The sequence below is a fragment of the Mycobacterium sp. NGS11 genome, from assembly GCF_059813315.1.
In genome coordinates this window covers 1-57,671 of record NZ_JCALEJ010000002.1, presented here as the reverse complement: position 1 = coordinate 57,671, position 57,671 = coordinate 1, and the positions used below count along the sequence as shown (strand labels likewise).

General features: G+C 67.1%; 51 protein-coding genes and 1 pseudogene (1 of these 52 running past the window's edge). 15 read left to right on the top strand and 37 right to left on the bottom strand.

Annotation, left to right across the window (positions count from 1 at the left end; translation table 11 throughout):
• From cysW to AC5Y4T_RS03125, 4 genes are all read right to left on the bottom strand, one after another.
• On the bottom strand, positions 1-619 hold the 5' portion of the coding sequence (cysW, locus tag AC5Y4T_RS03140) for a sulfate ABC transporter permease subunit CysW (RefSeq protein WP_499915456.1). The gene continues 200 nt to the left of window position 1, outside the view; only the first 619 of its 819 coding nucleotides appear in the window; its start codon is at positions 617-619; the stop codon falls past the left edge of the window.
• Positions 616-1,488 (bottom strand): sulfate ABC transporter permease subunit CysT, encoded by an 873-nt coding sequence (gene cysT, locus AC5Y4T_RS03135; protein ID WP_499915454.1) that lies wholly within the window; start codon positions 1,486-1,488, stop codon positions 616-618. The genes cysW and cysT overlap by 4 nt, the downstream gene beginning before the upstream one ends.
• Positions 1,485-2,516 carry a sulfate ABC transporter substrate-binding protein gene (locus tag AC5Y4T_RS03130; protein WP_499915452.1) on the bottom strand — a complete coding sequence of 344 codons (1,032 nt, stop codon included), beginning with the start codon at positions 2,514-2,516 and terminating at the stop codon, positions 1,485-1,487. Before AC5Y4T_RS03130 ends, cysT begins: the two co-directional genes overlap by 4 nt.
• A gap of 331 nt (positions 2,517-2,847) precedes the next feature.
• Positions 2,848-3,051, bottom strand: a complete 204-nt coding sequence (locus AC5Y4T_RS03125) for a hypothetical protein (RefSeq protein ID WP_499915450.1) — start codon at positions 3,049-3,051, stop codon at positions 2,848-2,850.
• A 122-nt stretch (positions 3,052-3,173) separates the two neighbouring features.
• Here AC5Y4T_RS03125 and AC5Y4T_RS03120 point away from each other — a divergent pair, with 122 nt between their 5' ends.
• A complete protein-coding gene (locus AC5Y4T_RS03120; RefSeq protein WP_499915448.1) occupies positions 3,174-5,210 on the top strand; it encodes a glycoside hydrolase family 15 protein in 2,037 nt (678 codons plus the stop codon).
• Between the two features lie 66 nt (positions 5,211-5,276).
• On the opposite strand, the gene AC5Y4T_RS03115 is transcribed toward AC5Y4T_RS03120, so the two are convergent.
• From AC5Y4T_RS03115 to lepA, 3 genes and pseudogenes are all read right to left on the bottom strand, one after another.
• Positions 5,277-6,020 carry a sensor domain-containing protein gene (locus tag AC5Y4T_RS03115; protein ID WP_499915446.1) on the bottom strand — a complete coding sequence of 248 codons (744 nt, stop codon included), beginning with the start codon at positions 6,018-6,020 and terminating at the stop codon, positions 5,277-5,279.
• A 27-nt stretch (positions 6,021-6,047) separates the two neighbouring features.
• Positions 6,048-6,806: a sensor domain-containing protein gene (locus tag AC5Y4T_RS03110; RefSeq protein ID WP_499915444.1), complete on the bottom strand. Its 759-nt coding sequence runs from the start codon at positions 6,804-6,806 to the stop codon at positions 6,048-6,050.
• 2 nt (positions 6,807-6,808) lie between these two features.
• Positions 6,809-8,831 (bottom strand): annotated as a pseudogene (gene lepA / locus AC5Y4T_RS03105) (translation elongation factor 4).
• On the opposite strand from lepA, the gene AC5Y4T_RS03100 reads away from it, so the two are divergent.
• Positions 8,813-9,415, top strand: a complete 603-nt coding sequence (locus AC5Y4T_RS03100; protein WP_499915442.1) for a type II toxin-antitoxin system PemK/MazF family toxin — start codon at positions 8,813-8,815, stop codon at positions 9,413-9,415. The pseudogene lepA and the gene AC5Y4T_RS03100 overlap by 19 nt on opposite strands.
• Before the next feature lie 176 nt (positions 9,416-9,591).
• Here the strand turns inward: AC5Y4T_RS03100 and AC5Y4T_RS03095 are convergent, their stop codons facing one another.
• Entirely contained in the window at positions 9,592-10,020 is a 429-nt protein-coding gene (locus AC5Y4T_RS03095; RefSeq protein ID WP_499915440.1) for a CBS domain-containing protein, read from the bottom strand.
• A gap of 168 nt (positions 10,021-10,188) precedes the next feature.
• On the opposite strand from AC5Y4T_RS03095, the gene AC5Y4T_RS03090 reads away from it, so the two are divergent.
• On the top strand, positions 10,189-11,031 hold the full coding sequence (locus AC5Y4T_RS03090) for a ribonuclease Z (protein WP_499915438.1): 843 nt from the start codon (positions 10,189-10,191) through the stop codon (positions 11,029-11,031).
• A gap of 11 nt (positions 11,032-11,042) precedes the next feature.
• On the opposite strand, the gene AC5Y4T_RS03085 is transcribed toward AC5Y4T_RS03090, so the two are convergent.
• The 4 genes from AC5Y4T_RS03085 to AC5Y4T_RS03070 are packed head-to-tail and all read right to left on the bottom strand — an operon-like array spanning position 11,043 to position 15,271.
• The gene (locus tag AC5Y4T_RS03085; protein ID WP_499915436.1) at positions 11,043-11,744 is read right to left on the bottom strand and encodes a hypothetical protein; all 702 of its coding nucleotides are present in this window, start codon (positions 11,742-11,744) and stop codon (positions 11,043-11,045) included.
• A gap of 38 nt (positions 11,745-11,782) precedes the next feature.
• Complete coding sequence (locus tag AC5Y4T_RS03080) at positions 11,783-12,622, bottom strand: transglutaminase family protein (RefSeq protein ID WP_499915434.1); 840 nt, start codon at positions 12,620-12,622, stop codon at positions 11,783-11,785.
• Positions 12,622-13,599, bottom strand: coding sequence for an alpha-E domain-containing protein (locus AC5Y4T_RS03075; protein ID WP_499915432.1), 978 nt, complete (start codon positions 13,597-13,599; stop codon positions 12,622-12,624). The genes AC5Y4T_RS03080 and AC5Y4T_RS03075 overlap by 1 nt, the downstream gene beginning before the upstream one ends.
• On the bottom strand, positions 13,586-15,271 hold the full coding sequence (locus AC5Y4T_RS03070) for a circularly permuted type 2 ATP-grasp protein (RefSeq protein WP_499915430.1): 1,686 nt from the start codon (positions 15,269-15,271) through the stop codon (positions 13,586-13,588). Before AC5Y4T_RS03070 ends, AC5Y4T_RS03075 begins: the two co-directional genes overlap by 14 nt.
• 144 nt (positions 15,272-15,415) lie before the next feature.
• Here AC5Y4T_RS03070 and rpsT point away from each other — a divergent pair, with 144 nt between their 5' ends.
• On the top strand, positions 15,416-15,676 hold the full coding sequence (gene rpsT / locus AC5Y4T_RS03065; protein WP_007769864.1) for a 30S ribosomal protein S20: 261 nt from the start codon (positions 15,416-15,418) through the stop codon (positions 15,674-15,676).
• 28 nt (positions 15,677-15,704) lie between these two features.
• Here the strand turns inward: rpsT and holA are convergent, their stop codons facing one another.
• From holA to AC5Y4T_RS03050, 3 genes are all read right to left on the bottom strand, one after another.
• On the bottom strand, positions 15,705-16,673 hold the full coding sequence (gene holA / locus AC5Y4T_RS03060; RefSeq protein ID WP_499915427.1) for a DNA polymerase III subunit delta: 969 nt from the start codon (positions 16,671-16,673) through the stop codon (positions 15,705-15,707).
• A 64-nt stretch (positions 16,674-16,737) separates the two neighbouring features.
• Positions 16,738-18,234: a ComEC/Rec2 family competence protein gene (locus AC5Y4T_RS03055; RefSeq protein WP_499915425.1), complete on the bottom strand. Its 1,497-nt coding sequence runs from the start codon at positions 18,232-18,234 to the stop codon at positions 16,738-16,740.
• Positions 18,235-18,284: 50 nt separating this feature from the next.
• Entirely contained in the window at positions 18,285-19,154 is an 870-nt protein-coding gene (locus AC5Y4T_RS03050) for a ComEA family DNA-binding protein (protein ID WP_499915423.1), read from the bottom strand.
• 201 nt (positions 19,155-19,355) lie between these two features.
• On the opposite strand from AC5Y4T_RS03050, the gene AC5Y4T_RS03045 reads away from it, so the two are divergent.
• The 6 genes from AC5Y4T_RS03045 to AC5Y4T_RS03020 all read left to right on the top strand — a co-directional run bounded on the left by AC5Y4T_RS03045 (position 19,356) and on the right by AC5Y4T_RS03020 (position 26,668).
• Complete coding sequence (locus AC5Y4T_RS03045; protein ID WP_499952053.1) at positions 19,356-20,516, top strand: acyl-CoA dehydrogenase family protein; 1,161 nt, start codon at positions 19,356-19,358, stop codon at positions 20,514-20,516.
• A gap of 7 nt (positions 20,517-20,523) precedes the next feature.
• The gene (locus tag AC5Y4T_RS03040; protein WP_499952051.1) at positions 20,524-21,630 is read left to right on the top strand and encodes an acyl-CoA dehydrogenase family protein; all 1,107 of its coding nucleotides are present in this window, start codon (positions 20,524-20,526) and stop codon (positions 21,628-21,630) included.
• Between the two features lie 3 nt (positions 21,631-21,633).
• The gene (locus AC5Y4T_RS03035; RefSeq protein ID WP_499952049.1) at positions 21,634-22,077 is read left to right on the top strand and encodes a PPOX class F420-dependent oxidoreductase; all 444 of its coding nucleotides are present in this window, start codon (positions 21,634-21,636) and stop codon (positions 22,075-22,077) included.
• A gap of 25 nt (positions 22,078-22,102) precedes the next feature.
• A complete protein-coding gene (locus AC5Y4T_RS03030; protein WP_499915416.1) occupies positions 22,103-23,164 on the top strand; it encodes an NAD(P)H-dependent amine dehydrogenase family protein in 1,062 nt (353 codons plus the stop codon).
• Positions 23,165-23,342: 178 nt separating this feature from the next.
• The gene (locus AC5Y4T_RS03025; RefSeq protein ID WP_499950511.1) at positions 23,343-23,771 is read left to right on the top strand and encodes an MmpS family transport accessory protein; all 429 of its coding nucleotides are present in this window, start codon (positions 23,343-23,345) and stop codon (positions 23,769-23,771) included.
• Positions 23,768-26,668 carry an MMPL/RND family transporter gene (locus tag AC5Y4T_RS03020; protein ID WP_499952047.1) on the top strand — a complete coding sequence of 967 codons (2,901 nt, stop codon included), beginning with the start codon at positions 23,768-23,770 and terminating at the stop codon, positions 26,666-26,668. The genes AC5Y4T_RS03025 and AC5Y4T_RS03020 overlap by 4 nt, the downstream gene beginning before the upstream one ends.
• On the opposite strand, the gene AC5Y4T_RS03015 is transcribed toward AC5Y4T_RS03020, so the two are convergent.
• From AC5Y4T_RS03015 to AC5Y4T_RS02970, 10 genes are all read right to left on the bottom strand, one after another.
• The gene (locus tag AC5Y4T_RS03015) at positions 26,665-27,498 is read right to left on the bottom strand and encodes a DegV family protein (RefSeq protein WP_499915413.1); all 834 of its coding nucleotides are present in this window, start codon (positions 27,496-27,498) and stop codon (positions 26,665-26,667) included. The genes AC5Y4T_RS03020 and AC5Y4T_RS03015 overlap by 4 nt on opposite strands.
• Before the next feature lie 5 nt (positions 27,499-27,503).
• The gene (octT, locus tag AC5Y4T_RS03010) at positions 27,504-28,247 is read right to left on the bottom strand and encodes a diglucosylglycerate octanoyltransferase (RefSeq protein ID WP_499915411.1); all 744 of its coding nucleotides are present in this window, start codon (positions 28,245-28,247) and stop codon (positions 27,504-27,506) included.
• Entirely contained in the window at positions 28,237-28,911 is a 675-nt protein-coding gene (gene gpgP / locus AC5Y4T_RS03005) for a glucosyl-3-phosphoglycerate phosphatase (RefSeq protein WP_499915409.1), read from the bottom strand. Before gpgP ends, octT begins: the two co-directional genes overlap by 11 nt.
• Positions 28,908-29,303, bottom strand: coding sequence for a ribosome silencing factor (gene rsfS, locus AC5Y4T_RS03000; RefSeq protein WP_499915407.1), 396 nt, complete (start codon positions 29,301-29,303; stop codon positions 28,908-28,910). The genes gpgP and rsfS overlap by 4 nt, the downstream gene beginning before the upstream one ends.
• Entirely contained in the window at positions 29,300-29,968 is a 669-nt protein-coding gene (nadD, locus tag AC5Y4T_RS02995) for a nicotinate-nucleotide adenylyltransferase (protein WP_499915405.1), read from the bottom strand. The genes rsfS and nadD overlap by 4 nt, the downstream gene beginning before the upstream one ends.
• A 200-nt stretch (positions 29,969-30,168) precedes the next feature.
• The gene (locus AC5Y4T_RS02990; RefSeq protein WP_499950481.1) at positions 30,169-31,617 is read right to left on the bottom strand and encodes a vWA domain-containing protein; all 1,449 of its coding nucleotides are present in this window, start codon (positions 31,615-31,617) and stop codon (positions 30,169-30,171) included.
• Between the two features lie 8 nt (positions 31,618-31,625).
• Positions 31,626-32,501: an AAA family ATPase gene (locus AC5Y4T_RS02985; RefSeq protein WP_499952045.1), complete on the bottom strand. Its 876-nt coding sequence runs from the start codon at positions 32,499-32,501 to the stop codon at positions 31,626-31,628.
• A 36-nt stretch (positions 32,502-32,537) separates the two neighbouring features.
• Entirely contained in the window at positions 32,538-33,797 is a 1,260-nt protein-coding gene (locus AC5Y4T_RS02980) for a glutamate-5-semialdehyde dehydrogenase (RefSeq protein ID WP_499952043.1), read from the bottom strand.
• Between the two features lie 106 nt (positions 33,798-33,903).
• Positions 33,904-35,307: a mechanosensitive ion channel domain-containing protein gene (locus tag AC5Y4T_RS02975; protein ID WP_499952040.1), complete on the bottom strand. Its 1,404-nt coding sequence runs from the start codon at positions 35,305-35,307 to the stop codon at positions 33,904-33,906.
• Entirely contained in the window at positions 35,307-37,499 is a 2,193-nt protein-coding gene (locus tag AC5Y4T_RS02970; protein ID WP_499952038.1) for an adenylate/guanylate cyclase domain-containing protein, read from the bottom strand. Before AC5Y4T_RS02970 ends, AC5Y4T_RS02975 begins: the two co-directional genes overlap by 1 nt.
• 156 nt (positions 37,500-37,655) lie before the next feature.
• Here AC5Y4T_RS02970 and AC5Y4T_RS02965 point away from each other — a divergent pair, with 156 nt between their 5' ends.
• Complete coding sequence (locus tag AC5Y4T_RS02965) at positions 37,656-38,534, top strand: ribokinase (protein ID WP_499915394.1); 879 nt, start codon at positions 37,656-37,658, stop codon at positions 38,532-38,534.
• A 130-nt stretch (positions 38,535-38,664) separates the two neighbouring features.
• Complete coding sequence (locus AC5Y4T_RS02960) at positions 38,665-39,072, top strand: hypothetical protein (RefSeq protein WP_499915392.1); 408 nt, start codon at positions 38,665-38,667, stop codon at positions 39,070-39,072.
• Between the two features lie 56 nt (positions 39,073-39,128).
• Here the strand turns inward: AC5Y4T_RS02960 and AC5Y4T_RS02955 are convergent, their stop codons facing one another.
• Positions 39,129-41,171: an NAD(+) synthase gene (locus AC5Y4T_RS02955; RefSeq protein WP_499952035.1), complete on the bottom strand. Its 2,043-nt coding sequence runs from the start codon at positions 41,169-41,171 to the stop codon at positions 39,129-39,131.
• A 59-nt stretch (positions 41,172-41,230) separates the two neighbouring features.
• Between AC5Y4T_RS02955 and AC5Y4T_RS02950 the strand changes: the two genes are divergently transcribed.
• Positions 41,231-41,770 (top strand): cysteine hydrolase family protein, encoded by a 540-nt coding sequence (locus tag AC5Y4T_RS02950; RefSeq protein WP_499916689.1) that lies wholly within the window; start codon positions 41,231-41,233, stop codon positions 41,768-41,770.
• A 17-nt stretch (positions 41,771-41,787) separates the two neighbouring features.
• Positions 41,788-42,636, top strand: coding sequence for an SIR2 family NAD-dependent protein deacylase (locus AC5Y4T_RS02945; protein ID WP_499952034.1), 849 nt, complete (start codon positions 41,788-41,790; stop codon positions 42,634-42,636).
• Here the strand turns inward: AC5Y4T_RS02945 and AC5Y4T_RS02940 are convergent.
• Complete coding sequence (locus AC5Y4T_RS02940) at positions 42,633-43,910, bottom strand: cytochrome P450 (RefSeq protein ID WP_499952032.1); 1,278 nt, start codon at positions 43,908-43,910, stop codon at positions 42,633-42,635. The genes AC5Y4T_RS02945 and AC5Y4T_RS02940 overlap by 4 nt on opposite strands.
• A 105-nt stretch (positions 43,911-44,015) precedes the next feature.
• Between AC5Y4T_RS02940 and AC5Y4T_RS02935 the strand changes: the two genes are divergently transcribed.
• Positions 44,016-44,663 carry a TetR/AcrR family transcriptional regulator gene (locus AC5Y4T_RS02935; RefSeq protein ID WP_499952031.1) on the top strand — a complete coding sequence of 216 codons (648 nt, stop codon included), beginning with the start codon at positions 44,016-44,018 and terminating at the stop codon, positions 44,661-44,663.
• 36 nt (positions 44,664-44,699) lie between these two features.
• Here AC5Y4T_RS02935 and proB read toward each other — a convergent pair whose 3' ends face one another.
• The 10 genes from proB to AC5Y4T_RS02885 form a co-directional block, all read right to left on the bottom strand.
• Positions 44,700-45,803: a glutamate 5-kinase gene (gene proB, locus AC5Y4T_RS02930; protein ID WP_499952029.1), complete on the bottom strand. Its 1,104-nt coding sequence runs from the start codon at positions 45,801-45,803 to the stop codon at positions 44,700-44,702.
• Positions 45,800-47,299, bottom strand: coding sequence for a GTPase ObgE (obgE, locus tag AC5Y4T_RS02925; protein WP_499952028.1), 1,500 nt, complete (start codon positions 47,297-47,299; stop codon positions 45,800-45,802). Before obgE ends, proB begins: the two co-directional genes overlap by 4 nt.
• Positions 47,300-47,360: 61 nt before the next feature.
• The gene (rpmA, locus tag AC5Y4T_RS02920; protein ID WP_067350730.1) at positions 47,361-47,627 is read right to left on the bottom strand and encodes a 50S ribosomal protein L27; all 267 of its coding nucleotides are present in this window, start codon (positions 47,625-47,627) and stop codon (positions 47,361-47,363) included.
• A gap of 14 nt (positions 47,628-47,641) precedes the next feature.
• Complete coding sequence (rplU, locus tag AC5Y4T_RS02915; protein ID WP_007769829.1) at positions 47,642-47,953, bottom strand: 50S ribosomal protein L21; 312 nt, start codon at positions 47,951-47,953, stop codon at positions 47,642-47,644.
• 223 nt (positions 47,954-48,176) lie between these two features.
• Positions 48,177-50,981 (bottom strand): ribonuclease E, encoded by a 2,805-nt coding sequence (gene rne, locus AC5Y4T_RS02910; RefSeq protein ID WP_499952025.1) that lies wholly within the window; start codon positions 50,979-50,981, stop codon positions 48,177-48,179.
• A 344-nt stretch (positions 50,982-51,325) separates the two neighbouring features.
• A complete protein-coding gene (gene ndk / locus AC5Y4T_RS02905; protein ID WP_499915375.1) occupies positions 51,326-51,736 on the bottom strand; it encodes a nucleoside-diphosphate kinase in 411 nt (136 codons plus the stop codon).
• Between the two features lie 88 nt (positions 51,737-51,824).
• Positions 51,825-52,202, bottom strand: a complete 378-nt coding sequence (locus AC5Y4T_RS02900) for a DUF4233 domain-containing protein (protein WP_499950493.1) — start codon at positions 52,200-52,202, stop codon at positions 51,825-51,827.
• Complete coding sequence (gene folC / locus AC5Y4T_RS02895) at positions 52,199-53,677, bottom strand: bifunctional tetrahydrofolate synthase/dihydrofolate synthase (protein WP_499952022.1); 1,479 nt, start codon at positions 53,675-53,677, stop codon at positions 52,199-52,201. Before folC ends, AC5Y4T_RS02900 begins: the two co-directional genes overlap by 4 nt.
• 7 nt (positions 53,678-53,684) lie before the next feature.
• A complete protein-coding gene (locus AC5Y4T_RS02890) occupies positions 53,685-56,345 on the bottom strand; it encodes a valine--tRNA ligase (protein WP_499952020.1) in 2,661 nt (886 codons plus the stop codon).
• Positions 56,346-56,404: 59 nt separating this feature from the next.
• Complete coding sequence (locus AC5Y4T_RS02885; RefSeq protein ID WP_499952326.1) at positions 56,405-57,664, bottom strand: saccharopine dehydrogenase family protein; 1,260 nt, start codon at positions 57,662-57,664, stop codon at positions 56,405-56,407.
• Positions 57,665-57,671: the final 7 nt, after the last annotated feature.

The following is a 57,671-nucleotide window of genomic DNA, read 5'->3' as shown; positions in this document are numbered from 1 at the left end:
ATTCCCCGAGCGTACGTGCGATAGTCAACACGATGCCGTAGGTCAGGCCCCACCGGATGGACGGCAAGGTGATCCGCCAGAAGGTCTGCCACCACCCCGAACCCAGGGTGGCCGCCGCCTCCTCCTGGTCGGTTCCCAGCTCGTGCAGCACCGGCTCGACTTCGCGAACCACGAAAGGAAGCGTGACGAAGATGCTGGCGAGCACGATTCCGGGCAGGCCGAAGATGATCTTGAACCCGAGGTCTTGCTCCACGAACCCCAGCGCACCGGCCGACCCCCACAACACGATCAACGCGACGCCCACGATGACGGGCGAGACGGCGAACGGCAGGTCGATGACGGCCTGCAGCACGCCCTTACCACGAAACCTGTTGCGCGCGAGCACCAATGCCGTGGGAATGCCGAAGACGACGTTGAGGGGCACCACGATGGCGACCACGAGCAGCGTCAGATTCAGCGCCGATATCGCGGCGGGGGTGCTCACCCAGGCGTAAAACTGGCCGAGCCCGGGCGCAAACGTGCGCCACAGGATCAACGCCACCGGGACGACCAGCAGGACGAAGATGTATCCGAGGGCGATGAACCGCAACCAATAGCGCACTCCCGCAGACGATGTCATGCGGACAGCTCCTCTCGCTTGGCCGCGTGCCCGCCCACGATCCGCAGGATGAGCAGCACGACAAACGAAATGGCCAACAGCACAATCGATATCGCGGCGGCGCCGGTGCGGTCGTCGTTCTCGATCAGGGTGCGTATCCACTGCGACGACACTTCGGTCTTGCCCGGCACCGCACCCCCGATGAGAACCACGGATCCGAATTCGCCGATGGCCCGGGAGAATGCCAGGCCCGCACCGGACAACAACGCGGGCAGCAGCGACGGCAGCACCACGGAGGTGAAGATCTTCGGGCCGCTGGCACCGAGCGACGCCGCGGCCTCCTCGGTTTCGCGATCCAATTCCAAGAGCACCGGCTGGACGGCGCGCACCACGAACGGCAGGGTGACGAAGGCCAGCGCCACCGTCACACCCCATGACGTGTGCTGCAGGTGCAGGCCGACCGGGCTGTTGTTGCCGTACAACGCCAGCATCACCAGGCTGGCGACGATCGTGGGCAGCGCGAACGGCAGATCGATGATCGCGTCGACCAGCCGCTTGCCCGGAAAGTCGTCACGCACCAGCACCCAGGCGATGACCAGGCCGAAGACCAGGTTGAGCACGGTCACCCCGGCCGAGATCGTCAGGGTCACCCGGAACGACTCGACCGCGGCGTTCGAGGAGACCGCGAGCCAGAAGGCGTGCCAGCCGCCACCGGCGGATTGCCAGGCGATGGCCGCCAGCGGCAGCAGCACGATCACCGACAGCCACACCGTGGCCGCTCCGACCCGAAGGGCGGTGGTCCCGCGGCCGCGCCCGGGAAGCGGTCCCGGTGGTGCGTCACCGCTGAGCTCGGGCCGGATCGCCAGCGGGTCCGGCGTGATGGCCGTCATCCGGTCGCCTTCGTGTAGATCTTGGTGATGCTGCCGCTGTTCTTGTCGAACAGCTGCGGATCCGCCGTGGTCCAGCCGCCCAGGTCGGCGATGGTCCACAGTTTCGCCGGTACCGGGTACTGGTTTCGGAAATCGGCGGCGACGGCCGGATCGACCGGACGGAAACCGGCCTGCGCCCAGACCTTTTGGGCCGCGGCGGTGTATTGGAAGTTCTTGAAGGCGACGGCGGCGTCCAGGTGCGGGCTGGTGTTGACCACGGCCACCGGGTTGTCGATCTTGAAGGTCTGCGCCAGATTGATGTGTTCGACCGGCTTTCCCGCCCGCTCCGTGGCGATGGCCTCGTTCTCGTAGCTGATCAATACATCACCGCTGCCCTGGACGAAAACATCGGTGGCTTCGCGCCCAGATCCGGGGCGCAGTTTGACGTGTTCGGTCACCAGCTTCTTGATGAAATCCACGCCGGCATCACTATGGGCGCCCCCTTCGCTCTTGACGGCGTACGGCGCGAGCAGATTCCACTTGGCCGATCCGGAACTCAGTGGGCTCGGGGTGATGACCTCGACGCCCGGCCGCAACAGGTCATCCCAATCCTTGATGTTCTTCGGATTGCCCTTTCGCACCACCAGTGTGACAACCGAGCCGAACGGAATTCCCTTGGTGGCGTCGACATTCCAGTCCTTGGAAACCTTGCCGGCCTTCACAAGACGAGCGATGTCGGGTTCGACGGAGAAGTTCACGACGTCGGCCGGCTTGCCGTCGACGACGCCGCGGGACTGGTCGCCGGATGCCCCATAGGAAGTGACGACTTGCACGCCCTTTCCCTCATCGGAGGCATTGAACGCCGGAATTATCTTGCTCCACCCCGGTTCTGGGACCGAGTAGGCCACCAGGGTGATGCTGGTGCGCGCGTTGGCCAGCCCGCCGCCACCGACGGCATCACTGGCACCGCCGTGGCATCCGGCGATGAGGCCGGCAAGCAGGGCAAGGGCGAGGACGGGCCGCCACTGTGTTGCGGTCCTGATGTCCATTGAGGGCCTTCCGATGCGGAACGTAGGGGATTTCGGTCCCGTTTCTGCGGATAGGCACCTAGAACTTCAGGAGAATTCGATAACTCCAGACCAGACCGCGTACGGGTTTGGGAGTCAGCGACAACAGTGCACGAAGGGATAGCAGCCCGGAATGCCGAATGCCACGCGCATGGCGGGAAGCCTAACAGGAATTGACGTTGCCGCCACCGCGACGGGGGGCGACCGGGCCACGGCCCCTAGTGGTGCACCAGGTGGGTGACCAACCACGTGACGAGCACCAGCGCCACCAGGATGCCAAGGATCAGCGTCACGTGTGATCGAGGCATGCGCGTTACTCGGGCGCCCCGTCGGCGTGGCGGGCGCGGCGCATCAGTTCGATACCCTTGCCGAGTAGGCCATCCAACGCGGCCGCCACCGCGTAGGCCACCACCAGCACGATCGGCATGACCACCATGGCCTGCACTACGAAAGGAAGCCCCGAAAGCCAAAGCTCGTTGCCGTCCCACCAATTGAGGAACGCGTTCACGGGGCCCACCTTATTCGGCCCGGCTGCCGAAGACCAATGCGCGAAAGGTCGGCGCACGACTGCCCCGGCGCGCGCCACGCCACCTCGCCGAAAGGTTGGACGCGCGATCACTGAGCAGCGATGATGTCCAGATGGTTCTGCATGCCCAACCCGAAGACCAGCCGACCGACACCGCGCCCGAGGACGCGTTTCCCGCGGCCGCGTCGGCGGCGTCTTCGTCGATCGACTTGCGCACGGCCGGGCCGCTCGCTCCCAGTGCGGCCCTGCGGAATCCGTTTCCGCCGATCGCCGACTACGCATTCCTGTCGGACTGGGAAACCACCTGCCTGATCTCGCCGGCCGGGTCGGTGGAATGGCTGTGCGTGCCGCGGCCGGACTCCCCCAGCGTGTTCGGCGCGATCTTGGACCGCAGCGCCGGCCACTTCCGGCTGGGGCCGTACGGCGTCTCGGTGCCCTCGGCCCGCCGCTACCTTCCCGGCAGCCTCATCATGGAGACCACCTGGCAGACCCACACCGGGTGGCTGATCGTGCGTGACGCGCTGGTCATGGGGCCCTGGCACGACCTGGAGCGGCGGTCGCGGACCCATCGCCGCACGCCGATGGACTGGGATGCCGAGCACATCCTGCTGCGCACCGTGCGTTGCGTCAGCGGCACCGTCGAATTGATGATGAGCTGCGAGCCGGCGTTCGACTACCACCGCGTCGGCGCCGCCTGGGAGTACTCGGCCAACGCGTATGGCGAGGCCGTCGCGCGCGCCACCAAGGATCCCGACGCCCACCCGACGATGCGGCTCACGAGCAATCTGCGTATTGGGCTCGAAGGCCGGGAGGCCCGCGCGCGCACCCGGATGAAAGAGGGCGACGACGTGTTCGTCGCGCTGAGCTGGACCAAGCACCCGGCGCCGCAGACCTACCAAGAGGCCGCCGAGAAAATGTGGCAGACCACCGAGTGTTGGCGGCAGTGGATCAACATCGGTAACTTCCCCGACCACCCGTGGCGCGCGTACCTGCAGCGCAGCGCGCTGACGCTGAAGGGCCTGACCTATTCGCCCACCGGTGCGCTGCTGGCGGCCAGCACCACGTCGCTGCCGGAAACGCCGCAGGGCGAACGCAATTGGGATTACCGCTACGCGTGGGTGCGCGACTCGACATTCGCGTTGTGGGGTCTGTACACGCTGGGGCTCGACCGCGAGGCCGACGACTTCTTCGCGTTCATCGCCGACGTCTCCGGCGCGAACCACAACGAGCGGCACCCGCTGCAGGTCATGTACGGCGTGGGTGGCGAACGCAGCCTGGTCGAAGAAGAGCTGCATCACCTATCGGGCTACGACCACGCCCGACCGGTGCGAATCGGCAACGGCGCCTACGACCAGATCCAGCACGATATCTGGGGCTCCATCCTGGATTCCTTCTACCTGCACGCCAAGTCGCGCGAGCAGGTCCCGGAGACGTTGTGGCCGGTGCTGAAGAAGCAGGTGGAGGAGGCGATCAAGCACTGGCGCGAGCCGGACCGCGGCATCTGGGAGGTGCGCGGGGAACCGCAGCACTTCACGTCGTCGAAGGTGATGTGCTGGGTGGCGCTCGACCGCGGAGCCAAGCTGGCCGAGCGGCAGGGCGAGAAGAGCTATGCCCAGCAGTGGCGGGCGATCGCCGAGGAGATCAAGAACGACATCCTGCAACACGGCGTGGACTCGCGCGGGGTCTTCACCCAGCGCTACGGCAGTGACGCGCTGGACGCCTCGCTGCTGTTGGTGGTGCTGACGCGGTTCCTGCCACCGGATGACCCGCGGGTGCGCAACACCGTCTTGGCGATCGCCGACGAGCTCACCCAGGAAGGCCTGGTGCTGCGCTACCGGGTCGAGGAGACCGACGATGGGCTGTCCGGCGAAGAGGGCACCTTCACGATCTGCTCGTTCTGGCTGGTGTCGGCGCTGGTCGAGATCGGTGAGGTGCGGCGCGCCAAACGCCTGTGTGAGCGGCTGCTGTCCTACGCCAGCCCGCTGCACCTCTACGCCGAGGAGATCGAGCCGCGCACCGGCCGGCAGCTGGGCAACTTCCCGCAGGCGTTCACCCACCTGGCGCTGATCAACGCAGTGGTGCACGTCATTCGCGCCGAGGAGGAAGCCGACGGCTCCGGGATGTTCCAGCCGGCGAACGCTCCGATGTGACGTGGCGATCGCAAGCGCGGCGTGAGCCGGGCGAAGCGGGTCGCCACCATCAGACCCCGCAGCGCGTCAGCCGCGGCTGCTGAGCTTGTCCATGAGCGCGTGGGTGAGGTCGACGGCCGTCGAGTTGATATCGGCGTTCCCCGCGTCTGCCGGGGTATAGATCGGAATGAAGTCGACGGTGACCTCGACCAGGTAAGGCCCCTTGACGCCGAGGGCCCGCGCGGTGGGGATTGCGTTCAAACCCCCGTGTGGGCCGGACCCCATCGAAACGGTAGCCGCGACAACGGAATCCCGGACGCGTACGTCGGAGATGGCGTCCGAACCCCATATGTCGATGGGCTCGACGGTCAGCGTGGTGCCGTCGCACTTCTGCCACTGCGCGGTGAATTTGGCGAACAACGCGCTGGCGTCCTCGGTCGTGCGCAACGCCACGATGCCTTCCTGGATGCTGTCGACCTTCACGGAATCACCCTTGTGCACCCACATTTCGGCGGCAGTGTCTTGGATCGGCGCTGAACCATAGGTGCCCCGCTGCATCAGGTGAACGACTCCGATGCAGTCGGCGGGCTGGCCGTTGTCCCAGTTGCTTCCCAACTTGTCCGTGCCCCCGAACTCCGAGTAGTGCGGGTAGGGCTGAAACGGCTGACCGAGCAGCCTTGCCAGCGCGGTGCCGTCGAACAAGGCCCGCTTGATGGCCGGCACCCGCCCCGCGTCCGGCGCCAGAGTGGCTGTGCCAGAAGTGGTTTTGGTGCACCCGCTCGCCAGCAGCACCGCAACCAAAGCGGCCAGCGGGCGCCCGCTGCTTGTCACTTCGTTCCTTGCCTCCCCGGCGCGACGTCAGCCCAGCGCGCTGACTTTGTCCATCAGGGCGTGCGCCACGTCGATCGCGCTGGAGTTGATGTCCGCCGATCCCGGGTCAGAGGACCGGCGTCCGCCGAAGAACACCACCTGCACCTCGACGAGGCAGTTCGACCGGATGCCGATGGCGCGTGCCTGCGGGGTCGGTCGCAGGGGCGGCATGTTGGGCAGTATGGATGTCGCGGTTTTGGTTGCCGCGACGGTGGATTCGGTGGCGCGGACATCGCTGATGACGTTCGTGGTGCTGATCGGACCGGACTGTTCCGACGTCGTCATGCCGTTGCACTGCTGCCACTGCCCCGAGAACTGAGCGAACAGCGCCCGGGCCTGCGTGGCCGACGGAAGCGTGACCACGCCCTCCTCGACCACGATCACCTGCGCCGGTTGGCCGTTGTTCCACCACGACTCCGACGCAACATCTTTCACGTCGGCCGACCGGTACACGCCCTGCTGCAACATCGCCGTCACCCCCAGGCAGCCGGCCTGCGTTGTCGATCGCTTGACCTGATAAAGCTTTTCGGGCCCGCCGAATGAGGCCGGATCACGCGCCACGAAGGTCTGATCGAGCATCCGCGACAGCGTCGCGCCGTCGAGGAGCACCTGCTTGACCGTCGCGCCGCTGAGCGGTGCCGGCTTCAGGTTCGCCGCCGGCTTCGCCGTGCCGGCCACGACGTCACCGCAGCCCGTCGCCACTGCGGCGACGGCCATCAGCACCGTCGCCATTCCCCGCATTCGCATGGTTATTTCTTGCCCTTGTCCCCCGCGGCGTCGGCGGAAAGCGCCGCGACGAACGCCTCCTGTGGCACATCGACGCGCCCGATGGTCTTCATCCGCTTCTTGCCTTCCTTCTGCTTTTCCAGAAGCTTGCGTTTACGGGTGATGTCGCCGCCGTAGCACTTGGACAACACGTCCTTGCGGATCGCGCGGATGTTCTCGCGCGCAATGATTTTCGATCCGATGGCGGCCTGGACGGGCACCTCGAACTGCTGGCGCGGGATGAGCTCTTTGAGCTTGGTGGTCATCTTGTTGCCGTAGGCCGATGCCCCGTCCTTATGAACGATCGCGCTGAACGCGTCGACCGCCTCGCCCTGCAACAGGATGTCGACCTTGACCAGTTGAGCCTCTTGCTCGCCGGCCTCCTCGTAGTCGAGGCTGGCGTAGCCCCGGGTGCGCGACTTCAGCGAGTCGAAGAAGTCGAAGATGATCTCGCCCAACGGCATGGTGTAGCGCAACTCGACCCGTTCGGGTGACAGGTAATCCATGCCGCCCAGCTCGCCGCGACGCGACTGGCACAGTTCCATGATGGTGCCGATGAATTCGCTGGGGGCGATGATCGTGGTCTTGACCACCGGCTCGTATACCTCGCGGATCTTGCCCTCCGGCCAGTCCGACGGGTTGGTCACCCAGATCTCGGTGCTGTCCTCCTTGATCACGCGATAGACCACGTTGGGCGACGTCGAGATCAGGTCCAGATTGAACTCGCGCTCCAGGCGCTCACGGGTGATCTCCATGTGCAGCAGACCCAAGAAGCCGCAACGGAATCCAAAGCCCAGCGCCACCGATGTCTCCGGCTCGTAGGTCAGGGCGGCGTCGTTGAGTTGCAGGCGGTCCAGGGCGTCGCGCAGAACCGGGTAGTCCGAACCGTCCACCGGATACAGGCCTGAGTAGACCATCGGCTTGGGTTCGCGGTATCCGGTCAGCGCTTCGGCGGCACCGTGGCGTGCCGTCGTCACGGTGTCACCCACCTTGGATTGGCGGACGTCTTTGACGCCGGTGATGAGGTAACCCACTTCCCCCACGCCCAGGCCGTCGCTGGCCTTCGGCTCCGGCGAGACGATGCCGACCTCGAGCAGTTCGTGGGTGGCGCCGGTGGACATCATCGCGATGCGCTCGCGCGGGGTGATCTTGCCGTCGACCACCCGGACGTAGGTCACCACACCGCGGTAGATGTCGTAGACGGAGTCGAAGATCATGGCGCGCAGCGGCGCGTCGGCCTCACCCTGCGGGGGTGGCACCTCGCGCACCACGTGATCGAGCAGGTCGGCGACGCCGTCTCCGGTCTTGCCGGAGACCCGCAGCACGTCGCCCGGCTCGCAACCGATGATGTGGGCGATCTCGGCGGCGTAGCGATCCGGGTCGGCCGCCGGCAGGTCGATCTTGTTCAGCACCGGAATGATGTGCAGGTCGCGGTCCAGCGCCAAGTAGAGGTTGGCGAGGGTCTGCGCCTCGATGCCCTGTGCGGCGTCGACCAGCAGCACCGCGCCCTCGCATGCCTCCAGCGCGCGCGACACCTCGTAGGTGAAGTCGACGTGGCCGGGGGTGTCGATCAGGTGCAGCACGTAATCTTTTCCGGCGTCGGGGCCGCCGGTGACTTTCCACGGCAGGCGCACGTTCTGGGCCTTGATGGTGATCCCCCGCTCGCGCTCGATGTCCATCCGGTCCAGATACTGGGCGCGCATCGACCGCTCGTCGACGACGCCGGTGAGCTGGAGCATCCGGTCGGCGAGCGTGGACTTGCCGTGGTCGATGTGGGCGATGATGCAGAAGTTCCGAATCTGCGCCGGCGCTGTGAAGGTCTTGTCGGCGAAACTGCTGATGGGAATCTCCTGGTGCGTGCAAGCTTGACGGGGTGCTTTGCCGCCGTTTCTAAGGCGGTTCGCGGGTATGTCCAGCGTATCCAGACCGGGCCGCGCTGACCTACTTGGACACAATCGCACCCCGCCCCTCGCGTCTATGCTGCGAATATGGCGTCCCCCCGGAAATCCCAGTGGAAGACGTTTCAGCGGTTCGCCGAGAATCTGGTGTTCAACAACGCCCCTCGCCTGGCCCGGCAGGTGCAGAATTCCCAAACCGTGCTGCGTGAGCTGCAGCAGGCGGTGCGGATCACCGCGAACGTGATCGCCGCGGTGTCGCCGGCACCCGCCGATACGCCCGTCACCGGCCGGCCGGTGACCAACGCCAGCCTGCCGACCGCGCAGCGGGCCCGCAAGCTGGTGTACGCGCCGAGCCTGGACGGCCGGGCCGATCCGGGCGAGATCGTCTGGACGTGGGTGGTCTACGAGGACGACCCCACCCGGGGCAAGGACCGCCCCGTCCTGGTGGTGGGACGGGACCGCAGCGTCTTGCTGGGGTTGATGGTGTCCAGCCAGGAGCGTCACGCCGCGGATCACGACTGGGTTGGAATCGGTTCTGGCCCTTGGGATTACGAGGGCAGACGAAGTTGGGTCCGGCTGGACCGGGTGCTCGACGTGCCCGAAGAGGGCATTCGGCGTGAAGGAGCCATCCTGGATCGCGAGATCTTCGATGTGGTCGCCGCGCGGCTGCGTGCCGAGTACTCCTGGCGCTAGTGCGCCGCCGAGCGTGCACTCAGGGCGTTAGTGCGCCGCCGAGCGTGCATTCAGGGCGAGAAAACGCCGAGATTTTCGCCGTGAGTGCACGTTCGGCGAGTGACGCCGGCGAGCGGAGCCGCGCGAGTGGGGCCGGCCGAGTGGCGCCGCGCGAGTGGCGCCGGAGAAGCGCTCGTTCAGCCCTGGGTGATGTAGGACTGCAGCTGCCGCTGCTCTGCCTCGAGTTCTTCCAGCCGGGTCTTCACCACGTCACCGATGCTGACGATGCCGATCAGCTTCTTGCCGTCCAGGACCGGCACGTGCCGCACCCGGTTCTTGGTCATCAACACGCTGATGGCGTCGACCTCGTCGGTCTTGCTGCAGGTCGCCAGCATCGAGGTCATGATCTTGGATACCGGGCGAGACAGCACGCTGGCGCCGTGCGTATGCAGCTGGCGCACCACGTCGCGTTCCGACACGATGCCCACCACACCCTCGTCGCCGACCACCACCATGGCGCCGATGTTCTGGTCGCTCAGCCCCGCAAGCAGCTCGCGAACCGTCGCGTCCGGGTTGATGGTCACCACCGCCGCGCCCTTGTTCCGCAAGACGTCCGCTATCCGCATGGGGCCTCCAGCCGGGTTGTGATCCGCTTCACATCAGGCTACGGCTTCCTCGCGCGGCGGGAAAGCCGCCAAGAGAACCTGCAAACAGATCGTGTCCAAATCGGTGAAAGCGCCGCTGATCGGGCGATTGGACCCCTGCGGGCACGCCGGGGCTTGCAAGATAGGGCCATGATCGAGGTCACGCTGCTGGGTACCGGAAGTCCGATCCCCGATCCGAACCGCGCCGGACCCTCAACCCTGGTGCGCGCCGGAGGGCAGGCGTTCCTGGTCGATTGCGGGCGCGGCGTGCTGCAGCGCGCCGCCGCAGTAGGGGTCGGCGCGGCCGGATTGTCGGCGTTGCTACTCACCCACCTGCACAGCGACCACATCGGAGACCTCGGCGACGTGCTCATCACCCGGTGGATCAGCACTTTCACGCCCAATCCCCCGCCGCTGCCCATCATCGGACCCCCCGGCACCGCCGAGGCGGTCGCGGCGACGTTGAACGCGTTCCGCCACGACATCGGCTACCGGATCGCCCACCACCAGGACATCAGCGAGCCGCCGGCGGTGGACGTCCACGAATACACCGAGGGCCCCGTCTGGGATCGCGACGGGGTAACCATTCGCACGGCCCCCACCGACCACCGGCCGGTGTCCCCGACCATCGGCTTTCGGGTCGAATATCAGGGCGCCTCGGTGGTGCTCGCCGGTGACACCGTCCCGTGCGCCGGCCTGGACGAGCTGGCGGCAGGTGCCGACGCGCTGGTGCACACCGTTATCCGCAAGGACATCGTCGCCACCATCCCCCAGCAGCGGCTGCAGGACATCTGTGACTACCACTCGTCGGTGGAGGAAGCGGCGGCGACCGCGGCCCGGGCCGGGGTGGCCACCCTGGTGATGACGCATTACGTCCCCGCACCGGTGCCCGGCCAGGAAGAACAATGGCGTGCGCTGGCGGCCACGAATTTCGGTGGACGCATCGAACTCGGTGACGATTTGCACCGGGTCCAGATCGACGCACACACGTGACGGCCGCCGCTTTATCGGTCTGCCGAACCTCGTTGCGCCGCAGGGGATAACGCAAAGCTTGCCACCATCATCCAGGTCAGCGCCAGCACCCGCGCGACCGGCAAAATGACGCCTAGCGCCGGCCAGATCAGCACCACCGCCGCCGCCTCGGCGAGAACGGCCGTCGCCAAACCGATCCCGGCGAGCGGTTTGGGCAGCACTGCCCTCCCGGAGGCCGCGATCGCGCCGACCAGCAGGCCCAACGCCACGATGTGCGCCGGACCGCCTGTGAGAAACACCAGCAAGTAAAGCGCCCTCACCAATGCCTGGTTCGCCCCCACTTCCGGTATCGACAACGTCCAGCCCAGCAGCCCGGCCAGGCCGAGCGCACCGGCGGCCAGGACGCCACCGGTCAGCGCGACCGACGCGGATCCGGCCCTCGCCCCGAGTTGCCGCAACCGGGCACCGGCGATCGCACCGTAGAGCGCCAGCGGCACCGAGGACACAAACGTCCCGACGGCGATGATCCGTACGGCCGCCGGCTGAGCCCGGACGTAGTTCGTGACGGCGGCCGGCGGGCCGTATGGCAACGGCATGACGCCGCCTACGGCGACCCCGATGGCGATGCCGCCGACGAGCAGCGCGATGCAGCCCAGGGACAGCGGCGCAAGGGGCCACCCGCTACGACTTGGGTTCCCGTCGCGCCGAGCCGCGACCCCGGCCGAATCGTTCATTCCCGCAACGCTATCCCCGTGCCTGAGTATCACCCCGGCTAGGCGAGCCGAGTTACCTCCACGATCACGTCGAGGTCGGTGGCGCCCTCCCCGGAGTAGATGCCCTTCAACGGGGAGACGTCGGCGTAGTCGCGGCCCGCGCCCACGCCCACGTACTGCTCGGTGATCTCGGTGGCGTTGGTGGGGTCATAGCTCCACCACGCGCCCGTCCACGCCTCGATCCAGGCGTGGCTTCGCCCGTCTACGGTGTCCCCGACCACGGCATCGCGTTTGGGATGCAGATAGCCCGATACGTAATGCGCAGGAATTCCCATGCTGCGCAACAACATCAGCGACAGGTGCACGAAGTCCTGGCAGACACCCTTGCCCGCCTTCAGCGCGTCCAGCCCGGACGAGTGCACGCTGGTGGTCCCCGGAAGGTATTCCAATTCGTTGCGTACCCAATCGGCTGCCGCCACAACGGCTTCGGCCGGCTTGTGGGTTTTGCTGATCTTCTTGCCAACCGACGCGACGCGCTTGCTGGCCGGGGCATGCTCGGTGGGGCGAAGCAGGTCGTCGTAGCGATCGATCACCGTCTCCGATTGCAGGTCGCTCCAGTCCACATCCGTCGAGAGTGGCTCGGCCCGCTCGGTTTCGACGACCGAGGACGACATCACCGTGAGATCGGTGTGCGGCGCGTGCAGGTCGAAAGCGGTGACCGCGGTGCCCCAGTAGTCGATGTAGCGGTAGGACCGCGTCGCGGGGATGGTTTCGACGCGGTTGAGGATCACGTTCTGCCGGGTGTTCGACCGCGGGGTCAGGCGAGCCTCGTTGTAAGAGGCGGTCACCGGCGACTGGTAGGCGTATCCGGTGGTGTGCACCACCCGCAGCCGCCACATCAGCCGTCCCCCTTCCTGCTGACCAGCCGGGCGCGCTGCCCCGCATCCGACCACGCCACCCAGGGCGTGACGTGAAAGTACTGCAGCGCCAACGCCTCGCCGACGTCACGGCAGGTCCGCTGCAGCCCGGCCAGCCGGCTTTCCAACGATTCCAGTAGCACGCCGGGCTGGACGAACTCCAACTCGCTGCGGGCCTGGCCGAGCAGCCGCTGCGCCTCGGCGGTGGCCCCGATCCGGCTCTGCCGGTTGTGGACCAGTTCGTCGAGATTGTGTTCGGCGAGCCGCAGCGAGTAGAACACCGAACGCGGAAACAGCCGGTCCAGCAACATGAATTCGACCACCCGGCCCGCGTCCAGCACACCGCGGTAGGTGCGCAGGTAGGTGTCGTGGGCGCCGGCCGAACGCAACAGCGTGACCCACGCCGGGGACGAGGCGCTGTCACCGACACGCGACAGCAGCAGCCGCACCGTCATGTCGACCCGTTCGATCGCCCGGCCCAGCACCATGAACCGGTAGCCGTCGTCGCGGGACAGCGTCGAGTCCGCCAGGCCGGCGAACATCGCAGCACGACGCTCGATGAACGACAAGAAGTCATGCGGCCCAAGGCGTTTGGCGGCCCGTTCCCGCTCTGGCAGGGCGTGATAGGTGGTGTTGAGACACTCCCAGATCTCGCTGGAGGTCACCTCGCGCGCCGATTTCGCGTTTTCTCGTGCCGAGGTGATGGCGTCGACGATCGAGCAGCCACCCTGGGCGTTGGTGCTGTAGGCCACCAGGTCGGTCAAGGACCACACGTCCAGGTGGTGATCCGGTGGGTCGATGCCGAGCACCCGCAGCAGCAGGCGCGATGCCTGGTCCGGGTCGACGCTGGAATCCTCGAGCAACTGGTGCAGCGCCACGTCCAGGATGCGGGCGGTGTCGTCGGCGCGCTCGACGTAACGGCCGATCCAGTACAGCGCCTCGGCGTTACGTGCCAGCATCGTGCACCGCCCTTTGTTGTTGCTGCTGCTCGAGCTGCTCGCGCTGGGGCAGTTCGGTGGGTTGCGCCTGCTGAGATGTCAGCCGTTGCGCTTCTTCCAACGGGTCGGGCATCGAGGCGGGCAGCGAACGCACCACCTCCGCCGCCTCGAGTTCGTGGTCGCCGGCCGCCGCCCGCGACGCCAACACCCACGTGTCCTTGGAGCCTCCGCCCTGGCTGGAGTTGACCACCCGCGACCCCTCGACCAGGGCCACCCTGCTCAGCCCGCCGGGCAGCACCCACACGTCGTTGCCGTCGTTGACCGCGAACGGTCGCAGATCGACGTAGCGGGGGGCCAGGGTGTTGCCGATCTGCGTCGGGACCGTCGACAGCTCCATCATCGGCTGCGCGATCCAGCTCCGGGGATCGTCGCGCACCTTCTTGGCGGCGGCGGCCAGCTCCTTCTCCGAGGCCTCCGGACCGAACACGATGCCATAGCCTCCGGATCCCTCCACCGGCTTGAGAACCAGCTCGTCGATGCGGTCCAGCACCTCTTCACGCTCGTCGTCGAGCCAGCAGCGCAACGTCTCGACGTTGGCCAGCAGGGGTTTTTCGCCCAGGTAGTACTCGATCATCGTGGGGACGTAGGTGTAGACGAGTTTGTCGTCCCCGACGCCGTTGCCGATCGCGCTGGAGATGGAGACGTTGCCGGCGCGGGCCGCGTTGACCAGGCCGGCCACGCCCAGCACCGAGTCGGCGCGGAACTGCAGCGGGTCCAGGAAGGCGTCGTCGATGCGCCGATAGATGACGTCGACCTGACGTTCGCCCTCGGTGGTGCGCATGTACACCTGGTTGTCGCGGCAGAACAGGTCGCGCCCTTCGACCAGCTCGACGCCCATCTGGCGGGCCAGCAGCGAATGCTCGAAATAGGCCGAGTTGTAGACGCCCGGGGTCAGCACCACCACGGTCGGATCCGCCTCGTTGGTGGCCGCGGAGTTGCGCAAAGCGCGCAGCAGGTGCGAGGCGTAGTCGTCGACCGCACGCACCCGGTGGGTGGCGAACAGGTTGGGAAAGACGCGCGCCATGGTGCGCCGGTTCTCCATCACGTAGGACACACCGGACGGCGAGCGCAGGTTGTCCTCGAGAACCCGCCAGACGCCCTTGTCATCGCGGATCAGGTCGATGCCGGCGACGTGGATGCGCACCCCGTTGGGTGGGACGATGCCCATCGCCTGGCGGTGGAAATGTTCACAAGAGGTGATCAGCCGGCGCGGGATGACACTGTCGTTCAGTATTTCCTGGTCGCCGTAGATGTCATCGAGGTACATCTCGAGCGCCTTGACCCGCTGGGTGATGCCGCGTTCCAGGCGCATCCAGTCGGCCGCCGAGATCACCCGCGGCACCAGGTCCAGCGGAAACGGCCGCTCCTGGCCCGATAGCGAGAAGGTGATCCCCTGGTCGAGGAAGGCGCGGGAGAGCGCCTCGGCGCGAGCCCTCAGCTCCGAGGCGTCCGACGGCGCGAGCTCGGCGTAGATACCCCGGTACGGGCCGCGGACGGCGCCCTGAGCATCGAACATCTCGTCGAACGCCATCTCGTAGGCGTCCGAAGACCCGTTGTACCCGCCGAAAATGCGTTCAGAACGGGCAGCGCGAAAACCCCGCTTGGTGTCGTCAAGCTGGTTCGTAAGACTCACTGTTCAGATGCTGCCTCAAGTCGACGTTCTGGCAGCCCACGTGTTCCCGTTTTGGGAGAAAACGTAACTCACTGATAACCTGGGCAATCGCTGTGGTGATATCCGGCGCCCCACAAAACGTCTAATCGAAGAAGGAACTCCAGCGTGGCCAACATCAAGTCGCAGCAGAAGCGCAACAAGACGAACGAGCGCGCTCGCCTGCGCAACAAGTCGGTGAAGTCGTCGCTGCGTACCGCTGTCCGCGCCTTCCGCGAGGCCGCCCACGCCGGCGACAAGGAGAAGGCCGCCGAGTTGCTGGTGTCGACCAACCGCAAGCTGGACAAGGCCGCCAGCAAGGGCGTCATCCACAAGAACCAGGCGGCGAACAAGAAGTCGGCGCTGGCGCAGGCCCTCAACAAAATCTGAGGCCTTACCGGCCAGCGACGCCCACCCTCTAGCGACCGCGCTGGGCGGCCAGCTCGGCAACCTGCCTTACCGCGGATTCCAGGGCGTAGTCGGCGTCCACCACCGCTCCCTTGACGTTCGCGTTGAGCGCCGCCACCACCTTCATCGCCGAGGCCACCGAGTCATTCGACCAACGCCGCGCCTGTTTCTGGGCCTTCTGCACCCGCCAAGGCGGCATCCCGAGCTGTGACGCGAGCCGGTAGGGATCACCTGACAGGGGGCCGACCCGGCCGATCGTGTGGATCGCCTCAGCAAGCGCATCGGCCAGCACCACCAGTGGCTCCCCCCGCATCATCGCCCACCGCAGCGCCTCGGCGGCTCCTTCGATGTCGCCGGTCACCGCCTTGTCCGCGATGTCGAAGCCCTTCACCTCGGCCCTGCCGCTGTGATAGCGGCGCACCGCAGCGGCGTCGACCAGCCCGCCGGTGTCGGCCACCAACTGGGAGCAGGCAGAAGCCAGCTCCCGCAGATCAGAACCGACCGAATCCAGCATCGCGGTCACCGTGTCCTCGTCGGCCTTGACCCGCAAACCGCGAAATTCCTTGCGGACGAAGTCGATCCGTTCGCTGAGTTTGGTGATCCGCGCGCACGCATGCACCTCGGCGCCCAGGGATTGCAGCTCGGTGGCCAGCGCCTTGGCTCGCCCGCCACCCGAGTGCACCACGACCAGCACCACGCCCGTCGGCATGTCACTCGCGGCCGAAACGATCACCGCCGCAGCGTCTTTGCCGGCTTCGCCGGCGGCCTCGAGCACGACGATGCGTTCGTCGGCGAACAATGACGGACTCAGCAGCTCGGCGAGCTCATACGTGCTGACATCGCCGGCGCGCATTCGGTTGACCGGAACGTCGTCGGTGCCGGCCCGTTTGCGCGCCGACCGCAAAACGTTAGCCACCGCCCGCTCGACCAGCAGTTCCTCGTCTCCCAGGACCAGGTGCAACGGCGAAACCTCGCTCACCCCACGATGGTGTCACGCCCCACCGACTGCGCCGCCCGGGGATCCAACGGCTCAGCAATCCGTGCTACCACAGCCCGGACAGCGCCCAGGCCAGCCCGGTCAGCGCCGCCACTGCCCCCACGACGCGGAAAGGCCGCCACCGCCACAACACCACCGCCAGCACCGTGACCCCGCCGACGATCATCGTGCCGGGCACACCCTGCGGCACCGGCAAGGTCGCGCCCGGCATGTTGGCAGCGCAGCGGGCGACTTGGTCCACCCACCACAACTCGGGACCGGTGAACCGGATCAGCAGCCGCGCGGCGCCCGGCCATATCCCGCACACCGCGGCCGCGGCGGTGCCTAACACCGTGATCGGCGCGATGACGGCGGCCACCACGAGGTTCGCGAGCGCGGCAACCACACTGAATCGGCCCGAGATCGCCGCCACCAGAGGCGCGGTCACCACCTGCGCGGCCCAGGCGACGGCCAGCGCATCGGCCAGCGGCTTGGGCCATCCCTTGCCGACCAGGCGCCGCGACCAGACCGGCGCGATGACGACCAGCGCGGCGGTGGCGACCACGGACAGCGCGAACCCCACGTCAACGGCCAGCGCGGGGGCAACGGCGAGCAGCACCAGCACCGTGGCGGCCAGGGCCGGAATGGCCTGGCGCCGGCGTGAAGACAACATGCCCGCCAGCGCGATGGCACTCATCACCGCCGCCCGCAACACACTCGCCGTGGGCTGCACGACGATGACGAAGGCCACCAGGGCCAGCGCGGCAAGCGCGACAGCCGCCCGCGGGCCGATCAACCGCGCCGAGAACAGCACCGCGCCACACACGATCATCACGTTCGCGCCCGACACGGCCATCAGGTGCGTCATGCCGGCCGCGCGAAAATCGCGGTTGATGTCGCCCGGCACCGCCGAGGTGTCGCCTAGCACCAGCGCGGGCAGCATCGCTGCCTGCTCGCCGGGCAGCGCGTCGCGGGCGGCGACGGCGAATCGGTCGCGCACCCCGTGCGCGGCCCGCTGCACGGCGCTTGCGGCGCCCATGGTCGGCCGCCCCGATGCGTTGAGCACCGCGACCGTCAAGTCGCGACGGGTCGGCCGGGTGATGCGCGCGGTGAACTGCACCGGCTGGCCTACCACCACGGCGGCGAAGTCCGAGGCGCGCGCGAAAACGACCACCCGGCCGGATGTTTCGGCGGTGCGCAAGCGCTGCAGGGTGGCGCGAAACATCAACCGGCTGCTGCCCAGCGACACCGTGCTCTCGGTGGGGGTGACCGTGACTTGGGCGCTGCTGCCGAAGGCCGCGGTGATCGGGTGGTGAACGACGGCGTCGGTGCGCAGCGCGATGGCGAAGCCGTACCCCGCCCCCACCACACCGACCGCCGCGAGGCCGGCGCTGATCGATCGCAGCCGCGCATTCCGGCCGGGCCGGTGCGCCGCACGCCACGCCAGCGCACCGGACGCGGCAATCCACCCGACGCAGCACCAGGCGAGCATCGGGCCGGCCTGCCACCAGACCCCGCCGGCGGTCACCACCCAACAGGTCAACGCGGCCGGCACCAGGCGCACATCGGCATGCTCGGAAGGCGATTCGCCCGGTCCGGGATGAACCACCGGGGTCAGACACGGACGAGGGCGCGCAGCTTCTCCAGCCGCGCCGGCCCGATGCCCTCGACTTCGGCGAGCTGGTCGACGCTGGTGAATTTGCCGTTGGATTGCCGCCACGCCACGATCGCGGCCGCGGTGACCGGTCCGACCCCGGGAAGATCGTCGAGTTGCTGAGCGGTCGCGGTGTTCAGGTCGACGGTCTGGCCGGGCTTCGGCTTGACCGACCCCGGCGCCGATGGCGGTGCCTTCGATGTGGGTGTCGTTCCGGTTGCCACCGAACTGCCCAGCGCCGTCGGCTGCCCGGGAACCGGGGCGAGACCCACCACGATCTGTTCGCCGTCACCGACCGGCCGGGCCATGTTCAATCCGATGGTGTCCGCGCCGTCCACGGCGCCGCCGGCGGCCGACAGCGCATCGGCGATGCGCGCGCCCGGTGCGAGGGTCACCAGACCCGGCGAGTGCACCAGGCCGACCACGCTGACCACCACCGGGCGGTCGGGACTCGGCGGCTGTGCGGCACCCGGGCCGGCCGATGACCTGGGGCCGGCCGTCGAGACCTTCTCCACCGGTGGCAGCTTGGCCGACATCACCGGCGCCGGGCGGTCGCGCAGCAATGTGAACACCGTGACCAGCACCGCCAGCGCCGCCACGATCGCCAACCCGATGGCGCCGGCCCGTCCGGGGTCGGCACGCACCCTGGCCACCCAGCCGCGGTCCTGCGACGCGTCGGGGAGCCACCGCGGCAACAGCGAATTCTGGTCGTCATCGCGAGCCTCCTCCGTCGAGGCCGAGGGCGCGTCGCCGGGCTCGACGGGCGCTTCGGTCTCCGGTTCAGCGTTGAGCCGTCGCTGTAGGCGCTCCGCCGGAAGTTCTGTTCGCATGGGCCGACGGTAGGTCCGCGCACCGCCCCGACGGCATCGCTCAGCGGCGCCACCGGGCCGATCTGTGGATTAACCCGAGGCTGTGCACAGAGTCCGCGAGGGATGGGTCAAGATGGAAGTCGAGCGAACGACCGGCATCGCCAGAAAGCAGCTCTGGGCGCTGCGTGGTCACACCTCACCCGAAACGACAGGAGGCTGCCGATGCAACTGGCGCTCACACCCGAGGAAGCCGCGTTCCGCGACGAGCTTCGCAACATCTACACCACCAAGATTCCCGAGGAGCTGCGCGAGCGGGTGCGCCAGGGGTCGGCGGCAGTGATCCACGAGGACATCGTCACCAGCCACAAGATCCTGCACGAGCACGGCTTGGCGGTACCGAACTGGCCAGTCGAGTGGGGCGGCAAGGACTGGACGCCGACCCAGCACCAGATCTGGGCCGACGAGATGCAGCTGGCGTGCGTGCCCGAGCCGCTGAACTTCAACACCAAAATGGTGGGCCCGGTGATCGCCGAATTCGGTTCGGAGGAGGTCAAACAACGCTTCCTGCCCCCGACGGCCAGCCTCGACATCTGGTGGTGCCAGGGCTTTTCGGAGCCCGAGGCCGGCTCGGACCTGGCGTCCCTGCGTACCACCGCGGTCCGCGACGGCGACAACTACGTCGTCAACGGCCAGAAGACCTGGACCACGCTCGGCCAATACGCGGACTGGATCTTCTGCCTGGTCCGCACCGATCCGCAGGCGCCCAAGCGGCAGGCCGGCATTTCGTTCCTGCTGTTCGACATGGATACGCCGGGCATCACCCTGCGGCCCATCAAGACGATCGACGGCGGACAAGAGATCAACGAGGTCTTCTTCGAAGACGTCCGGGTGCCCGCCAATCAGCTTGTCGGAGAAGAGAACCAGGGCTGGACGTACGCCAAGTTCCTGCTGGGCAACGAGCGCACCGGCATCGCCGGCGTGGGGCGGACCAAGGTGCGCCTCGCCGAGGTGAAGAAGCACGCCACGGCTACCGGGGTGCTCAACGACCCGCTGTTCGCGGCGCGGCTGGCCGAGGCCGAAAACGAGCTGCTGGCACTGGAACTCACGCAGTCGCGAGTGGTCACGGACTCCGCGGACGGGCAGCCCAACCCCGCCTCGTCGGTGCTCAAGCTGCGCGGCAGCCAACTGCAGCAGGTCGCCACCGAACTGCTCGTCGAGGTGGCCGGGCCGGATGCGCTGCCGGCCGACGGCGAAGACATTTCGTCGCCGCCCTGGGCGCAACACAGTGCGCCGCACTACCTCAACTATCGCAAGACGTCGATCTACGGCGGTAGCAGCGAGGTGCAGCGCAACATCATCGCGTCGACGATTCTGGGATTGTGAGGCAGCCATGGACTTTCAGTTGAGCGACGAGCAAGCCCTGCTCCGCGACACCACCCGCGACCTGTTGTCGCGCACCTATGACCCGGAAAGCCGCAACAAGATCATCGGCTCCGATCTCGGCTGGAGCCGCGAGGTGTGGAATCAGCTCGCCGACACCGGCATTCTGGGTCTCGGCTTCGAGCCCGAGGAGTCCGGCCAGATCGAGATCATGGTGGTGCTTCACGAAATCGGGCGCCGACTGGCCCCCGAACCGGTGCTGCATGCCGCGCTGGGGCCCGGTGCGCTGATCGCCGAGCTGGGCAGCGCTGAGCAGAAGCAACTGCTCGAGGAGGTCGCTGGCGGACAGCGGCTGCTGGCGTTCGCCCACCTCGAGCCGGGCCAGCGCAAGCCGTCCGCCGAGGTGAGCACCAAGGCTGCGCAGCAAGGGGATTCGTGGACGCTGACCGGACGCAAGAACCCGGTGCTAGCCGGGGACTGCGCCGACACCTTGGTGGTCAGTGCCGGCTTGCCGAACGGCGGCACGGGGCTGTTCCTGGTCGATGCGGCATCGGTGACCAGGCACCCGTACCGGACGTTCGACGGACAGCGCGGCGCCCAGATCGACCTGGATTCCACCGCCGCCGAACCCCTCGGCGAAGCAGGCGACGTGTCGGGTGCCATCCGCGACGCAGTTGTGCGCATTCAGTCGGCGCTGTGCGCCGAAGCGCTTGGGGCAATGGAGGAATCGCTGCGCCTGACCACCGATTACCTCAAGACCCGCAAGCAATTCGGTGTCACGCTCAACAAGTTCCAGGCGCTCACACAGCGCGCCGCGGACATGTACGTGTCGCTGGAGATGGCGCGCAGCATGACCCTGTACGCGGCCATGTCGATCGCCGACGGCAAGCTCGACCCGTTGATCGCCTCGCGGGCCAAACTGCAGATCGGTCGCTCGGGCCGGCACATCGCGCAGGAGTCGGTCCAGATGCATGGCGGCATCGGGGTGACGGCGGAATACCCGGTCAGCCACTACGCCGCCCGGCTCACCGCGATCGAAAACACCCTGGGCACCTCGGGCGAGCACCTGCACAACCTGATTGATCATGTCGGCGACTACGACTTGGCCCGTCTTTAAGGCATGGCCGAACGCGCGGAATTAAGCCAGAGGGTCATCGAGTTCCTATCGGCCGGCACCCGCACCGGGATGCTGGGCTACGTCGCCGCCGACGGCCGGCCGCTGGTCGCGCCGGTGTGGTTCGTGGTCGACGTCGGGCAAGACGGCGCTGAACTGGCCTTCAACACCGGGCGCGACACGTCGAAAGGCCGTGCCCTGGCTCGGGATTCGCGAGTGGTGATCTGCGTTGACGACCCCCACCCGCCGTACTCGTTCGTCCAGGTTCAGGGCGTGGCCGCGGTCAGCGAGGACGTGCAGGACGTGCTGGACATCGCCACCCGCACGGGGCGCCGCTACATGGGTGCCGACCGCGCCGAAGAATTCGGCCGTCGCAACGCCGTTCCCGGTGAATTAGTGGTGCGGGTGCGCCCGACCAAGGTCAACGCGGGATTCGACATCAGCAACTAGTTCGCCCCACGGCAAAGGAGCCGCGATGAGCAGCAAGGCAAGCACGGACCGTCCGCTGCGGGTGATCCAGTGGACGACGGGAAACATCGGGCGCCGTTCCCTGCACGCCATCATCGGGCGGCCTGACTTGGAACTGGCCGGGGTGTATGCGCATGGCGCCGACAAGGTCGGCGTCGACGCCGCCGATCTGGCGGGCTGGCCGGAACCGACCGGGGTGCGGGCGACCAACGACATCGACGCGCTGCTGGCCCTGGGCGCCGACGCGTGTTGCTATAACCCGTTGTGGCCCAACATCGACGAGTTGGTGCGGCTGCTGGAATCGGGAGTCAACGTGTGCACCAGCGCCGCGTGGATCACCGGCGGCAAGCAGACGCCGCAGGACCGCAAACGCATCGAGGATGCCTGCCAGAAGGGCAATTCGACGATCTTCGGCAGCGGAGCGCACCCGGGCATGACGAATATGGTGGGCATGGTTTTGTCCGCCTCGTGCGAGCGCGTCGACGAGATCCGGATCACCGAGTCGGTCGACTGCTCGACCTACGAGTCGGCGGAAACCCAGACGGCGATGGGTTTTTCGCAAGATCCCGATACCCCTGGGCTGGCCGAAAACGTGCGGCGGGAAAGCGAGGTCTTCGCGGAATCGGCCGCGATGATGGCCGACGCGATCGGCGCGAAGCTGGACAAGATGACCTTCGACGTCACCTTCACCGCGGCCACCGGTGACTCCGATCTGGGCTTCATGAAGATCCCCGCCGGAACGGTCGGCAGCGTCTACGGATACCACCGCGGCTGGGTCGGCGACCGCAACGTCGTCAGCGTCGGATTCAACTGGACCATGGGCAGCCACGTCGTCCCGCCCAAGCCACTCGAGCACGGCCATGTCATTCAGGTCTTCGGGTTGCCCAACATGCGGACCGTGTTGCACTGCCTGCCGCCCAAGGATTGGACGGAGCCCGGGTTCATGGGACTGGGAATGATCTACACCGCCATGCCGGTCACCAATGCCGTCCCGGCGGTGGTGGCCGCCCCGGCCGGGATCGTGACGCTGGCGGATTTGCCTCCGGTCACCGGTCGGCTGGCCCCCTAGCGGCTATGCCGTTCGCCACAACAGGCGGCCCCGGGAGGAACGCTTGCGTGCACTAAGGTTAGTATCCCTAACCGAGCAAATGTTCCGTTGACAGTGGTGTCGTCGGCGACGGTTGGTGAGCTTTGCGGAAGGCGGTCAGGTGGTGACTAGTCCAGACTCAGATTCCCGCCCCGGCTTCTTGACCCGCGCGCTCAAACACGGGTGGATCCCGCTGGTGCTGGTGGTCGTTCTGGCGACCTCGGCGCTGATCGTGTCGCGGCTGCACAGGATCTTCGGTTCGGAAGATCTCAACGCGAACGCCGGCAAGGGAATCGACATCGTGCAGTTCAACCCGAAGGTCGTCGTTTACGAAATCTCCGGCTCCCCGGGTACGACCGCGAACATCAACTACTGGGACGAAAACGCCAACACGCATCAGGTCAACAACGCCCCGCTGCCGTGGTCGACCACGATCTCCACCACGCTGCCGTCGGTGAGCGCCAACATCATGGCGCAGAGCGACGGCAGCACCATCAGCTGCAAGATCACCGTGGACGGCATCGTCCGCGACAACCAGAACTCCGATGGCCATAACGCCCAGACCTTCTGCCTGGTGAAGTCCGCATGAGCGAAGTGAACAGCAAGACCGAGCGCGACCTGAGCGCCGCCGACACCGGCCCGATCAAAACTGGACGCCTGTCCAAGGCCGAACGGGGCCACCGGCCTTACCTGCCCCACGCGATCCGCATCTTCGCGATACCGATCATTTTGGGTTGGGTGGCCGTCACCGTGTTGGTGAACGTCATCGTTCCCACCCTGGAGAAGGTCGGCGAGGCGCACTCGGCGCCGATGACACCGCTGGACGCGCCGTCGATGAAGGCGATGATGCGCCTGGGCCACAACTTCCACGAGTTCGACTCCAACAGCACCGTCATGATCGTCCTGGAGGGTCAGCACCCGCTGGGCCCGGACGCGCACCAGTACTACGACAAGCTGATCCGGCAACTCCGCCAGGACCCCAAGCACATTCAGCACATCCAGGACTTCTGGGGCGACCGGCTCACCGCCGCCGGCGCGCAGAGCGCCGACGCCAAGAGCGCGTATGTACAGGTGAACCTCGCCGGTAACCAGGGCACGACGCTGGCCAACGAGTCGGTGGACGCCGTTCGCAAGGTCATCGACGAGAACAAGGCGCCGCCCGGCGTCAAGGCCTACGTCACCGGTCCCGCGGCACTGTCCGACGACATGCACATCATCGGTAACGCCAGCCTGGCCAAGATCACGCTGTTCACCCTGGGCGCCATCGCGATCATGTTGCTGTTGGTCTACCGGTCGATCGTCACCACGCTCGTGCAGCTGTTCATGACCTTTGTCGCGCTGGCCTGTTCGCGCGGGGTCGTCGCGGTTCTCGCCTACCACAACGCATTCGGGCTCACCACCTTCGCCGCCAACATCCTCACCATGCTGGCGATCGCCGCGGGAACCGACTACGGAATCTTCCTCGTCGGCCGATACCAGGAGGCGTTGGCCGCGGGCGAGGACCGAGAAACTGCGTACTACACCACATTCAAGGGCGTCGCCCCGGTCGTCTTGGGATCGGGCCTGACGATTGCGGGCGCGACCTATTGCCTGAGTTTTTCGCGGTTGCCGTGGTTCAACACCATGGGCGCGCCCGTGGCGATCGGCATGCTGGTGGTCGTGCTGGCCGGCATCACGCTGGGCCCGGCGGTGGTCTTCGTCGGAAGTCGCTTCCACCTCTTCGAACGGCAGGCCAAGCGCGGTCGGCTGTGGCGTCGGGTCGGCACCGCCGTCGTGCGTTGGCCCGCACCGATTTTGGCGGTCAGCGCAGCGATCGTGCTGGTCGGCATGATCGCCCTGCCGAGCTTCCACACGAGCTACAACGACCGCCATTACCTGCCGCTGTCGGCCCCGTCCAACCAAGGACAGGAGGCCGCGAACCGGCATTTCTCCGAGGCACGGATGAACCCCGACCTGTTGATGGTCGAATCTGACCACGACATGCGTAACCCGGCGGACATGCTGGTGTTGGACCGGGTGGCCAAAAACGAGATGCGCACCCTCGGCATCGCCATGGTCCAGGACATCACGCGGCCACTGGGCATTCCGATCCAGCACAGCTCGATTCCGTTCCAGAACAGCGTCCAAAGCCAGACCACGATGCAGAACATGGGCTTCCTCAAGGAGCGGATGAACGACATCCTGAAGATGGCCGACGACCTGCAAACCCAGATCGACACCACGCAGCGCCAGTACGAGGTGTCGCTAGACCTGGCGGGCGCCGCCGACGACAGCGCGAAGACCACGGCGGTGACGTCGCAGATCACCGACACCCTGCGCGACCACATCGCGGATTTCGACGACACCTTCCGGCCGGTGCGCACGTACTTCTACTGGGAGAAGCACTGCTACGACATTCCGTTGTGCATCGGGCTGCGGTCCCTCTTCGACACGTTCGACGGGTTCGACCAGCTCGCCGAGCAGTTCCACTACCTCACCACCGATATCGCGCACACCGCCAAGGCCACACACGACCTGAATGCGCTGTTTCCGATACTGATCAACACGCTGAAGAACACCAGGGGCATCACGCTGACGCTCTACCAGACGTTCCAGGCGATGATCAACCAGATGGAGGCGATGAGCAACACCGCCATCGTGATGGGGCAAAGCTTCGACAACTCCAAGAACGACGACTTCTTCTACCTGCCGCCAGAAGCGTTTGACAACCCGGACTTCCAGACGGGTCTTCGCATGTTCCTGTCGCCGGACGGCAAGTCGGCGCGGTTCTTCATCACCCATCAGGGCGACCCGATGTCTCCGGAAGGCATCGCGCGGGTCGACGCCGAACGCACCGCGGCGCAGGAGGGGTTGAAGCAGTCCTCGCTGTCGGATGCCAGGGTCTATCTCGGCGGCACCGCCGCAACCTTCAAGGACATGGCCGACGGCGAGAAGTACGACCTGATGATCGCGGTGGTGTCGGCCCTGACCCTGATCTTCATGATCATGCTGCTGCTGACTCGAAGTGTGGTGGCCGCGCTGGTGATCGTCGGCACGGCGGCCAGCTCGATCGCAGCGTCGTTCGGTCTGTCCGTGTTGATTTGGCAGGACTTGTTCGGCATCCGGATCCACTGGATCGTGATGGCGCTGTCGGTCATCATCCTGCTGGCCGTCGGGTCGGACTACAACCTGCTACTGGTCTCCCGGTTCCGTGAAGAGATCCATCGCGGACTCAAGACGGGGATCATCCGATCGATGGCCGGCACGGGTGGTGTGGTGACGGCCGCGGGTCTGGTGTTCGCCTTCACCATGGCGTCGATGCTGGGCAGCGATCTGCGCGTGCTCGGTCAGTTCGGGTCGACCGTGTGCATCGGCCTGCTGCTCGACACGCTGATCGTGCGCACGTTGCTGATGCCCTCGATCGCCACTCTGCTCGGACGGTGGTTCTGGTGGCCGCAAGTCGTGCACCCGCGGGGTGACAACGCGCGACGGCCGGTGAGCGCCTAATCCGCTGGGAGGCTTAGGCTCACCGCGACGGCGCCCGCGCCGACATGCAACGCGAGCACCGGCCCCAGTTCGGTGATGATGGCCGGCTCGCACGCCGGCAGCCGTTCGCCCAGCGTCGTCGCCACCTCTCGTGCGCCGTCCGGGTTGTTGACATGGTGCACCGCCAGCGCGGCGGCATGCTGCCCGACGACTTGACAGACGCGGTCGATCATCGTCTCCGTCGCATGGCTCACCGTGCGGACCCGTTGGGCCAGAACGAGTTTGCCGTCATCGATCCGCAACAGGGGCTTGAGCGCAAGCGCGGTGCCCAGCCAGGCCTTCGCCCCGCCGATGCGTCCGCTGCGGCGCAGGTTGTCCAGCCGGTGCACGACGATGAACGCATGTCCGCGGTCCACGGCCGCGCGCGCCGCGGCCGCGACGGTCTCGACGTCGCCACCGTCGGCCGCGGCCCGCGCCGCGGCCAAAGCGACGAAACCGGTGCCCATCGCGGCTGACTTGGAGTCGACGACGCACACGTTCGGATCGAGATCGGCGGCCGTGCGTTCGGCGGCCCGGCAGGTGCCCGACAGCGCAGCGGAAATGTGGACGGCCACCACCCCGTCCGCGCCGCTGTCGGCCAGTGCCTGCTGGTACACGTCGGCCAGTTCGGCCGGAGTGGCGGCCGCGGTCGTGGCCGCCAGCTTGTAGATGTCGTCGGGAACGTCGTCGACACCATCGCGCAGGTCATTGCCGTCGAGCAGGATGTGCAGCGGAACGACGCGTATCCCCCACTTCTCGAGCAGCTCGGCCGGCACGCGCGCCGACGAGTCGGTCACCACCACGACAGCCACGAGCGCTACCCGCGAGGTTTCTCGTTGGGTACCCCGGCTTCGGCCAGCGCCTTGAGCATCAACTCCGCGACCGCCTGGTGAGCCTCGAAATTCCAGTGAATGCCGTCGGGGTTTCCCCGGCCACTCATAATCTGCTCGGCGACAGCGGCTTTGAGATCGACCAAGGGCACCTCGTGGTTTTGCGCCCATTCGGTGATGGCGGCCACCGTCCCCGCACGTCCGTGGTGGGCGCGGCCGTAGGTGTCGGCGATATGCACCGACGGCAGCGAGGCCACGATCGGGATACCGGGTCGGTTGAAATCGATTGCGCCACGGGTCTGTTCGAGATAATCAGCACTCAGGTGCGGAGGCAGCGCCGGCCTGGCGATCGGCGAGAGCCTGGGTTGCAGCCAGCCATAGCCGTCACGTACCCAGCGCCGCAGCCAGGGTGGCCGCACGTACCGGATCAGCTCGCGCAGCGCGGTGGGCAGCACCGACGGCAGCGAATCCATGCCGCCGGTGGCGAAGATGACCGCGCCGGCCCGCGGAAGCGCCGCCCAGGCCCGCGGGTCCTGGGTCGCGGCCCACCAGATGTCGCGGCACGTCCAACCGATGCGGCCAATCAACTCGACATCCCAACCAAGTTGTGCCGCAACAATGTTCGGCCAAATGCGGGGATCGTCTGCGGGAAGGCCCCCGGTGGGCCCGTAATAGGCCAACGAGTCGGCGAAAATCAGCAGTGTGGGCTTCGGCCGCTGCTCAGAGGACATCGTTGGACACCTGCGCCGAAGCGTTCCACACATCGAGACGCCAACGTATGCTGTCGAATTCGTCGGCGGGATCGTCGTTGTGCCCGGAAAGTTGCACCCAGCTGGCATTGCCCATGCCGCCCAGAATCGGCCAGTTGGCGACCGGAAGCTTCAGCAGCGCGGCCGACAGCGCGGCGATCAGACCGCCGTGGGCCACCAGCACCACCGGGCGATCCGGCCCGTCGGGATCACCCCATTCCCGCTCGCCGGCAACCAGTTCGGCGACCAACGGCACGCTGCGCGCCGCGACGTCGACCCTGCTCTCGCCGCCGTGCGGCGCCCAGGTGGCGTCTTCGCGCCAGGCCAGCCGCGCACCGGGGGCCTGCGCGTCGACCTCGGTGTGGGTCATCCCCTGCCAGTCGCCGAGATGGGTTTCTCGCAACCGCTGGTCCACCCGGATCGGCACGCCGGTCACCTCACCCAGCCTGAGCGCGGTGTCATAGGCGCGATGCAGATCCGACGATGCGATCAGCAACGGCTGCAGCTTGCCCAGCACCTCGGCGGCCGCAACGGCCTGCGCCCGCCCGAGTTCACTGAGTTCGGAATCCAGCTGGCCCTGCATCCGGCTGCCGGCGTTGAACTCGGTTTGCCCGTGCCGCAACATGATCAGACGACGTATCCTCATTGCGCGCCCGGCTCTTCGGAGTCGTCACGGCCCTCGTCCAGGTCTACCGGCACCACCGGGCAGTCGCTCCACAACCGGTCCAGGGCATAGAAGTCCCGGTCTTCCTGGTGCTGGATGTGTACGACGATGTCGCGATAGTCCAGCAGCGTCCAGCGGCCTTCCCGGGTGCCCTCGCGACGGGCCGGCTTGTAACCGGCCTTGCGCATCTTCTCCTCGACCTCGTCGACGATGGCGTTGACCTGCCGCTCGTTGGACGCCGAGGCGATCACGAAGCAGTCCGTGATGGCGAGCTGGGCGGAGACGTCGATGACGACGACGTCGTCGGCCAGCTTCGCGGCGGCGGCGCCGGCGGCGACCGTCGCCATGTCGATGGCCTCGTCGGTGGCGCTCATGGGTGTTCCCCTGTGTGCAGGCGACTTTCGTTCACGACCACCGGCGGCCCGTCGTCGTCGCGGTAGAGCCGGCGTTTGGAGACGTACTGCACGACGCCGTCGGGCATCAGGTACCACAGCGGCCGCCGCTGGGCGGCGCGGCGACGGCAATCGGTCGAAGAGATGGCCAGCGCCGGGATCTCGACCAGGGTCAGCGCATGGTCCGGCAGCTCGCCCAGCACCCCGGTGATGTGTTCGCGCCGCAGCTCGTAGCCGGGCCGGCTGACCCCGACGAAGCGCGCCAGCTCGAACGCCGTCTCCCAGCCCTGCCACGACAGGATCGAGGCCAGCGCGTCCGCCCCCGTGATGAAGTACAGCTCGGAGTCCGGGTTGAGGGCGTGCAGATCGCGCAGAGTGTCCTTGGTGTAGGTGGGCCCGGCGCGGTCGATGTCGACCCGGCTGACCGAGAAGCGGGGATTGGACGCCGTGGCGATCACCGTCATCAGGTAGCGGTCCTCGGCAGCAGAAACGTGCCGCTCCTTCTGCCACGGCTGCCCGCCGGGCACGAACACCACTTGGTCGAGGTCGAACAGGTCGGCGACCTCACTCGCGGCAACCAGGTGGCCGTAATGGATGGGGTCGAACGTCCCACCCATCACCCCTAGCCTGCGAAGCTGCTTTTGCACGATTTGCCAGCTTACTTGAGCCGGCGTTACGGCCGGATTTCCCAGGCGTTGGTCACATGCGCCACACCAGCCTCGGGCGTGAGCGCAACGCCCGCTGCGTGCGTCACGCTGGTGTGACGCTCTGCTCTCGCGGTCACGCTGGCGTGACGCTGGGCAACGCGAAGGGGCTCCGGGAGCGGATAACGACGGGACGCCCGCGCCTACACCGGCAGCAGCTGGTCGATCACCGCGGCCAGCTGCTTGGCCGACCTGCACTCGTGCATCGGGATGACGTCTTGATAGCGCGGCACCGCCGAGTCGCCGCTGCCCCAGAGGTGCTTGGGCTCGGGGTTCAGCCAATGGGCATGCCTGCTGGCGGTCACCATGTGCGACAGCAGCTCGGTCTCCGGGTTGCGGTAATTGGTGCGGCCGTCCCCGAGCACCAGCAGCGAGGTACGCGGTGACAGCACATTGGGGAACGCCTGAATGAACGACGCGAACGCGTTGCCGTAATCGGAATGGCCGTCGCGACTGTAAACGCCCGACTCCCGGGTGATCCGCTGAATGGCCACGGCCAAGTCGGCTTCCGGGCCGAACATGTGGGTCACCTCGTCGGTGGTGTCGATGAAGGCGAACACGCGAACACGCGAGAATTGTTGGCGCAGAGCATGTACCAGGAGCAGGGTGAAGTGGCTGAACCCGGCGACCGAGCCGGACACGTCGCACAGCACCACCAGCTCCGGGCGTGCCGGACGCGGCTTGGCCAGCACCACGTCGATCGGAACCCCGCCGGTGGACATCGACTTGCGCAACGTCTTGCGCATATCGATCGACCCGGCCCGGGCGCGCCGTCGGCGGGCCGCCAGCCGGGTCGCCAGAGTTCGGGCCAGCGGAGCGACCACCCGGCGCATCTGGCGCAGCTGCTCACCGGAAGCGCGCAGGAATTCCACGTTCTCGGAAAGCTGTGGAATGCCGTACATCTGGACGTGATCGCGACCCAACTGCTCCGCCGTGCGCCGTTTGGTCTCGGAATCGACCATCTTGCGCAATTGGGTGATGCGCTGCGCGGCAAGCGCTTTGGCGATCTCCTCCTGGCTGGGAGTGGGCTCGTCGCCGTACGAGGCGAGCAGCCCCGCCAGCAGCTTGCCCTCGAGCTCGTCCAGCGCCATCGCCTTGAGCGCCTGATACGACGAGAAGGACGGGCCGCGACTGGAGCTGTATTTGCCGTAGGCCTCAACGATCCGGGCGATCATCGCGACCAGGCGCTCGTCCATGTCGGCGAGATCGGGGTTCTCGGTCAGCAGGTCCACCAGCATTTGGCGCATCGCCTCGACATCGTCGGGCGGCAGCGCGTTGTCGTCGGGCGATTCGTTGGCCTCGTCGTCGGTGACCACCGCGCGTGCGCCCAGCGCCGCCGGGAACCACAGGTCGAACATGGCGTCATAGGTCTCGCGGTGATCGGACCGGCGCAACACCGCGCACGCCAAGCCCTCCCGCAGCACCTTCCGGTCACCCAGGCCGAGCGTCGCCATCACCCGGCCCGCATCCACCGTCTCCGACGGCCCGACCGAAATCCCGGCCCCGCGAAGCGCTTCCACGAATCCCACCAAGTGACCGGGCAGCCCGTGCGGGGCGAGCGGCCGGGAGGGGCGAGTGCGGCGGGTGGCCATCAGTCGTCCTAGTTCAGCCGCAGTTCGCCGGTCGCGCGCTGCTGGTCGGATTGGTGTTTGAGCACCACGCCGAGCGTGGCCGCGACGACCGCGTCGTCAATGGTGTCCAGGCCCAGCGCGAGCAGCGTGCGGCCCCAGTCGATGGTTTCGGCGATGGACGGAACTTTCTTGAGTTGCATCCCGCGCAGCACGCCGATGATGCGAACGAGCTCCTCGGCCAGATGCACGGGCAGCTCGGGGACCCGGGACAACAGGATGCGGCGTTCCAGGTCGGGACTGGGAAAGTCGATGTGTAAGTACAGGCAGCGACGCTTGAGCGCCTCGGAGAGCTCGCGGGTGGCGTTGGAGGTCAACACCACCAGCGGCGTCCGCTCGGCGGTGATGGTGCCCAGTTCCGGAACGGTCACCGCGAAGTCGGACAGCACCTCCAGCAACAGGCCCTCGATCTCGATATCGGCCTTGTCCGTCTCGTCGATGAGCAGCACGGTCGGCTCGGTGCGCCGGATGGCGGTCAGCAACGGGCGCTGCAGCAGGAATTCCTCGCTGAAGACGTCGTCCTTGGTCTGATCCCAGTCCCCGGAACCGGCCTGGATGCGCAGGATCTGCTTGGCGTGGTTCCACTCGTAGAGCGCGCGAGCCTCGTCGACGCCCTCGTAGCACTGCAGGCGCACCAGTCCCGAGCCGGTGGCTTGCGCGACGGCGCGGGCGAGTTCGGTCTTGCCGACGCCGGCCGGACCTTCCACCAACAACGGCTTACCGAGCCGGTCGGCCAGGAACACGGCCGTCGCGGTCGCGGTGTCTGGCAGGTAGCCGGTCTCGGCCAGCCGCCGCGACACGTCGTCGATGTCGTCGAACAACGGCTTGGACCGGGCGGGCACACTCACAATCGGTTCTCCTAAAACGCTTTCGCCACGCGGGTATCAGGCCGGACGAGTTTGTCCGTCTCCCCACACAATCCATTTGGTCGAGGTCAACTCGGGCAGGCCCATCGGACCGCGGGCATGCAGTTTCTGGGTAGAGATGCCGATCTCGGCGCCGAAACCGAACTGCTCGCCGTCGGTGAACGCCGTGGACGCGTTCACCATCACCGCTGCCGCATCCACACCGTCCGTAAACTTTTGCGCCGCAGCCATATTGGTGGTCACGATGGCCTCGGTGTGCCCGGTGCCGTACTCGTTGATGTGAGCGATCGCCGCGTCGATGCCGTCGACCACCGCCACCGCGATGTCCATCGACAGGTACTCGCGACGCAGATCGTCCTCGTGCGCATCCTTCGCGAATCCACCGTGCACCGTCACGCCGGCGTCTTGCAGGACGGTCAACAGCCGGGGCAGCGCGTCTTCGGCGATCGCCACGTCGACGAGCAGCGTCTCCGCGGCGTTGCAGACACTCGGCCGACGGGTCTTGGAGTTCAACAGGATTCGCTCCGCCACATCCAAGTCGGCGCCTTCGTGCACGTAGACGTGACAGTTGCCGACGCCGGTCTCGATGGCGGGCACCTGCGCGTCGCGGACCACCGCGTTGATCAGGCTCGCCCCGCCGCGTGGAATCACCACGTCGACCAGGCCGCGGGCTTGGATCAGATGCGTCACCGTGGAGCGGTCATCGGCCGAAAGCAGTTGCACCGCATCGGCGGGCAGGTCCTCGCTGACCAGCGAAGCCCGCAGCACCTGAACCAGAGCCTGGTTGGACCGCGTCGCCGACGAACTTCCGCGCAGCAGTACGGCGTTGCCGGACTTCAACGCCAACCCGAAGGCGTCGACGGTCACGTTGGGCCGGCCCTCGTAGATCATCCCGACGACGCCCAGCGGCACCCGCTGCTGACGCAACTGCAGCCCGTTGGGCAGCGTGTAACCGCGCAACACCTCCCCGACCGGGTCGGGCAGGCCGGCGACCTGGCGCAGGCCAGCGGCGATTGCCTCAACGCGTGTGGAGTCCAGCGCCAACCGGTCGAGCATCGCGGACGGCGTGCCGGCGGCCCGGGCGGCGTCGAGGTCGTCGGCATTGGCCGACAGGATGAGATCACTGTGGGCGGCTATCGCGTCGGCCGCGGATCGCAGTGCCTGGTCCTTGGCAACCGTCGGCAACAATGCCAGGACACGTGAGGCAACGCGGGCGCGGCGTGCCGCGTTGTGCACCTCCTGGCGCAAGTCAGGAAGCGATGGTGCTTGCAGACTCATCAAACCAGGGTATCGGGCGGCAAAACCGCGGGTGAGGCGACCCGATCGCCACTACCCCAATGGTGGCGACCCGCATCGCCCGGCACCGCCGCGCTCGCGATCGCCACTAGCTCACCCGCTCACCGCGCCGCGCGCTGCGCACCTTGCTGCGCCGCTCTTCGATGATGTTGCCGAAGCTCTGCAGCAACAAGGGCGCACGCGTCACCAGGTGCTCAACGTGTTCCCGATCGATCTCCAGAGCCGTGACCTCCTCGAGCGCGTACGCGCTGGCCAGGTTCGGTTGCCTGGTCAGCGCGGTCAGCCCCAGGAACGACCCTTCGACCAGCGTGCTGATCGGCACCAGCGAGCCGTCGTCGGCGGTGGCGGTCAACTGCACGCGCCCGGAGACCAGGAACGTCATGGTCGTGGGGACCTGGCCGGCGTACTCCACCACCTCGTCGGCGCCGTAGCGGACGATCCTCGCGGCAGACCGCAGCGATCGCTGCTCCTCGGCGCCGATCCGCAACGCCGGCGCCACGACCGTGTGCAACGCATGCTCTACACGTTCGGCGGTGGAGAAGTCGTCGTCGGCGTCATCGAGGTGCAGGCCTTCCCGCCGCGTCGCATACCAGGCCCAGCGCAGGAAGGTGGCCTTGGCGGCGCCGTCGTCCGCTGGTGAGGTCAAACCGATGGTGGTGCGGTACTCGGCCGCGCCTACCGGGACAGTCCGCGGCACGCTGCCCGCCTTGAGCTGGGGTAACCGCTCGGCGATGCGGGACAGCAGCGCACACACCTGGTCCGGCGGGTCGGCACTGGAGAACGTCGTCGTCACCGACAGCTTGTGCGCGCCGGGAGGGCGAGAAAGGTTCGTGAACGCGTTGCTGGCCAGCACCGAGTTCGGCGTGACCCGAATGCCGCTGCCGGTGTCGATGTGCACGGCGCGCCAGTTCACCTCGACCACGCGGCCGCGGACCGCGCCCGTGTCCAGCCATTCATCGATGCGGAACGGCTGCTCGAACAACATGAACAGGCCCGACACGATCTGGCCGACAGAGTTCTGCAGCATCAGACCGATGACGACCGACGTGACGCCCAGCGCGGTGAAAATACCGCCGATGCGCACACCCCAGATGTAGGACGACATCACCGCCAGACCGACACCGATGACGGCCAACCGGGCGCAGTCCAGAAAGATGGTGGGCAGCCTTTTGCGCCAGCTGTTTTCGGGTGCGCCCTCGAACATCGCCGCGTTGAAACCGGACAGCACGAGCACCAGCACCAGCAGGCCGAAAACCGTGGTGAGGACGCGCACCGGAACGTCGCCGGCCGGAATCTGCGAGGCCTGAACCAGCAACAGCAACAGCGCACCGAGCGGCAGCACATAGTTGCGCAGCAGGCCGACCTGCCGGGCCAGCGGGCTGTTCCTGCGCAGCAGCGCGTCGTGCAGCTCGGTGAGCGCGATCAACCCGAGGGGCAGCCCGATCGCGATGCCGATCGCCCAGTAGAACCACGTCGAGTTGAACAGGTTCATCAACGCTCCTGCAACCGGTAGATGGCCTGATCGGCGCCCCCGACGGAGATGGTGCCGGCGGGCGTGAAGTGCCGGACGTCCCGCATCGCCTCGTACACCTGCGAGCTGACATAGACGCCGGGCTGCGGTGCGCCGCTGTGCATTTGATAGGCCAAACTGACCGCTCCGCCCCACATGTCGTAGACCAGGCTGGAGCGGCCGACCAGCCCACTCACCGCGTTGCCGGTGTTGACACCTACCCGCAGGCCCAGCTGGTGCGCCGATTGGGTGTTGAATCGGTCGATGATGCGGCCGATTTCGAGCGCGAAGTCGACGGCGCGATGCATGCTGTCCAGCCTGGGGGTGACCACCCCGCAACTAGCCAGATAGCCGTTGTGGAACGTGCGAATCCGTTCGACGCCAAGGGCTTCGGCGGCCGAATCGAATTGCCGGAAGAGGTCGTCGACGGTGGCGACCAACTCGTCTTCGGGCAGGTCGCTCGAGATCTCGTCCAGGCCGACGATGTCGGCATAGATGATGGCGACATCCTGGTGTTTTTGGGCGATGGTCTCCTCGCCATCGCGATAGCGTCGCAACACCGATTCGGGCATCAACGCCAGCAGCACGCGGTCGTTTTCCCGGCGCTGCTCGTTGAGCAGCTCTTCCTTGATTGCCAGACTGCGGCTCATCTCGTTGAAGGCCGCTGTCAGATCACCGATTTCGTCGCGTCGTTTCACCGGGATGTTGATCTCGTAGTCCCCGGAGCTGATCTTGCGGGTGCCCTCTTCGAGGCGCCGGACCGGTCGCACCGCGGCCTGCGCTACCAACATCGAGGCCACACAGATGGCGAAGATCATCGCCGCGACGGCGATCACCATCTTCTTGCTGAACCGGCCGAGGCGGGCGAATGCGTCGGAGTTGTCACGCGTCGCGAGGATCGACCAGTGCAGGTCGGAGTTGGGGATGGCCAGCGGGGCATAGGCTTCCAGCTCCCTGTTGCCCATGTAGTCGGTCGCGCTGACCACGCCCGTCTCGCCGCGTTTGGCGGCGCGAAGACCGGCGGTATCGACCGGCTGCACCAGGGTGGTGGTGCCCAGCCGGATCGCGCGGTCGACCACGTCGGGGGGCGTGCCGGCGTCGATCGCCGAACGCCGGTAATCCTTCGGGTCCTCGATGAAATCCCTTGAATCGGACCGCATCAGATCATCGGGACCGGCCAGGTACGTTTCGGTCGCCGGTCCCATTCCGCCCGCGTCCCAGTGCTTGTCGGCGGTCATGATCTTGTTGATCTTCGCGACCGGCACCGGCAGCGCCATCACTCCCTCGAACCTGCCATTCATGCCGATCGGTGACACCACCCACGCCGTGGGCGTATCCAGTGCCGGCTGATACTGCTGGAAGTCGGTGATCCAGACGAAGTCGACGTCGTTGGAGGCCAAGGCCTTCTGGTATGCCTCCCGCAGCTTCGATTCGCGATACGGGCCGGTCAAAATGTTTGTTCCGAGGTCGGGACCCTTGCGCACGCTGTAGACGACATTGCCCTGCATGTCCAACAACAGCGCGTCGCGATAGTCGAACCGGTTGACGATGCCGCGCATGTAGAAGTCGAAGCGCGCGTTGGACGCCGACCAGGCGCTGCCGTCGCCGGCGTCCAGGACGGGCAACGCATCGGGGTTCGCCCGGGGCGGGGCGGTGTAATAGGCCTGAATGTACTTCTGCGCGTTGGAACTTGGCAGGACGGCCCTGATGTCGATGGTGTCCCCGGTGATCTGCTTGATCGGTTTGATCATGTCGTTGTCGTAGTAATCGACAAGCGACTGTTGTTGGGCGGGTGAGATCGTCGCATTGTTCAGTTGAGCGAAGTCCGCCGTGAGGGCCGTCGTCGCCTGGTTGATGCCGAACCCGCCACTCCAGATGATCAGCGAATTCGACACCTCACGAAACAGCGCTTGCACAGCTCGCTTCTGGGATTCGCGCATCTCGATCAGGCGTTCGGATTCGACCTGGCGCAGCGCGTTGCGCCCGGACGCCGCCCCAATGGCGCCGATCACCGCCACCCCCAGGATGCTCGACAGCAGCATGGTGATCAGAATTTTGGACTGGATGCCGAACCGGAATCGGGTCAGGGCGCTTCGGCGCGTGCGCTTGGCGGCCGGGTGAGCCGGCTCTGGATCGATATGGGGTTCAGCGTCTGTGAGCTCGCTCGTGGTCAATCGCCTACCCCTTTTCCTGGGTTTCAGCACCCCTAACGCAGCAGAATATCGCGCGGACATCGAGTTATTCGGGGTTTGCCATGAAGCGATTCGGCGCCGAAAGTGCCGGTGTCCTTTGGTGTGCTTTGCCATTCCGGCGCGACTAACGTCGGCGTCATGGCGGGCGTCTGTGTAGTGGGCAGTGTGAATCTCGATCTGTCGTTGACTGTCGATGCCCTTCCTCGGCCCGGCGAGACGGTTTTGGCGTCGTCGTTGTCGCACGCCCCCGGCGGCAAAGGCGGCAACCAGGCGGTGGCGGCGGCGCGCGCGGGCGCGCAGGTGCAATTCGTCGGAGCGGTGGGCGATGACGCGGCCGCCGGGCAATTGCGCGCGCACCTCGAGGCCAATGGCGTCGGGCTGGACGGCGCCGTCGAAATTCCCGGCCCCAGCGGCACGGCGATCGTGATGGTCGACGCGAACGCCGAGAACACGATCGTGGTCGCGCCGGGTGCCAACGGTCGGTTCAGACTGACCGACGACCAGACCCGTGCGGTCGTCGCGAACTGCGACGTGATGTTGACCCAGCTAGAGATTTCGGTGGAGACGGCTGTCGCTGCGGCGCAACACGCGCGGTCGGCGGGAGCGGTCGTCATTGTGAACGCGTCGCCGGCCGGTCAGGATCCCCACTCGTTGGGCGACTTGGCGGCCGCCGCGGACGTGGTGATCACGAACGAAGAAGAGGCCAACGAATGGCCCTGGCGCCCGGAGCATCTGGTGGTCACGCTCGGTGCGCGCGGCGCCCGTTACGTTGGCGCCGACGGCGAGTACACCGTGTCGGCTCCGGCGGTCGATGCGGTGGACACCACCGGGGCCGGCGACGTCTTCGCCGGTGTGCTGGCCGCGAATTGGCCATCCAAGCCGGGCTCGCCGGATCAGCGGCGGCTTGCGTTGCGGCGTGCCTGCGCAGCGGGCGCGTTGGCGACGTTGGTGGCCGGCGCGGGTGATTGCGCACCGGACGCCGCGGCGATCGACAAGGCGCTGCGAGACGCGTCTTAGCTGCTCTGCCCACCGACGTCGCCCCGCTGACCTGCGGTTGGCAGCGTTTGGCAGCGGCTGGCGTCGATCTGGCAGTGGTTTGCGAGCAGCGTCGGTGGTGATCGCAGTCCGCCATCGAGAAAGGAACATCATGTCCGCTACCACGATCGACCGCACGGGCACCCGCGACGGCTTGCTTCGCCTTGCCATGCGCGCCGACGCCGCCATCAGCGCGGTGGTCGGCCTGGCCGGCATCCCGGTGGCCGGTTGGCTCGCCGACCTCTCGGGCACCACGAAGGCGTTCGAGTACGGCATGGCCGCGTTCCTGATCGCGTACGGCGTGGTGGTATTCGGGCTGGCCACCTTGCCGTCGGTGCGGCGCGCCGGCATGGGCGTCATCATCGCGAACGTGGCGTACACGGTGGCCGCAATCGTTCTCGTGCTCGCCGACGTCTTCCCGTTGACGTCGACCGGCGTGGTGTTGAACCTGGCGGCCGGCGTTTACACGCTGGTGTTCGCCGAGTTGCAGTACCAGGGCTGGCGCCGCGCCAAGGCCTGAGCCCGATTTGCTCAGGGCCCGCTCGGTGCTCCCGGGCGGGCCCGCGAGTGTGCGAACTAATCCTCGGGGACTTCGCGTTCGATTTCGTCGAGCCAGATTCGCGCCGACATGTCGGACGGTGCGCGCCAATCCCCCCGCGGCGACAGCGAGCCACCGTGCGACACCTTGGGTCCGTTGGGCAGGGCCGAGCGCTTGAACTGGCTGAACGAGTAGAACCGCTGCACGAAAACCTGCAGCCAGTGCCGGATTTCCTTCAGCGAGTAGGACGGCCGTTTGTCCTCGGGGAAGCCGGGCGGCCAGATGCCGTGATTCGGATCGCTCCAGGCATGCCAGGCCAAGAAAGCGATTTTCGACGGCCGAAATCCGAAGCGCAGCACGTGGAAAAGTGAAAAGTCCTGCAGCGCAAACGGACCCACTTTCGCCTCGCTGCTCTGCAGCTCTTCTTCCTCGCCGCTGGGAACCAGCTCCGGGGTGATCTCGGTGTCGAGCACCGACTGCAACACCTCGCTGACCTCCGGCTCGAACTGTTCAGACGAGATGACCCAGCGGATCAGGTGCTGGACAAGCGTTTTGGGTACGCCGCCATTGACGTTGTAGTGCGACATCTGGTCGCCGACACCGTACGTCGACCAGCCCAACCCGAGTTCGGACAGGTCCCCGGTGCCCAGGACGATTCCGCCGCGCTGGTTGGCCAGCCGGAAAAGGTAGTCGGTGCGCAAACCGGCCTGAACGTTTTCGAAGGTGACGTCATACACCTTTTCGCCCCGGGCGAACGGGTGATCCATCTCCTTGAGCATCAATTCCGCGGTCTGGCGAATGTCGATCTCGGCGAACGTCACACCCAGCGTGCGGCACAGCTCGGCCGCGTTGCGCTTGGTGTGGTCGCCGGTCGCGAAGCCGGGCAGGGTAAACGCCAAAATGTCACTGCGCGGCCGTTGTTCGCGATCCATCGCGCGTGCGGCGACGATCAGCGCATGCGTGGAATCCAGCCCACCGGAGATCCCGATGACCACCTTGGGGAAATCGAGTGCGCGCAGCCGCTGTTCGAGACCGGCGACCTGGATGTTGTAACCCTCGAAGCAATCCTGTTCCAGCCGTTCCGGATCGGCGGGGACGAAGGGGAATCGCTCGACCTCGCGCCGCAGTCCGATGTCGCCGCCCGGTGGGTCCAGCCGGAACTCGATGCGCCGGTAGGTGTCCGTCGTCGTCCGGTGGTGGCGCCGATTGTCGTCGAAGGTGCCCATGCGGAGCCGTTCCGCGCGCAGCAGTTCGATGTCGACGTCGGCGATGCTGAGCCGCTCCCCTTTGGGGAAGCGCTCGGACTGAGCCAGCATCACACCGTTTTCGAACACCATGGTCTGACCGTCCCACGCCAGGTCGGTGGTCGATTCACCTTCCCCGGCAGCCGAATACACGTAGGCGGCCAGGCATCGCGACGAGGCCGAACGGGCCAGCAGGCAGCGGTCCTCGGCGCGGCCGATCGTGATCGGACTGCCGGAGAGGTTGCCCAGCACCGTCGCACCCGCGAGCGCGGCCTCGGCGCTGGGCGGGATCGGCACGAACATGTCCTCGCAGATCTCCACGTGCAGCACCAAGCCGGGCACGTCGGAAGCCTCGAAGAGCAGGTCAGGACCGAACGGCACCTCCACGCCGGCGACGCGGATGGTGCCGCGCTCGTCGTCTCCCGGTGCGATCTGGCGGCGCTCGTAGAACTCGCGATAGGTGGGCAGGTAAGACTTCGGCGCCACCCCGAGCACCTCGCCGCGGTGGATGACTACGGCGGCGTTGTAGATCCGGTGCCGATGCCGCAGCGGGGCGCCGATGACCAGCACCGGCAACAACTCGGCCGAGGCCGCGACGATCTCCGCGATGGCCTTGTCGACATCATCGAGCAACAGGTCCTGCAGCACGATGTCTTCGATGGAGTACCCGGACAGCGTCAGTTCCGGAAAGACGGCCAGCGCGACGGCGTCGTCGTGGCACTCCCTGGCCATTCGCAGGACCGATTCCGCATTCGCGGCCGGGTCGCCGATGACCGTGCGGTGCGTGCATGCTGCGACGCGGGCGAAGCCCTGGCTGTAAGCGTTGTAGAAGTCCATCGCCCTTCCATTGTCGTCCCATGCGTGTCAACTCGGAGTTGCCGGGTATTCCCGACGCCATGAGCGACACGGCTGTCTTGGTGGTCGACATGATGAACACCTATCAGCATCCCGACGCTGAAAATCTAATACCCAATGTCGAGAAGATCATCGAGCCTTTGACCGATTTGGTTCGCCGGGCCCGCGAATCCGACGGCGTCGACCTGATATACGTCAACGACAACTACGGCGATTTCACCGCGCAGTTCTCCGACATCGTCGGCGCCGCATGCGAGGGCGCGCGGCCCGACCTGGTGGAGCCGATCCTGCCGAAGGACGAAGGCCGCGTGATGACGAAGGTCCGCCACAGCGCGTTCTATGCGACGGCGCTGGCGTACCTGCTCAACCGGCTGGAAACCAAGCGGTTGATCATCACCGGTCAGGTCACCGAGCAGTGCATCCTCTACACGGCACTGGATGCGTATGTGCGGCACTTTTCCGTCGTGATCCCGACCGATGCCGTGGCACACATCGACCCGGATCTGGGCGAGGCGGCGTGCAAGATGATGCAGCAAAACATGTCTGCCGAGCTCACGACGGCGGCCGACTGCCTGAACTGATCTCCTACTCTGAATAAGTGACCGTCGGCTGCGCAGAATCGCCCGAACTGGTCGCTCTGCTGGCCGGTCGCCGGGTCGCGGTGCTGACCGGAGCGGGCATCTCCACCGATTCGGGCATTCCCGACTACCGCGGGCCCGATTCACCGCCGAGCAATCCCATGACGATCCGCCAGTTCACCAGCGATCCGGTATTTCGACAGCGGTACTGGGCACGCAACCACGTCGGCTGGCGGCACATGGACGGCACGCTGCCCAACGCGGGCCACCGGGCGCTCGCCGCGCTCGAGGCCGCGTCGGTGGTCACCGGCGTGATCACCCAGAACGTCGATCTGCTGCACACCAAGGCCGGCAGCCGAAACGTCATCAACCTGCACGGCACCTACGCGCAGGTGATCTGCCTGGACTGCGGAACCACCATGACGCGCGCCGCCCTGGGCGAGCGGCTCGAGGCGCTCAACCCCGGCTTCACCGAGCGCGCCGAAGCGATCGGTGGTTTGGCGGTGGCTCCCGACGCCGACGCCGTGATCGCCGATACCGCGTCGTTCCACTATCTGGATTGCGAGCGCTGCGGCGGGATGCTGAAGCCGGACATCGTCTACTTCGGCGAAAGCGTTCCCGAAGATGTTGTGGCGCAAGCGTATGAGTTGGTGGCGCGGGCGGATGCGCTTTTGGTCGCCGGCTCGTCGCTCACGGTGTTCTCCGGCTACCGGTTCGTGCGGCACGCCGCGGCGTTGGGCATTCCGGTGGCCATCGTCAACCGTGGCAGTACCCGCGGCGACGACCTGGCCACCGTCAAGGTGGACGGCGGGTGCTCGGAGTTGCTGGCCCTACTCGCCGACGAATTAGCGCCCCTGTCAACGCGTTAGAAGGTGCACGGCATGCTGCGGATGGCGTGCACGAAATTGCCGGCCAAGTAGGTGGGCTCGCCCGCCCGAATGTCGGGCAGCTGACGAAACAGCTCGCCGAAGATGGCCCGCAGCTGGGCGCGTGCCACGTGCGCGCCCAAACAGAAGTGCAGTCCGCCGCCCCCGAAGCCGACGTGTGGGTTGGGGTCACGGCTCAAGTTCAAACGTTCCGGGTGGTCGAACACCTCGGTGTCCCAGTTGCCGGACGGGTAGAACATGACCACCTTTTCGCCCGCGGCGATTCGTTGGCCGCCCAGCTCGACATCCGTTGCGGCCGTGCGTCGGAAGGTCATGACCGGCGTCGCCCAGCGAATGAACTCCTCGATGGCCGTCCCGATCCGGTTGTCGAAATCCGAAAGCAGCCAAGCCTTTTCGCCGGGGAAGTCGGTGAGCGCCCTCAGCGTGTGGCTGATGGTCTGCCGGGTGGTGTCGTTGCCCGCCACCGACAACAGGACGAAGAAAGCGGCCACCTCCGCGTCCTCAAGGCGGTCGCCGTCCACCTCGGCGGTGACCAGGCTGCTGATCAGGTCCTCGCCCGGGTACGCGCGACGTTCGGTGGCCAGGCTGCCGACGACTTGGTGCAGATACAGCTGGTTTTCCACCAGGACCTCCATCGCTGGACGTCCGTTGAGGAATTCCGGGTCGCCCCAGGACACCAGCGCGTCGGTGGCGTGCGCCATGCGCTCACGCTCGGACTCCGGAATCCCCATCATGTCCGACAGGGTGCGAATGGGCAGTTCCTTGGCGCAGCGGTCGACGAAATCAGCGCCGCTGCCGGCCGATCGCAGCTCCTCGACGATGGTCGAGGCGTTGGCCTTGATCGAGTCTTCGATACGGCGAACCTGCCGCGGGCTGAGCGCGGCGTGGGCGAGCTTGCGCAGCTTGGTGTGTCGCGGCGGATCCATCGCCAGGAAAGACTGCGACGCCTCGAGCAGCTCCACCGGAATGCTCTCGAACATCACGCCCTGGCCGGACAGGAACACGTCGTTGTTGCGGCTGACCGCGACGATGTCGGAGCGCCGGGTGACCGCCCAAAAGCCGGGGTCGGCCGGATCCGGCATCAACGAGTCCTCAACCGGCGGATGCCAGCTCACCGGACGTTCGGCCCGCAGCACGGCGAAGGAGCGTTCCCGATCCGCCGCGGTGGTGGACCAGAACGCGCGTGAGGACAGATCGACCTCGTCGTAGGCACGGCCGGATTTGTCGGTGCCAGATTTACCCGTCAGCACGGCCATGGTGGCGATCCTCCGTCTCGTATGACACCGGTCACAGACTCTCGTGACGATATGCCTAGACACTATGTCTAGTCAATATGTCTCGAGCTCCGCTATGCTCGGCGCATGCCGTCACTCACCCGCAAGCCGCAGGGTCGCAGCGTGGGGCGCCAACAGCGCCGCGAGCAAATGGAGCGCCGCTTGCTCGACGCCACCGAGCGGCTGATGCGCGATGGCGCGAGCTTCACCGAGCTCAGCGTGGATCGGCTCTCGGGCGAGGCCGGCATCTCGCGGGCCAGCTTCTATATCTACTTCGAGGACAAGGGTCATCTGCTGCGCCGGCTTGCGCGCCAGGTGTTCGGTGATCTGACCGATGGCGCGCGAAGCTGGTGGAGCGTCGCCGGGCGCCATGACCCCGACGACGTGCGGACCGCGATGAGCCGCATCATCGCCACCTACCGACGGCATCAGGCGGTGCTGGTCGCGCTCAACGAAATGGCCGCCTACGACCCGCTGACGGGACATACGTACCGCGAACTGCTTACCGGCATCTCCGAGCAGCTCACCCACGTAATCGAGGACGGCCAGGCGGACGGCTCGATCCGCCCGGAGCTGCCCGCGGTCACCACCGCCAGCGCGCTGACGTGGATGGTCGAGCGGGCCTGCCAGCAGAACCTGCCGGCGAAGCCACCCGACTACGACGCCGAACTAGCCGCGACCCTGGCCGAGATCGTTTGGGGCGCACTGTATCTCAAGCCAACCTCGGAGCGCTGACCCAGACCCCAGTCACCCGCACCGACGAACGCGCTCCTACACTGCCACCAAATCGTCGGCGTGCACCGCGGGCCTGCGCAGCTCGCCGGGCAGCTCAGAGGTGGAGCGGCCCATCATGGTCGTCAGTTCCGTCGCGTCATACGCGACCACGCCACGGGCCACCATCACCGCGTCCTGGTCGCGCAGTTCGACCACATCGCCGGCGTAGAACCGCCCGGCCACCGCGGTGATGCCGGCGGGCAGCAGCGAGCGACGCTGCCCCACCACCGCGCGCACGGCACCCTCGTCCAGGGTCAGCGCGCCGGCCGCCTCGGCGGCGTATCGCACCCAGAACCGGCGTGCGGACATTCGCACCGGACGCGCGGCGAACACCGTGCCGACCGAGGCTTCGGTGAGCGCGGTCGCGGCGTCGGCGGCGCCGGCAAGCAGCACCGGCACACCGGCGTCGGCGGCCAGCAGCGCCGAGGACATCTTCGAGGTCATCCCGCCGGTACCCAAATCGCTTCCGGGCCCGGCGATTACGCCGATCAGATCCGCAGAACCCGACACCTCCGGAATGAACCTCGCGCCGTCGGTCTTTCGCGGATCCGAGTCGTAGAGCCCATCGATGTCGGACAGCAACACCAACGCCTCGGCGCCGACCAAATGAGCCACCAGCGCCGAAAGCCGGTCGTTGTCGCCGAACCGGATCTCGTTGGTGGCCACCGTGTCGTTCTCGTTGACGATCGCCACCGCATGCAGCGCGCGCAGCCGATCCAGCGTGCGCTGGGCGTTGGTGTGCTGGGCCCGCATCGAGATATCGTGCGCGCTCAGCAGCACCTGCCCGACCGTGCGGCCATAGCGGGCGAACGCGGCGCTCCACGAGTTCACCAGCGCCACCTGGCCGACGCTGGCGGCGGCCTGCTTCGTCGCCAGATCCCTGGGACGACGGGACAATCCGAGCGGCTCGATGCCGGCCGCGATGGCTCCCGATGACACGATGACGACGTCGGTGCCCGCCTTCATCCGCGTCTCGATGGCGTCGGCGAGCCCGGCGAGCCGGCCAGCGTCGAACACGCCCGCCGGTGTGGTCAAGGCGTTGGTCCCCACTTTGACCACCAGGCTGCGAGCGGTGCGGATGGCCTCTCGGTGGGCGCTCACTGCTCCTCACCGCGTTCTGTGGTTCTGCGCCGCTCCTCAGCATCGCCGCGCTCTGCATCGTCGCCGGCGCGCCGCTGGCGCCGGGCGGCCTTGCGCTCGGCGGCGCCGACGCGATCGGTGCGCTCCAACCGCGCGTCGGTTCCGCGGCCTGACAGCGCAACCTGTTGCCCGGCAGGCGTTTGCGGCTCCCAATCAAAGGTCATGTCCCCGATCGTCACCTCGCAACCCGGCCGAGCACCCAGCCGCAGCAACTCCTCTTCGACACCCAGGCGCGCCAGCCGATCGGCGAGATACCCCACGGCCTCGTCGTTGTCGAAGTTCGTCTGCCGGACCCACCGTTCGGGGCGCGCGCCGCTGACCACGAAGGCGCCCGGCTGCCCCGGATCGGGGTGCACGCTGAAGCCGCTGTCGTCGACGGGAACGGGACGAATCACCGGTCGGCGCGGCACGATCGCCGGCTGTGCGGCCTGGTACTCCGAGATCACCTTCCACAACCCAAAGGTCAACGGCTGCAGACCTTCTCGCGCGACAGTCGAAACCAGGAACACCGGCCAGCCACGCTGTGCGATCTCGTCATGAACGAACTCGGCAAGCTCGCGCGCTTCGGGAACGTCGATCTTGTTGAGTACCACCGCGCGGGGCCGCTCGGTGAGATCACCCAACGTCGCATCCCCTTGCAGCGTGGGCGTATACGCGGCGAGTTCGGCCTCCAACGCGTCGATATCGGAGATCGGATCACGGCCGGGCTCCGCGGTGGCGCAGTCGACGACGTGCACCAGCACCGCGCATCGCTCGATGTGGCGGAGGAAGTCCAGCCCCAGGCCGCGGCCCTCGGACGCACCGGGAATCAGGCCGGGCACATCGGCGACGGTGAAGGTGTGCTCGCCCGCCGACACCACGCCGAGGTTGGGCACCAGCGTGGTGAACGGGTAGTCGGCGATCTTGGGCTTGGCCGCCGAGATCGTCGACACCAGTGAAGACTTGCCGGCCGAGGGAAAACCGATCAGGCCGGCGTCGGCGACGGTCTTGAGTTCTAGGGTCAGGTCGCGGGTCTGGCCCTGCTCGCCCAGCAGCGCGAAGCCGGGAGCCTTGCGCGCCCGCGACGCGAGAGCGGCGTTGCCCAGCCCACCGCGACCGCCCGCGGCGGCTTCAAAGCGGGTGCCGGCCCCGACCAGGTCGGCCAGCAACCGACCGTTTTCGTCGAGGACGACGGTGCCGTCGGGCACTTTGACTTCCAGGTCGGCGCCGGCAGCGCCGTCGCGGTTGTTGCCCATCCCCTGCTTGCCCGAGGGCGCGGTGACGTGCGGATGGAAATGGAAGTCGAGCAGGGTGTGCACCTGCGGATCGACGACGAAGACAATGCTGCCGCCGCGGCCGCCGTTGCCACCGTCGGGGCCGCCGAGCGGCTTGAACTTCTCCCGATGGACCGAGGCGCAGCCGTTACCTCCGGCACCGGCGCGCGCGTGGATGACGACGCGGTCGACGAACCGAGGCATCGTGGGTCCTCTCACCTACCACCGGGCGCCGAAATCACCGGGCTGGGCCCGGAAACACACCTCAGTCGGTGGCTTGTCCGGCCGCCACGATGTTGACGGTCTTGCGGCCGCGCTTGATGCCGAACTCGACGGCGCCGGCCTCCTTGGCGAACAGCGTGTCGTCCCCGCCACGGCCCACACCCACGCCCGGGTGGAACTTGGTGCCGCGCTGCCGGACGATGATTTCGCCCGCCTTGACGATCTGGCCGCCGAATCGCTTCACGCCCAGCCGCTGCGCGGCGGAATCGCGACCGTTGCGCGAGCTGGAAGCGCCCTTCTTGTGTGCCATGTCTGTCGCCTTCGCTACTTGATTCCGGTGACCTTCAGGACCGTCAGCTGCTGACGGTGTCCCTGACGCTTGTGGTAGCCGGTCTTGTTCCTGAACTTGTGGATGCGGATCTTGGGGCCCTTGGTGTGCTCGAGCACCTCGCCGGTCACCGCGACCTTGGCCAGCGCGGCCGCATCAGTGGTCACCTTGGCGCCGTCCACCACCAGGGCAACCGGCAGCGACACGTTCGAGCCGGGCTCGGATTCGAGCTTCTCGACCTTGACCACGTCCCCGACGGCGACCTTGTACTGCTTGCCGCCCGTCTTCACGATTGCGTAGGTCGCCATCGTCGCTCCTGCTCCTTCTCTAACCGCCGCTCTGCGCGTCGCGCGCGAACTAACCGCGGTGCACGTGGTGGGTCTGGGTTGCGGGCCTGCGCCGATTCCCCGGGAGTCCCGCTGCCGCCGGCCGAAGTTTTCCTCGCCCGGCCTGACGACAACTGTCCAAGGGTACGTGACCAGCGGCTACAGGGTCAAACCGGACACCACCGGGGCCTTCTGCTCAGGCGGCTCAATCCGCGTGGATCGGCGGCCCGGCCGGCCTCCCCGCGGCGCGTCTGCGCCGGGAGCGTCCCGCGACGGCCTGGTCGGCTCCAGCGGAATCCTGCCCGTTGTCGTCCGAATCCTCGTCCTCGGTGTCCAGGTCGTCGTCGTCGAGCTCGAGATCCTCGTCATCGTCGCCGAGGTCCTCTTCGTCGTCGATGTCCTCGTCGTCGTCGTCCAGGTCGTCGTCATCGTCCGAATCGTCGTCCGAGTCCTCGTCGTCGGTGTCGTCGAAGTCCTCGGCGTCGGCGACGTCGCCGGCGCGGGCAGCCTCCTGGTCGAGCTCGTCGGTGGTGTCTTCGGTGGTCTCGTCGGATTCGTCATCCTCGGACTGCGCGGAGGAGCCGGCGGCCATCGCCTTGAACATCGGATGCTCGCCTGGAGCGTGGGCGGGCACCTTGGCGACCACCTGCTCTTCGGTTTTGTTCTTCTTGCGCCTGCCCCGGCGGCCACCACCGCCGGATTCGGACTTGCGCCCGTTCGACGAGGCCGAGTCCACCGGATCGGCGTGCAGCAGGATTCCGCGCCCGCCGCAGTTCGAACACGATGTGGAGAAGGCTTCGATCAGGCCGGTGCCCAACCGCTTGCGGGTCAACTGGACCAAACCGAGCGACGTCACCTCGGACACCTGATGACGGGTGCGGTCGCGGGCCAGCGCTTCGGTCAAGCGCCGCAGCACCAGGTCGCGGTTGGACTCCAGCACCATGTCGATGAAGTCGATGACCACGATGCCGCCGATGTCGCGCAGCCGCAGCTGACGCACGATTTCCTCGGCCGCCTCGAGGTTGTTCTTGGTCACCGTCTGCTCGAGGTTGCCCCCGGACCCGGTGAACTTGCCGGTGTTGACGTCGACCACCGTCATGGCCTCGGTCCGGTCGATCACCAGGGTGCCGCCCGACGGCAGCCACACCTTGCGCTCCATCGCCTTGGCGAGCTGTTCATCGATGCGATGCACCGCGAACACATCCGGCCCGGCCTGCCCTTCGGGACCGGCGGGCGCCTCGTACTTGGTCAGCTTCGAAACCAAATCGGGGGCAACGGAATTCACGTAGTCGTTGATGGTGGTCCAGGCCTCGTCACCGGAGACGATGAGGCCGGCGAAGTCCTCGTTGAACAGGTCGCGGATGACCTTGACCAGGACGTCGGGCTCTTCGTAGAGGGCCACCGCGGCGCCGGCGGCCTTCTCCTTGATCTCGATCGCCTTGGCCTCGATCTGTTTCCAGCGCTCCTGCAGCCGGGTGACGTCGCCGCGGATGTCCTCCTCTTTGACGCCCTCGGACGCGGTCCGGATGATCACCCCGGCGTCCGACGGCACCACTTCGCGCAGGATCTCCTTGAGCCGCTGGCGTTCGGTGTCGGGCAGCTTGCGGCTGATCCCAGTCGACGACGCCCCCGGCACATACACCAGGTAGCGACCCGCCAGCGACACCTGGGTGGTGAGCCGCGCACCCTTGTGCCCGACGGGATCCTTGCTGACCTGGACGACGACGTAGTCGCCGGGCTTGAGCGCCTGTTCGATCTTGCGATCGGATCCGCCGAGACCGGCGGCCTCCCAGTTGACCTCACCGGCGTAGAGCACACCGTTGCGGCCCCGGCCGATGTCGACGAACGCCGCCTCCATCGACGGCAGCACGTTTTGCACGATGCCCAGGTAGATGTTGCCCACCAGCGAGGCCGACGCGGCCGACGTGACGAAGTGCTCGACGACGATGCCGTCCTCGAGCACCGCGATCTGGGTGTAGCGCGAGCCCTGATGCGGCTGTTCGGTGCGGATCCGGTCGCGCACCACCATCACCCGCTCGACGGCCTCGCGGCGGGCCAGGAATTCGGCCTCGGTCAGCACCGGGGGCCGGCGCCGGCCGGCGTCGCGGCCGTCCCGGCGGCGTTGCCGCTTGGCCTCCAGCCGAGTGGAGCCGTTGATGCCCTTGATCTCGTTGTTCGAGCCGGCGCTGTCGTCGCCGCCGCCCTTGCCGTTGCGGGGCGACCGCTCGTGCACCACCGTGTTTGGCGGGTCATCCGGCGACGACGACCCCTCGTCGTTGTCGTCGCCCGCTCCGGATTTGCGCCGCCGGCGCCGGCGCCGGCGGCGATTGCCGCCGTCCGCCGAACCGTCGTCACCGTTGTCCGAGTCGTCGGAGTCGTCGGAGTCGTCCGAATCCTGACCGTCGGAGTCCTCGGAGTCGGCCGCGTCCGGTTGACCGCCCTTCTTGCCCCGCGGTTGGTCGTCGTCGTCGTCGCCGTCGTCGCCCTGGCCTTCAGATCCGCCTTGTTCACCGCGTCCGCGGCCGCGACCACGACGGCCGCGACGCCGCCGCCGGTTCGACGGCCGGTCGGCCTGCTCGTCATCGTCGCCGTCGGAATCGTCGGATTCCGAGCTGTCGTCGGTACCGGCGTCTTCGTCTCGGGCATCGATCGGCTGTGGCGCGACGAACAGCGGCATGTAATGCGGTCGCTCGACGGCCTTGTCCGGGCTCTCGAGCAGCAGCCGGGATTCCGGTTCGTCGGCGTCGCTCGCTTCGGTGGCCGCGGCGTCCTCCGCGCTTGCCGGGGGCTCCGCGGACGCCAGCAGGTCCCGTACCCGCACCGCGTCGTCGCGGTCCACGGTGGAATGTGCGCTGCGGATTCGCCCGTCCAGTTCGCTCAGCGCGTCCAGCACTCGCTTGCTGGTGGTCCCCAGCGTTCGGGCCAGCGAATGAACTCTCAAGCGGTCCGGCAGCTCTCCGGGGCGAGTCGATTCTTCTGATGGGTCTGCAGTCGGTGCACCGTCTACCACGTATTCTCCTCAAGCCCCCGGGCGCGTCATTGCGACGCGGCCACGCGAGGGCTTCGCTATGGACCCGGGTTACTTCTCCCGGGCTTGTGATGGTCTCGCCCCGAGCGGCCCAGGATCACAGACCCACTCGGCGCCGTGCTGAATGACGGCCTGACATGCAGCGAACCAAGGCGACGGGGCTATTGGTCGCGCTTGTCTAAGTCTTCATTCGAGTGTCTGACGCCGGTCCGGCGACGTTCACCCGAGACCAGTATCCCACATCACGCCGCCGCCCCAGCCACACATGATGCAGCCGATTCGGCGAAGTTGCTCAGGGCCGTTTCCCGCCTGCCATTGCCGCAGGTCTAAGCCGTGGGAAACCAGAGCGCGATTTCGCGCTTCGCGGACTCGACCGAATCGGACCCGTGCACCAGGTTGAACTGGGTTTCCAGCCCGAAATCGCCACGGATGGTGCCGGGGATCGCCTTCTCCACGGGGTCGGTACCCCCTGCGAGCTGCCGGAATGCGGCGATCGCCCGCGGCCCCTGCACAATGGCCGCCACCACCGGTCCCGACGTGATGAACTCCAGCAGCGACTCGAAGAAGGGCTTGCCGTCGTGTTCCGCGTAGTGCTGGGCGGCGAGATCGCGGCCGACGGGCCGCAGCTCCAGCGCGGCGATGGAGAGGCCCTTGCGCTCGATGCGGCCGATGATCTCCCCCACCAGCTGCCGCTGCACGGCGTCGGGCTTGATCAGTACCAATGTCCGTTCGGTCACGGCGGACAGCGTACATAATCGGCAGGCGTGGGGTCGGATGACCGTGGTGGGGCCTGCTCGGGCCGTCCACGCCGCCCGGATTGCCGGCCTACCCCTGTCTGCGCCGGACCTCGGCCCGGAAGTAGGCGATCAACCCCCACAGCCCGGCGAACAGCACGCCGATGAAACCCACCCCGGGGTAGACCGCGAAGCCCGCGAGCAGGATCACCTGCACGCCGAGGTTGGCCCAGATCGCCCAGGACTTGCGCTGCACGCCGGCCATCAGGATCAGCAGGACGGCCAGCCCGACCAGGTAGACCAGCGACGCCGTCGTCAGTCCGCCGCCGACCGCGCCGACCACCGGGATGGCGAGCAGCACCACGATCGCTTCCAGAAACAGGGTCAGGGCCATCACCGCGCCGAAGCTCCGCCACGGGTCCGCGGGCGGCGGGGCCTGCTCTTCGGGGTGCTCTGGCACGCCGGTCATTGCGGATCACGACCGAACAGGGTGCGCGCTGCCCCGGCGGTGACCACCGAGCCGGTGATGACGATGCCGGTGCCGGAGAAGGCTTCGGCCGGGCCGTCCGCCGCGGCGTCATCCACCAGCGCCGTCGCGACGTCGATGGCATCGCGCAGGTTTTCCGCCGTGCTGACCCGGTCGGGGCCGAACCGCTCGCGTGCGGCCAGGGCCAGCGATTCGACGTCGATGGCTCGCGGGGATCCGTTGTGGGTCACCACGACAGCGTCGAACACCGGCTGCAGGGCGGCCAGGATGCCGTCGACGTCCTTGTCCGCGAGCACGCTGAGCACCCCGACCAGATAGCGGAAGTCGAATTCACCGGCCAGGGTCTGCGCCAGCGCCTGCGCACCGGCGGGGTTGTGCGCGGCGTCGATGAACACCGTGGGTGCGCTGCGCATCCGCTCCAGCCGGCCGGGGCTGGCGACGGCGGCGAAACCGGCGCGAACCGCCTCGACGTCGAGCTGACGCTGCGCCCCCGCGCCGAAGAACGCCTCGACCGCAGCGAGGGCCAGCGCGGCGTTGTGCGCCTGATGTTCGCCGTGCAGCGGCAGGTACACGTCGGAATACACCCCGCCCAGACCCTGCAGCTGCAGCACCTGCCCACCGATCGCGACCTGACGTCCCAGGACGGCGAACTCCGAATCCTCCCGGGCGACCGCGGCATCGGCTTCGACGGTTTGGGCCAACAGCACTTCCATCGCCTCGGGGGCCTGACGCCCGATGACCGCGACGGTGTCGGGCGCGCCCTCGGGCGCCCGGGTGATGATGCCGGCCTTCTCCCCCGCGATGGCGGCGAGATCGTCGCCCAGGTATTCGACGTGGTCGATGGAGATCGGGGTGATGACCGCGACGGGGGCGTTGATCACATTGGTGGCATCCCAGCGTCCGCCCATCCCCACCTCGACCACGGCGACGTCGACGGGGGCGTCCGCGAACGCGGCGAACGCCATGGCGGTCAGCACCTCGAACTTGCTCAGGCGCGGGCCAGCCCCAGAAGGTGAAGCTTGCGACTGCGCGTCGACCATTTGTACGAACGGCTCGATCTCGCGATACGTGGCCACGTATTGCGCCGGGCTGATCGGCTTGGAGTCGATCGAGATGCGTTCCACCGCCGATTGCAGGTGCGGGCTGGTGGTGCGCCCGGTGCGCCGGTGCAGTGCGGTGATCAGAGCGTCGATCATCCGCGTCACCGAGGTCTTGCCGTTGGTGCCCGCGACATGGATCGACGGGTAGGCCAGTTGCGGCGAGCCCAGCAGATCGAGCAGCGCGCTGATCCGCGTCAGGCTCGGCTCGATCTTGGTCTCCGGCCAGCGCTGGTCCAGCAGGTGCTCGACCTGTAGCAGTGATGCGATCTCGTCGGGCGTGGGGGCCGGGTCGGGGATTTCGCTCGGACCCTCGTCCCGCGGCCAATCGGGGTCCTGCCACTCGGACGGCTCAGTCATCGGACACTCACTGCAGCCCGACTAGCCGCGCGTTGATCCGCTCGGTTTCCTCCTGGGCCAGACGCTGACGGTCCCGGATCTTGGTGACGACCTGTTCGGGCGCTTTGGCCAAAAAGTCCGCGTTGTCCAATTTGGCTGCGGTCGAAGCCAATTCCTTCTGCGCGGCCGCGAGATCCTTTTCCAGCCGGCGACGTTCGGCCGCGACGTCGATGGTGCCCGAGGTGTCGAGTTCGACGACGACGGTGCCGCCGCGCAGGCGCACCTCGACCGACGCGGACGGGCGAAAATCCGGGTCCGCGGCGGTGAGCCAAGCCAGCGACGTCACCGCGCTCACCTGGGTGTCCAGATCGGATTCGTCGACGCCGCTCAGCCGGGCCGGCACCTTCTGGCGGTCCGCCAGTCCCTGGTCGCTGCGGAACCGCCGCACCTCGGTCACCAGCTTCTGCATGTCGGTAATCCGCTGCGCGGCAACCCTATCCAGGCTGATACCGGACGGCTGCGGCCAGTCGGCGATCACCAGCGACTCGTGTTGGGCCTCGTCGCCGGTCAGTGCCTGCCACAGGGCCTCGGTGATGAAGGGGATCACCGGATGCAGCAACCGCAGCAGGGTGTCCAGCGTGGCGGCCAGCACGGCCGTGGTGTGCGTGAGCCCTTCGGCCAGTTGGGTCTTGGCCAATTCGACGTACCAGTCACAGAATTCATCCCACGCGAAGTGGTAGAGCGCCTCACACGCGCGGCTGAACTCGTAGCTGTCGAACGCCGAATCGACCTCCGCGCGAACCTCTTCCAGTCGTCCGAGAATCCATCGGTCGGCATCGGTAAGCTCGGCCGGCGCGGGCAGCGGGGCCGGCTTCGCGCCGTTGAGCAGCGCGTAGCGGGTGGCGTTGAACAGCTTGGTGCAGAAGTTGCGCGACGCCCGGACGTGGTCCTCACCGATCGCCAGGTCGCCGCCAGGACTGGCGCCGCGGGCCAGGGTGAACCGCAAGGCGTCGGCCCCGAAGATCTCCACCCAGTCCAGCGGGTCGATGACGTTGCCCTTGGACTTGCTCATCTTGCGGCCGGACTCGTCGCGGATCAGCCCATGTAGGAAGACATCGGTGAACGGCACCTGCGGACCGCGACGGCCGTCCAGGGTGATGGCCTGGTCGTCGCCGACAAACGTGCCGAACATCATCATCCTGGCTACCCAGAAAAACAGGATGTCATAACCGGTAACGAGAACGCTTGTCGGATAGAACTTTTCGAGTTCCGGAGTCTTCTCCGGCCAGCCCAGAGTGGAGAACGGCCACAGGCCCGAGGAGAACCAGGTGTCCAGGACGTCGGGGTCCTGCTCCCAGCCTTCCGGTGGTGCCTCGTCAGGACCCACGCAGCGCTGTTCGCCGTCGGGGCCGTACCAGATCGGGATGCGGTGGCCCCACCACAACTGGCGCGAGATGCACCAGTCATGCATGTCGTCGACCCAGCCGAACCACCGCGGTTCCAGGCTGGCGGGGTGAATCACGGTGTCCCCGTTGCGCACCGCGTCGCCGGCGGCCTTGGCAAGCGATTCCACCCGAACCCACCACTGCAGCGACAGCCGGGGCTCGATCGGCTCGCCGCTGCGCTCGGAGTGGCCCACACTGTGTAGGTACGGCCGCTTCTCCTCGACGATCCGGCCCTCGCTCGCCAGCGCCTCGCGCACCGCGACCCTGGCCTGGAACCGGTCCATGCCATCGAATTGTGTTCCGGTGTCGGCGATTCGGCCTTTGGTGTCCATGATGGAAATCATCGGTAACTGATGCCGCAGGCCGATCTCGAAGTCGTTGGGGTCGTGCGCGGGGGTGACTTTGACTGCGCCGGTACCGAATTCGGGGTCCACATGCTCGTCGGCGACCACCACCAGCTGACGATCCACAAAGGGGTGCGACAAGCTGCTACCCACCAGGTGCCGGTAGCGCTCGTCGTCGGGATGCACCGCGATCGCGGTGTCACCGAGCATCGTTTCCATTCGGGTGGTGGCCACCACGATGTGTGGCTGCGAGTCGTCCATCGACCCGTACCGGAAGGACACCAGCTCGCCTTCGACTTCTTGATAGTCGACCTCGATATCCGAGATCGCCGTCTGCAGCTCCGGCGACCAGTTGACCAGTCGCTCGGCGCGATAGATCAGCCCGGCATCGTAGAGGCGCTTGAAGATCGCGCGGACCGCCCGCGACAGACCCTCGTCCATGGTGAAGCGTTCCCGGCTCCAGTCCACGCCGTCGCCCAGGCGGCGCATCTGGGCGCCGATGGCGCCGCCGGACTCCCGCTTCCAGTCCCATACCTTGTCGATGAACAGCTCTCGACCGAAGTCTTCTTTGGTCTTGCCGTCGACCGAGAGCTGTTTTTCCACCACGCTCTGCGTCGCGATGCCGGCGTGGTCCATGCCGGGCTGCCACAGCACCTCGTAGCCCTGCATCCGCTTGCGGCGGGTCAGGGCATCCATCATCGTGTGTTCGAGTGCGTGGCCCATGTGCAGGCTGCCGGTCACGTTCGGCGGCGGCAGCACAATCGAATACCCGGGCTTGGCGCTGTTCGGATCGGCCACGAAGTACCCGGCGTCCACCCACTTCTGGTAGATGGCGCTTTCGGCCGCGGCCGGATCCCACGACTTGGGCAGGTCGGTGGCGGGGCTGCGGCTGGCGGTCACCCGTCAATTCTAGGGAGCGGTGTTTGCTCTCATGTAAGCGCCCAAATGCGTGAGCCGGGTCACTGATCCAGTCGTTGGACCTCTAATGTCACACCCGCGGCGGGAAATCGGTCGAGCAGCGCGTCGCCCATCGCGGCTGCGGGGGTGAGAACGCCATGCAGATCTGGGAGCTTGTCGCGGTCCAGCGCCAGAGCGAGGCCGCACTCCCCCAACAGCACCGACGTCGCCTTATAGCCCGGGTCGCCACGCTGCTCCATGCGCGCCACGTAACGCGCGCCGGTGGTTGTAGTGGTGAAGGTCTCGATCCGGTAGTAGCCGCGCTCCCGGGCCGCGTCGCTCGGGCCGGTTCCGGGTTTTGGCACGATGCGCTCCACCAGTTTGCGCGGCAGCAGCCGGAAATACCGGCTGCCCAATCCGAAAGTCGCCGCGCCGACCCCGCCCACCACAGCCGATGCCACCGGAGCCAACGGCGACGAGCCCAGGCTCATGCTCTCGCTGTAACGCAATCGGCGCCCGTAGGCCCAGTCCAGCAATGCGTTGCTGCGCCGCACGATTCGGGTGTTATAGGGCGCCATCAGGAAGCCCGACGTCCACAACCCGGTCAGCTCCGGCGCGATCCGACCACCACGGCGCCACGGCAAATCGGGCTGTGGGCCGATGTCGGGTTCGGCGCTGCGATCCGTGGTCAACGTGTAGGGGTCGGCGAGCTGACGGCGGGCATCCGGATCGCGCGATGCGGTATCGAGCACTTCCAGCATCGACGCGACGGTTCCCCCGGACACGCCGCCGGAAAAAGACCGGACCACCAAGTCGGTGTCGCCGAGTTCGCCGGCGCCGTCGTCTCGCGCCGCCCGGTAGAGCGCATACACGCTGAGGTCCGAAGGGACCGAATCGAATCCGCACGCATGCACGATGCGGGCGCCGGTGTCCGCGGCCTGCTTGTGGTAGAGGTCGATGCTTTCGCGGACGAACATCGCCTCGCCGGTCAGGTCGGCGTAGTCGGTGCCGGCGGCGGCGCAGGCGGCCACCAGCGGCAGCCCATAGCGGGTGTAAGGCCCGACGGTGGTGATGACGACCTGGGTACGGGCCGCCATCTCATTGAGCGTCGAGGGCGACGAGGCGTCGGCGTTCAGAATGGGCCAGGACTGCGCGGCGTCGCCCAGCGTGTCGCGGACGGCGCGCAATTTGTCGGGCGATCTGCCGGCCAACGCGATCCGCCGGTCCGGTGCCGAGCTGGCCAGGTATTCGGCGGTGAGCTTCCCCACGAAGCCGGTCGCCCCATACAGCACAATGTCGAATTCGCGCGGCGTTGCGGTCACGGGCCCG

Excerpts from the sequence above, each read along its gene's own strand:
- cysT (WP_499915454.1), bottom strand. The coding sequence starts at position 1,488 with ATGACGGCCATCACGCCGGACCCGCTGGCGATCCGGCCCGAGCTCAGC.
- AC5Y4T_RS03130 (WP_499915452.1), bottom strand. The coding sequence starts at position 2,516 with ATGGACATCAGGACCGCAACACAGTGGCGGCCCGTCCTCGCCCTTGCC.
- AC5Y4T_RS03120 (WP_499915448.1), top strand. The coding sequence starts at position 3,174 with ATGGTTCTGCATGCCCAACCCGAAGACCAGCCGACCGACACCGCGCCC.
- AC5Y4T_RS03110 (WP_499915444.1), bottom strand. The coding sequence starts at position 6,806 with ATGCGAATGCGGGGAATGGCGACGGTGCTGATGGCCGTCGCCGCAGTG.
- AC5Y4T_RS03100 (WP_499915442.1), top strand. The coding sequence starts at position 8,813 with ATGGCGTCCCCCCGGAAATCCCAGTGGAAGACGTTTCAGCGGTTCGCC.
- AC5Y4T_RS03095 (WP_499915440.1), bottom strand. The coding sequence starts at position 10,020 with ATGCGGATAGCGGACGTCTTGCGGAACAAGGGCGCGGCGGTGGTGACC.
- AC5Y4T_RS03090 (WP_499915438.1), top strand. The coding sequence starts at position 10,189 with ATGATCGAGGTCACGCTGCTGGGTACCGGAAGTCCGATCCCCGATCCG.
- AC5Y4T_RS03085 (WP_499915436.1), bottom strand. The coding sequence starts at position 11,744 with ATGAACGATTCGGCCGGGGTCGCGGCTCGGCGCGACGGGAACCCAAGT.
- AC5Y4T_RS03080 (WP_499915434.1), bottom strand. The coding sequence starts at position 12,622 with ATGTGGCGGCTGCGGGTGGTGCACACCACCGGATACGCCTACCAGTCG.
- AC5Y4T_RS03075 (WP_499915432.1), bottom strand. The coding sequence starts at position 13,599 with ATGCTGGCACGTAACGCCGAGGCGCTGTACTGGATCGGCCGTTACGTC.
- AC5Y4T_RS03050 (WP_499915423.1), bottom strand. The coding sequence starts at position 19,154 with ATGCGAACAGAACTTCCGGCGGAGCGCCTACAGCGACGGCTCAACGCT.
- AC5Y4T_RS03045 (WP_499952053.1), top strand. The coding sequence starts at position 19,356 with ATGCAACTGGCGCTCACACCCGAGGAAGCCGCGTTCCGCGACGAGCTT.
- AC5Y4T_RS03040 (WP_499952051.1), top strand. The coding sequence starts at position 20,524 with ATGGACTTTCAGTTGAGCGACGAGCAAGCCCTGCTCCGCGACACCACC.
- AC5Y4T_RS03035 (WP_499952049.1), top strand. The coding sequence starts at position 21,634 with ATGGCCGAACGCGCGGAATTAAGCCAGAGGGTCATCGAGTTCCTATCG.
- AC5Y4T_RS03030 (WP_499915416.1), top strand. The coding sequence starts at position 22,103 with ATGAGCAGCAAGGCAAGCACGGACCGTCCGCTGCGGGTGATCCAGTGG.
- AC5Y4T_RS03020 (WP_499952047.1), top strand. The coding sequence starts at position 23,768 with ATGAGCGAAGTGAACAGCAAGACCGAGCGCGACCTGAGCGCCGCCGAC.
- octT (WP_499915411.1), bottom strand. The coding sequence starts at position 28,247 with ATGTCCTCTGAGCAGCGGCCGAAGCCCACACTGCTGATTTTCGCCGAC.
- gpgP (WP_499915409.1), bottom strand. The coding sequence starts at position 28,911 with ATGAGGATACGTCGTCTGATCATGTTGCGGCACGGGCAAACCGAGTTC.
- rsfS (WP_499915407.1), bottom strand. The coding sequence starts at position 29,303 with ATGAGCGCCACCGACGAGGCCATCGACATGGCGACGGTCGCCGCCGGC.
- AC5Y4T_RS02990 (WP_499950481.1), bottom strand. The coding sequence starts at position 31,617 with ATGGCCACCCGCCGCACTCGCCCCTCCCGGCCGCTCGCCCCGCACGGG.
- AC5Y4T_RS02980 (WP_499952043.1), bottom strand. The coding sequence starts at position 33,797 with ATGAGTCTGCAAGCACCATCGCTTCCTGACTTGCGCCAGGAGGTGCAC.
- AC5Y4T_RS02975 (WP_499952040.1), bottom strand. The coding sequence starts at position 35,307 with ATGAACCTGTTCAACTCGACGTGGTTCTACTGGGCGATCGGCATCGCG.
- AC5Y4T_RS02965 (WP_499915394.1), top strand. The coding sequence starts at position 37,656 with ATGGCGGGCGTCTGTGTAGTGGGCAGTGTGAATCTCGATCTGTCGTTG.
- AC5Y4T_RS02960 (WP_499915392.1), top strand. The coding sequence starts at position 38,665 with ATGTCCGCTACCACGATCGACCGCACGGGCACCCGCGACGGCTTGCTT.
- AC5Y4T_RS02955 (WP_499952035.1), bottom strand. The coding sequence starts at position 41,171 with ATGGACTTCTACAACGCTTACAGCCAGGGCTTCGCCCGCGTCGCAGCA.
- AC5Y4T_RS02950 (WP_499916689.1), top strand. The coding sequence starts at position 41,231 with ATGAGCGACACGGCTGTCTTGGTGGTCGACATGATGAACACCTATCAG.
- AC5Y4T_RS02940 (WP_499952032.1), bottom strand. The coding sequence starts at position 43,910 with ATGGCCGTGCTGACGGGTAAATCTGGCACCGACAAATCCGGCCGTGCC.
- AC5Y4T_RS02935 (WP_499952031.1), top strand. The coding sequence starts at position 44,016 with ATGCCGTCACTCACCCGCAAGCCGCAGGGTCGCAGCGTGGGGCGCCAA.
- obgE (WP_499952028.1), bottom strand. The coding sequence starts at position 47,299 with ATGCCTCGGTTCGTCGACCGCGTCGTCATCCACGCGCGCGCCGGTGCC.
- rpmA (WP_067350730.1), bottom strand. The coding sequence starts at position 47,627 with ATGGCACACAAGAAGGGCGCTTCCAGCTCGCGCAACGGTCGCGATTCC.
- rplU (WP_007769829.1), bottom strand. The coding sequence starts at position 47,953 with ATGGCGACCTACGCAATCGTGAAGACGGGCGGCAAGCAGTACAAGGTC.
- AC5Y4T_RS02900 (WP_499950493.1), bottom strand. The coding sequence starts at position 52,202 with ATGACCGGCGTGCCAGAGCACCCCGAAGAGCAGGCCCCGCCGCCCGCG.
- folC (WP_499952022.1), bottom strand. The coding sequence starts at position 53,677 with ATGACTGAGCCGTCCGAGTGGCAGGACCCCGATTGGCCGCGGGACGAG.